The sequence below is a fragment of the Enterovibrio baiacu genome, assembly GCF_004120195.1.
Taxonomy (GTDB): domain Bacteria; phylum Pseudomonadota; class Gammaproteobacteria; order Enterobacterales; family Vibrionaceae; genus Enterovibrio; species Enterovibrio baiacui.
This window is the reverse complement of the sequence record NZ_SCHN01000015.1, coordinates 115,344-166,280: the sequence shown is the minus strand read 5'-3', so window position 1 is coordinate 166,280 and position 50,937 is coordinate 115,344. Positions and strand designations below refer to the sequence as shown.

Genomic DNA, 50,937 nt, shown 5'->3' with positions numbered 1-50,937 from the left:
GGTCCAACCCTTGACTGATGAGGCGTTGGTCTGCCCCGCCCGCCACGACATTGCCCGTAAAGGCATTGACGGACAGCCCACTGGCTGACCCCACGCTGCCTTGTCCGTGAACATCAAATTGACCAAGTCCTGCGCCGCCGATGATGACTGCCATGTTGTGCTTCCTTTTACATTGAATGGGGTGACGGGGGTATATGGAGAGAAACGCGGAAAAAACTGAGCGGGAAAATGAAAAAAGGCCCGTTAGTGTGAATCAAATCACACTAACGGGCCTTTTGAAGAGAGAATGACATAAAGAATAAGGATGAAAGAACTGTAGATTAAGGGTTGTTTCGATTCTAAAACAACGTTTTAACACCACACCCTTTTAACACCAATCCCACTAAAAAGGTTTCGGCATCTTTAAAGTCATCGTCTTCGAGTGCGTATTTTCCGCTGACTTGGCAGATTTGCCAGTTGAAATCAGCATAGGTTTGAGTGGATGACCACAGCATAAACATCAGATGTTTTGCAGGCACAGGATCCATCCAGCCTTGCTCTATCCAATGGTCGAACTTGGACAGCATCATTTTGGATTGATCCATCAAGGCTTCAGCGATATCGCTTGGTAGATGTGGCGCTCCTGCCATGACTTCTGCAGCAAAGGTTTTTGATGCCGCGGCATGGTCGCGCGATATTCGCAACTTGGTGCGAATGTATTGGGTGAGTGCTTCTTGTGGGTCTTCCAGTTGCTCGATGGGCAAAGAAGCTTGAAGCAAAGGCTGTGTCACGCTTTCTAACACGGCGCGATAAAGCTTGTCTTTGCTACTGAAATAGTAATAGAGGTTGGGCTTTGGAATCTCAGCTCGCAGCGCGATCTCTGCAGTCGTGGTGGCGGCATACCCCTTTTCTGCAAATAAGAGGCTCGCGACTTCGATAATTTTTTCCTGATTCTTCGCTCTGATCCGAGACATTATCCCTGCATGGGTGAGTAAGCCATGCTTCAACTGTAATGAATCACGCAAGATTCATCCAGCCTAAGGCGTTAATACCTCAACAGATTCGCGGCATTCATCGTTATTTTCATTAGGTGATAACGAATTGTATGCGTTTGCCTCATCCAAGAAGCATGATTTGGCATGTGTTGCATCTCGGCCAGAAAAAGGCCCGGACCTATCAGTACCGGGCAAAGCTTACATGGGTCTCGGTAAAGATCATGTTTCAGAAGGGTATTTAGCGAATACTGTGGTTAGATAAGGTTTCTATGGCTTTTACCATGGCGGAGTGATCCCAACCCGCGCCATCTTGTTCTGCACATATCTCAAAAAGCTCTTGGGCTTTTTGCGTATTAGGTAATGCCACACCTAGGGAAGCAGCACCGGTCAGCGCAAGGTTCAAATCTTTTTGATGAAGTGCGATTCTGAAACCTGGATCGAATGTGCCTTGGACCATACGTTCACCGTGCACTTCCAACACCTTAGAGTTGGCGAATCCTCCTAATAAGGCTTCGCGAATGCGCGCCGGATCGGCGCCTGCTTTGGAGGCAAAGACCAAGGCTTCCGATACTGCTTCAATGTTCAGCGCCACGATGATTTGATTGGCAACTTTACACACTTGCCCCGCACCACAGTCGCCCACGAGATTAATGTTTTTCCCCATCGCGCCAAACAAGGGCAATGCGTTTTCAAATGTGGCCTTATCACCGCCCACCATGATGGTCAGCGCGGCATTGATTGCGCCGACCTCACCGCCAGAAACAGGCGCATCAAGGTAGTCAGCACCCAGAGCTTTAACACGTTCAGCAAATCGTCGCGTTTCGATGGGCGAAATCGAGCTCATATCAATCACGGTTTTGCCGGCGGTCAACATTGCATCGATGCCATCATCCCCGAACAGCACGTCTTTAACTTGAGGCGTGTCTGGCACCATGATAATGACGAAATCCGCATGCTCAACGGCGAGCCTATTACTTGGAAAACGTTTTGCGCCGCCGTCAATAAGGGATGTTGGCGCAGGAGAGCGTACTTCAGAGAGATGCAGCTGATAGCCCGACTTTTGCAGGTTTTCTGCCATCGGTTTACCCATGATGCCTGTACCAATAAATGCAATTGTGCTCATCTTACTGCTCCTTATTCACGTCGTAGTTGTTAAGCCATGTCAGGCCCACTTGTGTCGACCTTGCCGGTTTATATTCACACCCTACCCAGCCGTCGTAGTCCATTTCATCGATGCATCTAAACAGGTAGTGGTAATTGATCTCCCCCGTTCCTGGTTCGTGACGCCCTGGGTTATCCGCAAGTTGGATATGGCGAATCTCCTTTACGTTTTCCTGCATGGTTCTCGCGATATCGCCTTCCATGATTTGCATGTGGTAGATGTCGTATTGAATGAAGAGGTTTTTACTCCCAACTGCTTTGCGAATATGTTGCGCTTGCGTGGTCGTTGTGAGGAAAAAGCCCGGTATGTCACGCGTGTTAATGGCTTCAATCAACAAAGTGATACCCTCAGCTTCCAATGCATCAGCGGCGAACTGAAGGTTTGCAACAAACGTCGCTTCCGCCTCTTCGTGCGTGACGCCAGAGGGAACGATGCCCGCAAGACAGTTCAATTGATGGCACCCCAGTACTTTGGCGAAGGCAATGGCGACAGGGATACCTTGTCGAAACTCCTCAACACGGTCTGGGTCAACGGCAATACCTCGGTCTCCTTTTCCCCAATCCCCCGCAGGGAGATTAAACAAGACTTGTTGTAGCTGATGTTTCTCGAGCTCTGATGCGATGTCTAAGGCATTTTCTTCATAAGGGAAGAGGTACTCGACACCACGGAAGCCAGCTCGAGCGGCGGCACTAAAACGCGCCATGAAAGGTAACTCTGTGAATAACATCGAAAGATTTGCGGTCAATTTTGGCATAGCGATGTCCTTATTCTTTGGTTGCGATAACACCACAGCGTGGTGTGACACAATCCGGATTAATCCTGAAATGAAAAGATGCGTTCTATTTACTGGCGGCAAGTGCGGTCGGTGCATCCGCCAGCGATTCAGCTAGGGATTCAAATTCATTAATCGCATCGATCTCCGTTCCCATGGAGATGTTGGTGACCTTTTCAAGCATGATCTCAACCACCACGGGCACACGGTTTGTCTTCATCAGCCGTTTTGCTTCTTCTAGTGCAGAAGCAATGTCTTCCGGGTTTGTTACTCGAAGTGCTTTACAGCCTAACCCCTCCACGACAGTGACATGATCGACACCGTAATCTGCATGTTCGTCGACGTTTTGGTTTTCAAATGCCAGTTGTACACAGTAATCAATGTCAAATTGACGCTGAGCTTGTCGGATAAGACCAAGGTAAGAGTTGTTGACCAACACATGGATATACGGGAGTTTAAACTGCGCACCGACAGCCAGTTCTTCAATCATGAATTGGAAATCATAATCACCGGATATGGCGACAATATCGCGTTCAGGATCAGCCGCTCTCACACCAAGGGCTGCAGGAACCGTCCAACCTAATGGCCCGGCTTGACCACAGTTAATCCAATGGCGAGGTTTATAGACATGAAGGAATTGCGCTGCGGCGATTTGTGACAAACCAATGGTGCTGACATAACAGGTATCTCGGTCAAACACGCGATTCATTTCTTCATATACGCGCATGGGTTTGACTGGCTGCTCTGTATAGTGGGTTTTTCGCAACATGGTCGCTTTACGTTGCTGGCACGCCGTTGCCCATGCGCTGCGATCTTTAAGCTTGCCTGCCCCGCGCCATTCTTTGGCCACTTCGACCAAAAGTTCGAGCGCACTACCAGCGTCAGACACAATGCCTAAGTCGGGGCAAAACACGCGGCCAATTTGCATTGGTTCAATGTCGATATGAACAAATTGTCGACCTTGGGTATACACATCAACCGACCCTGTGTGTCGGTTCGCCCAACGATTGCCGATCCCAAACACCAAGTCAGATTCAAGTAGCGTTGCATTCCCATAGCGATGGGCAGTTTGCAGCCCCACCATGCCCACCATCAATTCATGATCATCGGGAATGGTTCCCCACCCCATTAAGGTTGGAATCACTGGCACGCCCGTAATTTCTGCAAACTCTTTCAGCAGATTGGATGCATTAGCGTTAATCACCCCGCCGCCAGAGACCAATAGCGGTTTATCCGATGCATTGAGCATCTCTAGCGCTTTTTCAATTTGTCCACGCGTTGCCGAGGGTTTGTAAGCAGGTAGGGGCTCGTAGCTGTCAATATCAAACTCAATTTCTGCCAATTGCACATCAATGGGCAAATCAATCAAAACTGGTCCTGGTCTGCCTGAACGCATAACGTGAAAGGCGTGTTGAATTGCACGAGGCACCTGTGCGGGTTCAAGGACGGTAGAGCACCACTTCGTCACGGGTTGCGCAATGGATTCAATGTCCACGGCTTGAAAGTCTTCTTTGTGTAAGCGCGCACGTGGCGCTTGCCCTGTAATACACAGAATGGGAATAGAGTCTGCTTGCGCCGAATAGAGCCCAGTGATCATGTCAGTACCGGCAGGCCCAGAGGTGCCGATACACACACCAATATTGCCTGGGTTTGCGCGGGTATATCCCTCAGCCATGTGAGAAGCCCCCTCGACATGACGCGCGAGGATATGCTCAATACCCCCACCCAGCTTTAGCGCCGAGTAAAACGGATTAATTGCCGCACCAGGAACACCAAACGCTTTCGTTACCCCTTCCTTTTTCAATACCGCAATAGCTGCATCAATTGCTCTCATCTTCGCCATCTCACACTCCGATTGTATACAATTTAACTTTATATTGTATTCTTAGATCGATAACCGATGATCATCAAGCATTTTTTAACGGTAACTTAACTTCTCGCTCATCGCTGATTTTGCCTTTTCTTGCTAAGTAGCGGATTCATTGGGATAAGTGAGAGAAATACTGCTATTAACGTGCAACAACAAACCGTAATTTACAGAATTCATGTTAATAAATTGTTTTGATTGTTGTCGTTTTATCCGATATAAACGGATCATTAAACCTTATTTAATGTATACAAATATAAAAACAAGACGAGGCTTACATATGGATCATGAAACAACATCAGAGAGCGATATGCCCTCTACACCACCGCTTACACATTTCAAATCACACAGTGATCAACTCATTGCCGTTAAAGGTTCAGTTTTCAGTGAAGAGGCTGCGTCGATTCTCAGTAGAGAAGCGTTATCGTTTGTGGAATTGCTGGTCGAGACATTTGGGCTTCGCCTTGAGGCCCTCCTCGAAAAACGCAACGAAACGCAAGCGGCCTATGATCATGGTCAGCTCCCTGACTTCCGCCAAGACACAAAGGCAATAAGAGAAGACAGCGGTTGGCAAGTCGCTGAGATTCCGGATGATTTGCTGGATCGCAGGGTTGAAATTACCGGACCAATTGACCGAAAAATGGTCATTAATGCGTTGAATTCCGGTGCCAATGTCTTCATGTGTTGTTTTGAAGATGCCACGTCTCCCACATGGGAAAACATGGTGAATGGCCAAATCAATATGAGAGAGGCGAACAATGGCTCCATCGCACACGTTGACCCAAAAAGCGGAAAATCTTATTCGTTAGGTGATAACCCCGCAACCTTGATCATGCGCCCTCGCGGCTTGCATTTGAAGGAAACCCATATTCAATTCAACGGTAAGCCTATACCCGGATGTTTGATGGATGCGGGTCTTTACTTTTTCCATAACTACGCCGCTCGCGCAAAGAACGGTCAAGGGGTGTATTTCTATATTCCAAAGCTTGAATCCATGGAAGAGGCTGCGTGGTGGAACGATGTGTTTACCTTTATGGAAAAGCACTTCAATGTGCCTACCGGAACCATTCGCGCGACAGTACTTATTGAAACTTTACCTGCGGTCTTCCAGATGGAAGAAATCTTATATGCCATGAAAGACCATATTGTGGGCATGAATTGCGGTCGGTGGGATTACATTTTTAGCTACATCAAAACGCTAAAGCATCACGAAGACAGAGTACTTCCCGACCGTCATTCTGTGGGTATGGATACGCCCTTTCTTGATGCTTACAGTAAGCGATTGATTCAAACCTGTCACCGACGCGGCGCATTGGCCATTGGCGGCATGTCAGCGTTTATCCCCTCCAAAGATCCTGACCAGATGGCCTTCGTCACGCAAAAAGTGATTGAGGATAAGCGACGCGAATCGGCAAACGGACACGATGGAACCTGGGTAGCGCACCCGCATTTGGTGATACTTGCGCGCGAGATTTTCGATCAGGCGTTGAATAACCGCCCCAATCAACGCCATGTCATTCCCGAAGGGGATTTTAACGCAGACAGCTTACTCTCTCCCTGTGAGGGGCCAAAAGATGAAGCGGGCGTTCGAAAGAATATTCGTATCGCTGTGCTGTATATGGAAGCGTGGCTTCGAGGTGTCGGATGTGTACCTATCTTTGGCCTCATGGAGGATGCGGCGACGGCAGAGATTTCCCGCGCAAATATCTGGCAATGGCTAAAGCATCAAGTGCAACTCGATGATGGAAGGCTGTTTACGGATAGCCTTTTCAAGCAATGGCTAGAGGAAGAAACCATCGCGATGAAAGCAGAGGTGATGCATCCAAACGGCGAACAAGATCAAACACGAAAGTTTGATGAAGCATCAGCCGTTTTCTATCAACTGTCGACGGATGCTGACTTTGCAGATTTCCTCACGCTTCCTTGCTACGAGATGCTCGAATAACTGAAATTGATGGCCATTCACTGCTCGCATTGTGGCCATCACTAAGATCCCGCAAGGGAATGAGGAGAAAGCAAATGGAAAACCTAACATTGCCAAAAGCGCTGGAGATTGCCGACGAAGTCTTTCATGCAGCATCTAAATTAAACACCCAACCTCTCACGGTTGCGGTGCTTGATAAAGGTGGCGCCTTAATTGCGCTTCAACGGCAAGATGGCTCAAGCATGATGAGGCCGGATATCGCCATTGCAAAAGCATGGGGGGCACTCGCGCTAGGGTGCTCATCGCGAAAAATTGCTGATGATGCCCAGCAAAGACCTTGCTTTATTTCTTCCGTTTCGACACTTGCGCAAGGGAATTTGGTGCCCGTACCAGGCGGGATCTTAATCAGAGATGAAAGCAAAGAACTTGTTGGCGCGGTTGGCGTGTCTGGCGACACATCGGACATGGATGAAGCCGTTGCCATTTCAGGGATACTTGCAGCACAAATGCAGACTGACAGTTCGGTGTTTGCGTAGGTATGAATTTAAGGTGACTAGAGATCAGTATTGAAAGAGCAAAATAGTTTCAAAGTATAACCTTTGGCCAAAAGAAGATTATTTCCCCTGAATTAATTTAATTAACTCAGGAAACGCCTGCTTGGGCCAAAGGTACTGATACTTTAGGGTTAAAGATTGCCAGCCGAATCGTTCATACTTGCGGGCGCTTGTAGCAAGTTTACTTGGGCAGCGGCGGACACTCATTGCTTTTCGTTTAGCTTGCCAAATGAGCAAATGGTCCTCACCGTATGGTGCATCCTCAACATAGCCACCCAAGTCATGAAAGTTTTCTTTTGAAAGAAAGAAACCTTGGTCGCCAAAGGGAATCCCTAACACATCGGAACGAAATTTAGCCCCTATCTCATTGATATAAAGTAGCTTACTTCTTTTATCATGAAAGTAGAGGTCAAAATAGAACAACGTAGCCAGTGTTCTTTTACTGTTCAAGCAACTGAGCAGTGCATAAACATTGTGACGTGTTATTCGACTGTCAGCATGAAGAAACCAGATATACTCACCCTGCGCCAGTCTCGCCCCTTTATTCATCTGAACGCCGCGTCCTTGTGCGCTGCTTAGAACAACCCATTTGAGATGCGGAAAATCGACTTCAAACTGACGGACTGGCTCAGTGATATCTTCGCCTTCAACGACGGCAAGAATAATTTCAGTGTTTCGAGGTAACACATTAAAGTCTTCACACAAGCGAACCCACTGAGTCTCACCTTTTGCCAATGGGATCACGATACTCAAAAAAGATGAATTCATCTTACCTCTTAAGTACATCTAGCAATGCTTTCTTTGCTTCAGGTATAAACTGAGAGGGCGTAAGAATTGCGGATGATAGGCTTTGTCGTTGCGGACTGCTCTCATCCGCAGGCTGGTGATGATTTTTCAAATACATTTTAATCAATGACTTGGCTTTTTCCAAACTCTCGCCATAACGTGAAATAACCTGCTCTACAGTAACGTGATGAGCCGGATCCTCTTGCCAACAATCGTAATCTGTGGCTATTGCGACAGTGCAGTAACAGATTTGCGCTTCTCTCGCCAAAAACACTTCAGGGACATTTGTCATACCAACCAAATCGGCATTCACAGCATTCTTAAGAAACAGGCTTTCTGCTCTCGTTCCCAAACGCGGCCCATCGACACACGCATAGGTTTTATCTCGATGTAGAACAATATCAAGTTCTTTCGCCGCATTTCCTAGATGCATCGCTAATTGAGGGCATGTTGGCTCAGCTGTAGATACATGCGCCGCAATGCCTTCACCAAAGAAAGTTTTTTCTCTATTGCCCTTTATGAAATCGAAATACTGTGAAGGAAGAGACAAATCGCCTGGCGCTATTTCTTGTTGCAGAGATCCCGTCGCTGACAAACCAATCACCTGCGTGACACCAAGACTCTTTAACGCCCAAATGTTTGCACGGTAATTTACCTCGTGAGGTAAAAATTGGTGCGCACTTCCATGCCTAGGCAAGAAAAAGACCTTAAGGCCGTCAAATTTACCTTCAATGATCTCACCAGATGGCTGTCCATAAGGTGTTTCAATCGTATGTGTTGTTACTACATCAAGGCCTTCAAACTGATAGATCCCTGTTCCGCCAATGATCGCGAGCATATTTATATCCTTCAATTTACAGCCAGTTGTTGTGGCAATTCTTCAATCCAGTCTTTGATTTGATCCCTAACCTGACGATAACAATCTAGTGCGATAGCTTGATCTTCAGTAGCTGCAGCCATCTTTGGTGGATCGTCAAACTGATAACAAATAACTTGTGTATGGCCATCAAACGACGGGCAACTTTTATTTGCGTGATCGCAGACTGCGTAAACAAAGTCGAATTCAATATCAACAAATTCACTCAAGAGCTCAGAGCGATGACCACTGATATCAACACCCGACTCTTGCATCACCATAATGGCGTTTGGGTTAAGGCCATGGGCTTCGATCCCAGCGGAATAAAATTCAACATCCTGTAAACCAAGCGAGTTAGCCCAACCTTCTGCCATCTGGCTTCGACAGGAGTTACCCGTACACAAAAAAAGCACTTTTGTTTTCTTTTCCATTGTTCCTTCCTTTTTAACCGCTACAAGAAGAGCCAAATGCAAAACAGCTATAGCAGCGATGGTGTTTCATGCTGATTCTTTGCGTCTGACTCTCTGAGAGCGAATTCCCTAATTCATACTCAAGGTCATCGTCCACCAAGGTACAGGCATACACTTTCATTTGCCCTTCTCGCTTTACCACCATTTTTGAGTAATGGCACATAAAGTCCTGACGACTTTCCTCACTCTGGTAGTGAGTCATACAATGCTCACTGATGTGCGGAACATTAGGTAAAGATCCCGGAGCGAGAAAGTCAGGGAAGGCAACCATAGGGAGCTCTTCAGGTAAACCATTCAGTACAAATAACTGCTTAAAGCCATGCTCGATGCGCTCCGTGCTTTCTCCTTCCTCCATATGCCGTGCAACAGAAACAGCAAAGCCACGAGAGTGGAGTGCTCGCATACCGGCAACTGCCTTTGCAAAGTTGCCTTTACCACGGTGCGCATCATGACTATCCGCATCAAGGTGATCTAAGCTAATGCGAAGTGAAATAGGGAAAGGATTTGTCGACAGTTCAGTCAGTTTTTCCAAACGTTTCATCAACGGCTCAGTTCCATTTGTCAACACGAGAACTGGTCTATGCAGGGAGGCGTAATCAAGAATCTCAATAATCTCTTTCACTAAAAACGGTTCACCACCAGTAAAGGAAAATTTCTCAACCCCCATCTCCAAAGCTTCGTCAATAATAGGCCGAACCTCTTCAAGCGTCGGATTTCCCAGTCTTTTGTCCGAAGGGCTAGAACCCTCTAGACAGAATTCACATTCCAAATTGCACCGTGTACCAGTGTGAAACCAAAGCTCTTTCAAATCACCAGGCTGAATATATCCACGTGGCTCATCAGTTGGGGTAGTCCACCACGCGTCAGATTTATTGGCTTTCATCATTTTTCCACCTTAGCAACAACCTGCATTACCTTGTTCATCCGTAACGTCATCAAATGGCAAAATGGTTCCGCACCCATCAAATATCCCGTAGTGGACATCAAAATTACCGATAAACTCAAAATGTTCTTTAAATCTCGTGTCGTTAAGCATCCGCCATGTATTACCGCAAACAGGGAAAACCTTCCCAGCTTCAATGTTGTGGTGTTTATCTAGTACGAAGGTATTTGGGTGATATTTAATCGTGCCTTTGTAAATAACCGCTTGGCCATAATCTTCACAGTGGCTCTCTAACTCAGGCAGTTTGAATAAGCGATAAGTTGCAGAAAAGAAATTGATATGACCCACTTTGCTGATGATTTTCTGGTTATCAATTGAGATCGGTCGGTCCTCAACAAGCCTAGGATCAGCAAAGCCTGCCTTTTTTGCGAGGTTAACAAAATCATTCCAGTAGAGCGCACCACTTAAACATTCACCATATAGCAATGGGTCGTCTACTAATGCCTGAGGCACTCGGCGATCTGCATAAACATCAGAAAAATAGATTTCACCGCCAGGCTTGAGTAAATGAAATGCCTGCCTTAAAACGGCATCCTTGTCAGGAGAAAGGTTAATGACACAGTTCGAAACAATGATATCGAAGCTTCCAGGTTTTAAACCAAGTTCATCAAGTTTTTCGATATACCCCTTCTTGAATTGTACGTTTGATGAACTGAACCCGAACTTCTCTTTGTGATAATTAAGGTGGCGATTCGCAACCTCTAATTGTTCATCAGTCATATCGACGCCGACAACTTCACCGTCTTCACCCACTAGTTGTGCGAGCGCGTAAACATCCCTACCTGAGCCACTGCCCAAGTCAAGAATCCTTGCACCTTTTAACTGTTCTGGACACACGAGACCACAGCCGTAGTAACGCATCATCACTTCATCATGAATATTGCTAAGCACCGGCTTTAAAAACTCTGGCATAGCGTCATCGGTACAACATGCGTTGGTTTGCAGATCGCCCGAGCCTTGTAATATCTTTCCGTAATATTCCTGTACTTGATTATGCATAGTATGAAGTCTTCATTAGTTGATGGATTTCTGATACGAGCGCCTTTCTAGCCGGACGTTCATCCTCTTTAAGGTCTCTTACTAATCGATAAAGGTGCTCTTGAATATCGATATCGTAAGCTGGAGAGGTATGATTAACTGAAAGCTGATTCTCTAGGCACAAATCAGTAAGCGATGTTCCTAACTTATCAGTGCTCCAAGGTAGAGCCGTCATATCTGGCCAAGTGCGATTACAAGCCATGATCGTTACACCGCCATCAGAAGATGGACAAAACACAACATCGTTGCTTTCCAACGAAGTCAAAATTTCATGGAAGTGTATATTTGAAAGAATAGGGGCATCGCTGCCAATGTAGATAAGGGCGTTATGACCTTTTGCTCGGAGTTCGCGATCGAGAAGGTTTAACCTTTTACCGAGGTTCCCGTCGGATTGGGGAACAACCTCGAAATCCCTCTCAAGTAGTGTCGATGACCATTGAACATCTGAACTATGCGAGGGTGAAATAACAACTGCTCCTGCCCAGTCAGAAAGATCCTCCAAAGCACATTGAAGTAAATGCTGAGCAATTGAAAACGCTTTCTCTGCACCAATTGTCTCCGCCAAACGCTGCTTTCCTTGGTGTAAGGCTGGGCGCTTGCAGACCAAAACTAAAGTGGCGATATTTTTCGTCAATTCCGTTCCCTTTACTTGTGAGTAGATTTGCTTTCTTCATAATCACAGGACACGGACAAAAAGATTTATCTTTCATTTTTTCTGAATCAGTAAATAAATAAGAACCAAAAGCATTTAACTCTCTGCTTTTAGAAGTAACAGTTCACTTAAGAGGCTTTGTTGTTACGGATACACACCTTTTGGCATAGTCAGCCTAGTCACGCCCTCCACACTTGCAATTCCAACAACTCAAACTGAACCGCCTCTAATTTTCGCGGTCAATACGCTAATTCCTCAACGCTAAAGTACAATTTGCTTATCCATGCTGTACAATCTGATTATCAGATTCCATACAAAATATTCATGCAATTGCATTTAAGACCGAACAACAATGGCTTGGTTCGGGTCATTGCGTGACAAAGAGGAAAAAGAGGCCGTATGACTGGACTCATGAAAACAAACACAAAAAAAGACAAGATGTTAGGGCCTAAACAAACGCAAGACGACATCGTTTATGGGCATATCTTTGATGCCATTTTAGAACAACGCCTTCCCCCTGGTACCAAACTCAGCGAAGAAGCCATGGGTGAGATTTTTGGTGTAAGCCGTACCATTATTCGTCGCGCATTGTTGCGTTTATCAGTAGAACAAGTGGTGAGTACGCGCCCAAACCGCGGCTCCATCGTTGCGTCGCCCACGGTTCAAGAAGCGTTACAGATTCTGAAAGCCCGAGAAGTGATGGAATTAGCGATCATTGAACTCGCTGCCGATCATGCGACAAAAGAACAAATCGCAAAATGCCGCCTTTTGGTATCCGAAGAACAAGAAGCCATCGCTCAAGGTGACACAGGCAGAAGCATTCGCCTTTCCGGTGAATTCCATATCGAACTTGCTGCAATGGCAAATAACATTCCATTGGCAAGTTTCCAGCGCAGTTTGGTATCCCAGTCTTCTTTGATCATCGCGTTGTACGAATCAAGCAAACACACTAATTGCTCGCTCGATGAACACACGGAATTACTGGATGCTATTGAGGCAGGTGACAAGACACGATGTGTGTCTCTGATGAAGTCCCACTTAGCGCACATCAAATCCAAATTAAAGCTGGATGACGACAATCCAGTAAACGATCTTCATGCGGTTTTCTCCAATGTCGTGAAGAAGAAAGCGTAACGCCTGTTTCAGTATTTATAAGCCACTGCCTGCACCTTCAGTGAAAGGAAAAACGCAGTGGCATTTTTGCTCCTCCTTCACTTCCCCATACTTTCTATTCCTTTTCCAAGATTTTCTCTCATCATCACGAAGTAAATGTACACCGCCTTACTATGTGTTCCACAGTCGAGACCTCGAGCTTTCCAACAGATATTGAAAACGATCATGCTCACATATTGTATACAATATCTCGAGCCAAATATTAGAAATCTCACCAAAAAAAACATTAAACCACTGTTTTATATGCTTTTTAACGCCAAAAACCTTGGTTGCCAACTTGTTAACTAAAAGTTGACCATTTAGTCAGGTTTCATTAAGTTTGAATCATGGATAGCCAAAACGCGCTGGAGGCAACGTGATCCGTTTTCTGCTTAATCAAACGTTACGTGAAGAATCGTCTATCTCACCGAACATGACGGTTTTAAATTACCTTCGTGAACACATTGCTAAAACTGGAACAAAAGAAGGTTGCGGTTCAGGCGATTGCGGTGCATGCACCGTGGTGTTAGGCGAAGTGGTAGACGGAAGGCTGTCTTACCGAAGTGTTAACGCATGTTTGACGTTTGTCTCTGCGCTTCATGGCAAGCAACTCATTACCGTAGAAGATCTACGTAATAAGAAGACACTTCATCCCGTTCAACAAGCCATGGTCGAACATCATGGCAGTCAGTGTGGGTTTTGCACGCCCGGCTTTATTATGTCGATGTTTGCGCTCACCAAGAACAAGCCAAACGCTGATAAAGAAGAAACCTATGAGGCGCTCGCCGGGAACCTTTGCCGATGCACAGGCTATCGCCCTATCGTTGATGCAGCGCTGTCGCTAAGCCAGAGTCAGCCTATTCGCGATCAGTTTGCAGAGTACGAACAAGAGACAATAGCTCGCCTTTCCAGCATTGCTCCCCCTGAACTGCAGCATCAGTGTGATGGTAAAACCGCATTTACCCCTCAAAGCAGCGATGAATTAGCGTCAGTACTTCTCGCACACCCTAACGCCAAACTATTAGCAGGCGGCACGGATTTGGCACTTGAGGTAACACAGTTTCATCGTGATATTGATGAACTCGTATACGTCGGTCAGGTTAATGACATCAAAGTGGTCAAGGAGACAGATACACACATTGAAATCGGTGCAAATGTCCCTTTAACCGATGTCTATGAAGCGCTCACGCCGCATTACCCTGATTTTGGCACCTTGATCCAGCGCTTTGCGTCTTTGCAAATTCGTAACCAAGGCACCGTCGGAGGAAACATTGCCAATGCCTCACCCATTGGAGATGCGCCGCCGCTGTTAATTGCACTTGGTGCATCTATCGCGCTTCGACTCGGCGACGCGGTGCGAGAAATTCCCCTCGAAGATTTCTTCAAAGGGTACAAAGTCACGGCACTCCAACCCTCTGAATTTATTCAAACCGTTCGAATCCCCAAACCTCAAAACGGTCAAATGTTCAAAGCCTACAAAATATCGAAACGCTTCGATGATGACATCTCAGCCGTGTGTGGCGCTTTTCATTTGACCTTTGAAAAGGATGCAGAAACAAAGAGTGACGTTGTCACTAGTGTTAAGATTGCCTTCGGTGGCATGGCCGCAACACCCGCCAGAGCCGCAAGTTGCGAGCAGGCTTTACTCGGAAAGCCACTCTCAATGGCAAGCATTCAAGCCGCAATGGTCGCCCTTGAACAAGACTTTGCCCCCATCACCGACTTTCGCGCCAGCAAAGAATATCGATTAGAAACCGCAGCCAACCTTCTGTATCGCATGTATGCAGAACTGAGAGTTGCAGGTCATGCAGAAAGCGCCAAGTCTAGTAACGCAATAGCAACGAGGGTTATTCATCATGTCTCGTAAAACATCACCATCAATGACTATCGAAGAAATGTCTGCGCAGGCTAAGCAAGATCTCTCAACAGGCGTAGGCAAATCGGTGAAGCATGAGAGTGCTGAAAAGCAAGTGTCTGGTGAGGCGCTATACATTGATGATCGCGGCGAATTTCCTAACCAGCTTCATGTTTATGCATTGATGAGCCCGCATGCACACGCCACCATTACACACCTTGATGTATCGCCCTGCTATGCGGTTCAAGGCGTTCATAGTGTACTGACTGCTGAAGACATCCCCGGTGAGCTCGATATCGGCCCTATTCTTCCTGGCGATCCTTTGCTTGCGGATGGAAACGTCGTATATGTGGGCCAGCCCGTTATCGCCGTGGCCGCAGACAGCTTAGAAAACGCCCGCAAAGGCGCACAAGCGGCCATTGTCGAATATAGCGAACTGCCCGCAGCGCTGGATATTGAACAAGCGTTGGCCCAAGAACTGTTCGTGACAGATAGCCACCAGCAAAAGCGTGGTGATTCGGAAAATGCCATCGCGAACGCACAACATCAACTCGAAGGCGCTTTGCATGTCGGTGGCCAGGAACACTTCTACCTTGAAACCCAAGTGTCGAGTGTTGTTCCCACAGAAGACGGCGGCGTGATCGTGTATTGCTCCACGCAGAACCCAACAGAAGTGCAAAAGCTTGTGGGTTCCGTGTTGGGTATTCCCATGCACAAGGTACTGATCGACATGCGTCGAATGGGCGGTGGTTTTGGGGGTAAGGAAACCCAAGCTGCGGGACCTGCTTGTATCGCAGCAGTCATTGCGGTGCAAACAGGTTGCCCTGTGAAGTTCCGTTTACCACGTCGTGAAGACATGATGATGACGGGCAAGCGTCACCCTTTCTACAACCAATACAAGGTCGGCTTTAATGATGACGGTCTTATCCAAGGCATTGAGATTGTCGTGTCGGGCAACGCAGGACATTCACCCGACTTGTCGCGTTCTATCGTCGACCGTGCGATGTTTCACTCGGACAATGCCTACTTTCTCAACAATGCCACCGTCACAGGACATTGCGTGAAAACCAATACGGCGTCGAACACTGCTTACCGTGGTTTTGGCGGCCCGCAAGGCATGATGACCATTGAGCATGTGATGGATACCATTGCTTACCATCTAAAGAAAGATCCACTTGATGTCCGCAAGATCAATTACTACACCGACAACGAACGGGACGAAACACATTACTTCCAAAAGGTGGAAGACAACTTCATTCAAGACATAACGGAAGAACTTGAAGCGTCCTGTGAGTACCAAGCACGTCGCACAGAAATTGCTAAGTTCAACGCTGAAAATCCGCTATTGAAAAAAGGCATTGCCCTCACCCCTGTCAAGTTCGGTATATCTTTTACTGCAACTTTCCTCAATCAGGCAGGCGCACTTGTCACTGTGTATACCGATGGCAGCATTTCGCTCAATCACGGTGGGACAGAAATGGGGCAAGGTTTAAATACCAAGGTCGCACAGATTGTGGCGGAAACCTTTAGTGTGGATATCGACACTATTCAGTGCACCGCAACCAATACTGAAAAAGTACCGAACACATCACCCACGGCGGCATCTTCCGGTACTGACCTCAACGGTAAAGCCGCGCAAAATGCCGCATTGACAATCAAACAACGCATGGTGGATTTCGCCAGTAACCATTTCAAGGTTTCCCCTGATGCAGTTCAATTTAGTAATGGTATCGTTTCTTGTGGCGACCAAGCAGCCATGACGTTCGCTGACTTTGCTGAATTGTGTTGGTTTAATCAAATCTCGTTGGCCTCAACGGGTTTCTACCGAACGCCAAAGATTTACTACGACCACGACGCAGCGCGTGGACGCCCTTTCTACTATTTCGCGTGGGGCGTGTCCTGTTCAGAAGTGCTGATTGACACCCTCACCGGTGAATACAAAGTGCTGCGCGTTGATGTCCTTCATGATGTCGGTGCGTCCCTCAACCCCGCCATTGATATAGGGCAGGTTGAAGGTGGCTTTATTCAAGGTATGGGTTGGCTCACCACCGAAGAATTAGTGTGGAATGATGCCGGCCAACTCATGACAAGTGGCCCCGCCAGTTACAAGATCCCAGCCGTTGCAGACACCCCGGAGATATTTAATGTGACTCTGGTGGAAAATCGCACCAATCCTGAAGACACGGTGTTCCACTCCAAGGCTGTGGGTGAGCCGCCGTTTATGCTCGCTATTTCTGTCTGGAGCGCCCTTCGTGACGCAGTAAATAGCGTTTCTGAAAATGGTGAAATTCCCTATCTCGCTGCGCCCGCGACACCTGAACAGGTCTATAACGCGATTAAGCGTGTTCGCAAAGGAAAGCGCCCGACGGAATTTCCGCTTTTCGAAGACACCTTGGCGACAAAATAAGGAGGCCATATGTTTAAGGACAACTGGATCCAAGCACTCGCGCAATTTGAAACCCAAGGCACACCTTGCGTCATGGTGACCGTCCTCGAAGACAAAGGTTCTGTGCCACGCGGGGCTGGCACCAAGATGCTCGTCACTGAGGAAGATGTGATCGCAACCATTGGTGGCGGACACTTAGAGCACATTGCCATGAAGACAGCGCGCGAGATGCTCATCAATGCCGACACCGACATGAAAGTGGAACAATTTAACCTTGGTGCGCGACTGGGGCAATGTTGTGGCGGCATGGTCACGCTCAGCTTTGAACCCATAGGGCAGCCTCGGCATGTGCTCGCCGTCTTTGGTGCTGGGCATGTTGCCAAGGCACTCATTCCCATTCTGGCCACCCTGCCTTTCAAGGTGTATTGGATAGACGAGCGCGAAGCGCAATTTCCCGACCATATACCCAGTAATGTCGAAAAATGGGCAACGGACGATCCTGTCGCAGAGGTCTCTTCTTTACCTGAAAACGCCATGTATCTTGTACTTACACATAATCATCAGCTTGATTTCGATCTCGCACGCGCCATTCTTAAACGGGGCGATAGCCGTTATTTCGGCATGATAGGTTCACTCTCTAAGCGCAAACGCTTCGATTACAGATTGCGTGAACGTGGCTTTTCTCAACAGGCCGTCAATACAATGATTTGCCCCATTGGTATTGCCTCGGTCAAGGGTAAGCACCCTGCCGAAATTGCTGTGTCCGTGGCGGGAGAACTGATCGCTTGCTACCAAGGTGAAACTATCGACAGTAAACGTCCAACCACCAGCACGAACAATGACAGTCAAGAAAACGACGTAACACGACCAGCAATCGAACCGCTTAAACTCAAGGCGTAACAAGGAAGTCATCCAGAATGAAAGATCCCAAAGCACGCTCTACCTATGCCTTTCGTGCCGCCATTCTCCATAGCTTGGGAAACCCAACGGAGCGAGGCTTGGAAGACTCATATGCATATTTTGACGATGGGATTTTGGTTGTTGCCGATGGGCATGTTATTCGGGTTGGAGATGCCAAAGACATTCTTCCCACGCTGGACGACACTGTCTCGCTGACCACTTTTGAAAACAAGCTGATCACACCCGGCTTTATTGATACCCATATCCACTACCCGCAGACAGGCATGATCGCCGCCTATGGCGAACAACTGTTGGATTGGCTAAACAACTACACCTTTCCCGAAGAAAAACGCTTTCAAGATGTCGAGTATGCCCGTAACGTCGCGGTGCAATTTTTGGATGAGCTGGCGCGGAATGGCACCACATCAGCACTGGTGTTTGGCACCGTGCATAAAGAATCTGTCGATGTGTTTTTCCAAGAGGCTGAAAAACGCAACCTGCGCATGATCGCAGGAAAGGTGCTCATGGACAGAAATGCGCCCGAAGATCTGACCGACACCCCCGAGTCAGGCTATGCGGACAGCAAAGCATTGATTGAAAAATGGCACAACAAAGGACGACTCCACTACGCCGTGACACCCCGTTTTGCGCCGACCAGCACGGCGGAACAATTGACCTTGGCAGGAAAGCTACTGCAAGAGTATCCCGATGTTTACCTGCATACGCATCTGTCAGAAAATCCGTTGGAAGTTGCTTGGGTTCAGGAATTATTTCCAGACAGCAAAAATTATCTCGATGTGTATGACCAGCATGGATTGCTTTCTTCACGCTCTATTTTCGCCCACGGCGTGCACTTGTGTGAAGGTGAATGCCAGCGCCTATCAGACACAGGATCCGCCATAGCATTCTGCCCAACGTCTAACCTCTTTCTCGGCTCCGGTCTGTTTCCACTGAACAAGATGGAAGCCAAGGGCATCAAGGTAGGAATGGGCACCGATGTCGGCGCGGGCACGAGCTTTTCGTTACTTCAAACCATGAGCGAAGCGTATAAGGTGATGCAGCTACAAGGCGAAAAACTTCACCCACTCAAATCCCTCTATCAAGCCACGTTGGGCGGAGCGAAGGCATTGTCAATTGACGAACATGTCGGAAACTTTGAACCAGGAAAAGAAGCCGATTTTGTTGTGCTCGACCTCCACGCAACGCAGTTAATGAAATTCCGTATGGAACACACGCAATCACTCGAAGATAGGCTGTTTGTCTTGATGACGCTCGGGGATGATCGCGCCGTGGCGCACACCTATTCGTACGGGCGTTGTGTGTACAGCAAAACGTCTTAACGTTTTACTCGCAGTTACACGCTGCCTGAAACGGAAAACGGGGTGCCACTCAAGCACCCCGTTTTGGTTTATCGCGCAGCGATGCTTAACGCTCAACCACCGTAAAGTCATTCGCCACGGCATTCACTGTTTGCCCATCACTGAACCGAACAATTTGCGCTGAATCCGAGAAATTGTAGACCACATACGTCATGGTATTACCATTCTTGAAAGCGACCGCTGTCGGGGAATCAGCAGTAAGCTCGCCCGTCCCTGTTTCCAATTGACCTAGCGCTTTCCATGTATGGATCCAGTGGTAGGTATGCGCTTTCGACTCACCTTCCTCTGTCACGTAGTTTGAACCCACGGTTTCGTAATCGGCGATCGACGCGTTTGCATCCGTCATTGCCCAAAGGTTCCACCAGATATCACGCCATTGACCATCAACCAAACCCGACGGTTTACCGTTGCTTGATTCCTCAAGACCAAGCGACACGTAATCTTCCATGTAATCCGCATACTGACCAACATGGAAAACCAATGGATTCAAAGGCAGACCTTGGATACCCAAAATGTGCGCGTAAGCGCCACTGAACCATGTAGAGAAAGACGTTCCATGGCCCCAAATGATCGAGGTAGTGATGCGGTTGTACCCTGATGGGAAGTTATCGTAATCATCACCTCTATCGACGTAATTTGGGGAGTCATTGCGGTAACCATCAATGTTGTTCCAATACTCCCAGTACGCTGCGCTCGATGACGCATGCAAGTACATGCCCTTTTCTGTTAGCTCATCGTTGCCTGTGATTAAGCCATAGAGCACGATCGCGCCGTAAGAGTTAGCGGCTTCAGAGGTGGACTCATTGTTATTACCCAGCGCAAAATTCGCGTGGCCCGATGCCCAAGAGAAACCGTTCGCAGGGTCGAAGTTGCGTAGATAAGGGAACATGTCATCCCCCTTGCTCGCAGCGTAATCACGGATCAATAGTTCAATCATCGGTCCATACTGATCCGCACCACACCAAGATTTATCAGTGCGACAGATTTCAGCCGCTGCACGCACAAAATACCCATAGTGGAAATGGTGATCGTTAAGTTGCTGATGCGCACCAAAGGATTCTTCTACACCCAAAAGGGTTGTCCATGTCTCGTCGTACACGAAATATTTGACTGTATCGAGACCACCAGAGGTATCCGCAGTAAACCAGTCTTCGAGTTCAGATTTTAACCACGCTGTTAATGTGTTCGCTTCAGTGTCCATCCCAATCGAACGTGCGATAGCAATGATTTCAGCCGCTTTGCCGTAGCTCTTGCCTGACCAGTAGGTATCGGTATAGGGGTTCCAACCGCCCGTGCCTTTATTCATGTATTCAGTAACAAGGCCCCTGAGCAATGGAAGATCGTAGTTGTCTTCCAATGTCGGCATGTATGGCAGCACACCCACAAACGGAATGGTGTAACTGAAATCTGAGACTTCAGCAAACTTCACCACACCCCGCGCGCTTCGAACCTTGTGTTCGCTCGTTGGCGTTGTGCTGTTCTTCCAATGCATAGGATGCATACCTGCAATGGTCTCAACAGGTACACCATCACTGTCGACATAGGCATGCGTAACAGTGACGTCGTTAGTGGTGCGATCAACCGAGTAATCAACATTCACATGACGAACCACATTTCGTGCAGGCCCTTCGAAAAAAGCACTCACTGTGTCTGATGGCGTACCGTTCGTCGATGGCAATAGTGACACCGTCACTTCATTTGCACTGTTAATCACGGTGATGGATGAACTGGATGCACCATTAAATTGCGTGTCGCCTTCGCCCACAATTAAGAAATCGTTTCGATTACCGGCAACATTGGTCCAAATACCTAAGCTGTTATTTTTGTTGTAAAACGTCCCTTTCTCAACACCATCAGTGCGAAGCGTCTTGATCACAATGTTGCCCTGATACGCTTTCACATACACATAAGGCGAGCCATGAACAAACGTCGCTTCCATGACTGGCGAATTGTTTGCGCTCCACTCTACGGTGACAGAACCATCACTGTGATCTTTAAGATAGCCTTCTAATTCAGTGAACTGTGAGTTGGCGATAGCGATACCATCGAACACTTCGTCAAATGGGGCTGGCACGCTATATAAGAAAGCGTTTTCTTCTGAAGACAAACCATTGGAGATACCCATCACACGGAAGCCTTTGTTCGATACACGTGCCGTTAGAGGATCTGGCGTAATGTAGGCCGCTGAGTCAGCATCACCAATCGTCATTTCACCCAGGAAGGAAACAGAGCCCCACCATTTATGCGTCGGTACGGGTTGGTCTTTAATGTCTTCCGCCAAGTGCGGGAACAAAGGAACAGGCGTTGCGATGTTGTCACACGAGCCAGCTTCAGGTCTAACAACGCCAGCATTTGAAATCCAAAAGCCATGATCTACGGTACAACCATACCCATCAGGATTGAATGTATCGGAAATGTTCCCTGCGCCGTATTGCGTGATGGTGTAATCACCTTGGTGAGTGTCAGTGTTTTCGCCCGTGTCTACGAGGTAAACGTCTGCAACATCTACTGTACCGTTTAGCGGGAACATCAAACCTATCCAGGTCAATTCTTCAAAGTGTGGAAATGTCACTTCCATCTCTTTCCAACCATTTCCAACATCGGTTGCAGCAGAAAGTGCATAAGTGATTTTTGATTCGTCTTCGGTTTTGCTTTGAATAGACACTTCTACCGTGGTTGCTTGAGCCGATTTGAATTTGAAGCGCAGTACATCGTAAATACCTGCATCCGATGTTTCATCGTTTTCATGGCCCCATGCAACAACCGCCCAATCGCCGCCCCAATTATTTCCACTGGTGACGCTGTATTGGCGTTCATAATCACCCTCGGTGACTTCATTGACAGTCGCACCGGAAGTCCATGGGTTGCCATTGCTATCAAATTTGAAAGAGTCTGCCATTTCAGAATGAAACACGTAACCACGGGTTTCTTCGGACGCATTATCACCGCCGTTGTCAGTGCCACCATCAGTGCCTGAGTCTGTGCTGCCGTTGTCGGTGCCACCATCCGTACCTGAATCTGTGCCGCCGTTGTCGGTGCCACCGTCCGTGCCTGAATCTGTGCCGCCATTGTCGGTGCCACCATCTGTACCTGAATCTGTGTTGCCGTTGTCGGTGCCACCATCCGTGACTGAATCCGTGTCACCGTTATCGGTGCCACCGTCCGTGCCTGAATCTGTTCCACCGTTGTCGGTGCCACCATCTGTACCTGAATCTGTGCCGCCGTTGTCGGTGCCACCGTCCGTGCCTGAATCTGTGCCGCCGTTGTCGGTGCCACCATCTGTACCAGAGTCTGTGCTGCCGTTGTCGGTACCACCGTCCGTGCCTGAATCTGTACCGCCGTTGTCGGTGCCACCATCCGTGCCCGAATCGATATTTTGATTATCTGAATCGTTAGCGGTTTTCAACAACGTGATAGAAAGGCTGCGGTCAGCGTTACCCACAGAGAAATTGAGACGCTTCGAGGCATAATCGTCGTGTGAAACAACAATGGAAAGGTTGCCATTGGGCACGCTATGTGTCGCCGTACCTGCACTGTTTGTCATTTGACTTACGTTATCGACAGAGACATCTGCATTCTCTATTGGCAGACCCGTTAGGCTATTGGTAACCGATACAGTCAGCGCATAATTTGAAGCATTGGAGTCGCCATCACCACCTCCTCCACCACAGCCGTACAGAAAGAACGAGATGCCGAGCAGTGTGAGAAGTTTTAGCGTATTCATCTAATGAAGTGTCCTTACGTCTATGGCTTCAGAGGGATGATGACATTAAGAAAGCGCTTTCTTAACTGGTCGGAGTTTATGAAGATTGGTGGCGGCAATACACCCCTGAATCGATGCGTTTTTAGCCTCCGTCACATTATTGTCAAATTAAATATGACTAATTATTCGAAATCTTTTTTATGAGACACTAAGAAATAGACAACTGACGTTTGCGCGCAGATTGAAGACAAATTAAACAGAAAATAATGCATGAACGGCATCCAGCTAAACGTCAGGCACAAAAAAGCGCACTGTGATGTGCGCTTGGTGTTTTTGCTAAAACAGAAGCCTTATTCGGCGTCTGGCGCTTTTTTCTTCTTAACAGCAAAGACTTGGTCACCAACAGATACACCTTTATAAAAACTCTTATTGCGTTGCTTCGGTGTGTCTTTCTTCGCGTTGGTTTTCTGCACTTTCTTCGCTTTGGTTGGTTTCTTCGCGAAGGTCTTCTTACGTTTCGGAGCAAGACCGGTAAATTTACCTTTCAGGCCTTCAAACGTTGCGAAGTTCATCTTCTTGTCGAGGAAGCCCTCAATGCTCTTGAAGCTCATCCAATCTTTAGGACCAACAAAAGAAATTGCAGTACCTTTGTTACCTGCACGACCTGTACGGCCGATACGGTGAACGTATTCTTCCGCATGCTTAGGCATGTCGAAGTTGATCACGTGAGACACGTTTGAAATGTCCAGACCACGAGAAGCCACGTCTGTCGTTACCAACACTTTGTGCAGGCCACGTTCGAATTCGTTCATGATACGGTTACGTGCGGCTTGGTTCATATCGCCACTTAGCGCAACGGCTTTAATACCACGGTCAGCAAACACAGTGGCAAGACGCTCGGTGTCTGCACGGGTTGCCGTGAATATCATCAACTGTTGGTATTCTTCTTCCTCGAAAACACGGTCGAGCAATGCTTGTTTGTGGTCAAGGTGATCACACAGATAGAAACGTTGTTCGATGTCTTTGTGTTCTTCGTTGACATAACCAATGGCAACACGACGCGGTTCATTCAGCATGTCTGCCGCAATATCGTTCACTTGTTGGTGGTTAAGCGTTGCAGAGAACATCAGCGTTTGACGACGACGGTGCGACGCAGCGTCATTGATCGCTTTAAGCTGTGGCGCAAAGCCCAAATCAAGCATACGGTCTGCTTCATCAAGGATCAGCAGTTCCAGCCCTTCGATGCTCAGGTGGCGGTGCTCTAGGTGGTCAGCAAGGCGACCTGGCGTTGCAACCACAAACATCGGATCTTTACGGAATTCTTTCGCTTGGTCGTTGAAGTTCTCACCACCAAGGATCAACACGCCTTTGTATTGCGTGCCCGCAAGCAGTTTGCGTAATTCACCAAACACTTGTTTCGCCAACTCACGCGTTGGTGCAAGAATCACAACACGTGGATCGCGGCGACTTAGGGATTTCGTACGCATAACGCGCTGAAGTGCTGGCAACAAGAATGCGAGTGTTTTGCCGGAGCCAGTTTTAGACGACGCGAGCAGATCTTTTCCTGCTGTAACAACAGGAATTGCAGCTGCTTGGATTTCAGTGGCTTCACTAAAACCCCAATGCTCAATTGTCTTGATAAGGCGTTTGTCTAAACCTAGGTCTTCAAATTGCAAGGTAGTACTCCAATGATTTCTTTTTATACAGGGAGTTATTGAGTTATCTATACCCGTCAACCCAAGGCGACTCCCATGGAAATTAGGCGCGAATACTACCATATTTCTGCAATATCACGCATTTTTTATTGTTCGTGATCACACTTTTATTGCTGTCTCGCGAAACATTCTTCAAGAAACACATCTTTCAGCGTTAGCGTGAGCGTATTATGCGTTTTTAAGCCAGTAAATTATTGCTCATGCCTAACCCAAAACAGCTTTACGCGTGGAAGCGCTTTACACTCGAAGAATCCACGCACACCTTGCCGAACGGTGTCGTCACCAACCATATTACCCTTGAGCACCCCGGCGCAGTGCTGATTTTGCCCGTTGCAAACGATGGGAAACTGGTATTGCTCAAACAGTATCGCCCTTCTATTCGCCGTTGGATCTATGAATTTCCTGCCGGCACGTTAGAGTCTTCAGAATCCCCTGCAGTCTGTGCCATGAGAGAGCTTGCAGAAGAAGCCAGTTTACAAGCAGAAGAATGGCATGCCATTGGCGAGTCATTGCCCGCCCCCGGGTTTTGCAATGAAACGCAGTACCTCTTCGTCGCAAAGCAACTGTCACCGTGCGAAGCGCAAATGGATGATGATGAAGTGATCGAAGTTGTGTATTTCTCTGTTGAAGAGGTATCGAACATGATCGCCAACAACCAGATCCAAGATAGCAAAACCATTGTGGCATTCTGTCGCGCGCAATTGCTTGGCTTGATCACATAGCCTAGGGTCAAAACAACCATCACATTGACATCCGACCAGTTGAGTTTATAGAGTGAATTGTATTCAACCGCCTCAAGGACGAAGGATGAAACAATCACTTAAACACGCAAACCGCATGCTGGCACTGTTTGGCTTCTTTAAAGTGCCACTGATTTGGTATTGTCGCCCCAAGATTCTGGTGTTGAATGAAGAACAAGTTCAAATAAAAATCCGCACCCGACGCCGAACCAAGAACCACCTCAACAGCATGTACTTTGGCACGCTTGCAATCGGTGCTGATGTTGCAGGCGGTTTTATGGCAATGAGCAAAGCAGAAGCGCGCGGCGAAAAAATCTCGCTGGCATTCAAGGCGGTGACTGCGGAGTTTCTCAAACGCCCAGAAGCAGATGTGTTATTCACCTGCGTTGACGGACGAGAAATCGATGAAATGCTCGATGAAACCATTTCGACCGGTGAACGCGTTAATCGTCCTGTGAAAATCACTGCAACGTGCCCATCAATCAGCGGTGACGAGCCAATGGCAATCTTTCATCTTACCCTCTCCGTGAAAGTGATCCCCGCGAAGAAAGCGGCCTAACGCATCATCAGAACATTGCAGTTGTCTCAAGATGGCTGCAATGCTCTCCCACTTCCATGCCTACGCTTATTCTTAACATCCTGTGATGGAACACATGGAAGCTTTGTCAAAACGTTATTCAATGTCATGCATTTGAATTAATGTTTGGACAAGTTTTTGCCCTTTTTTCCTTTTACTTATTAGACTTAAGTATTATGCGACGAAGGATAGGAGCGCGTTTTGATTAAAAAACTGGGCGACTTTTTCAAGCTCGACACGGCCCCCGGGATCCTCTTAATTGCCACGGCTTTCGCAGCCCTTATCATTGCGAACTCACCATTAGCTCCTTACTACTTAGCACTACTTGATACCCCCATCCATATAAAGATTGGTTCTCTTGATATCGAAAAAAACCTTCTGCTCTGGATTAACGATGGCTTAATGGCCATTTTCTTTCTGTTAATCGGCTTAGAGGTAAAGCGGGAATTGATTCAAGGCGCACTCCGAACCCGCTCTCGAGCGATGTTCCCCGTCATTGCTGCAGTGGGTGGCATGGTGGTACCCGTTCTCATTTTCGTTATGTTTAACTTCAATGATCCGAAGTCATTGGGTGGGTGGGCCATTCCTGCCGCCACTGACATAGCGTTCACGCTCGGTGTACTAGCATTGTTTGGCAAGCAAACCCCTGTGAGTTTAAAAGTCTTCTTGCTTGCCCTTGCAGTGATTGATGACCTTGGTGCCGTTATCATCATTGCACTGTTCTTTAGTAGCGATTTGTCCATCATCTCACTGTCTGTCGCCGTCGTCGCCAGTGCAGCCCTGTTCTATATGAATGCAAAAGGCGTCGCACGACTCACCGGATATTTGCTGGTTGGTGCCGTTCTTTGGGTCGCGGTGTTGAAGTCTGGCGTACATGCCACGGTAGCCGGTGTGATCCTTGGATTTGCGGTGCCACTTCGCATCAAGCATCACCGGGTCAGAAGTCCTCTCCGCTATTTGGAACATGGCATTCACCCGTGGAGCAGCTTTGCGATTCTGCCTTTGTTTGCCTTTGCGAACTCTGGCGTACCGCTCGATGATTTCCGCGCAGATATGCTGCTCGAACCTTTGCCATTAGGCATCACTTTGGGTCTGCTGCTGGGTAAACCGTTAGGAATAAGCGCCGCCTGTTACCTTGCCATTAAAACGGGCATTGCAAGCTTGCCCAAAGGCGTGCATTTCATGCATGTGGTCGCCGCATCTATCCTATGCGGTATAGGGTTTACCATGTCGATATTCATTACGACATTAGCCTTCCCAGGCGCTGACAACCATTCCTTAGTCGACTTATCACGCATCGCGATATTTATCGGTTCTATTCTCGCGGCAGTGATTGGCTACTTGGCATTAAAATACACCTTTAACCAGAGTCCACGTGCTAGCTCAGAGAAAGAAAACACGGTTGATGAATCAACCTAGCGCGCTTTAACCCGATAATTTAGTCCTTCTGAAACAAATAACGCCAAGCACAATGCTTGGCGTTTTCTTTTACACCTTTCCAGCCTTGTAAGCCGCTTAGCGTTTGACCAGTATGCATGTGTGCAACTATTGAGCACTTTCAAGTAAGAAACCGACAGTTTTTATCGATGCTTTTTAGTGCATTTAATTGATCATGCAACTCTAATTATATGGATCAATATCCGCCAAATTGCTTTCATTCTTAGATGGTTAAGACAAAAATCCTGTCAAGTTTGAGTCACATTAAAATTTCATCAAAATGTCATTGCTTGACTTTTTTGTAAGCCGCACTGGATAAGCCTTCACATGATTAATCTACCGAGTTATCAACCATTTCTGTGGATAAAAATTTAGTTATCCACACCGCACGCACAACTCTAAGTTACTGATATTTAGTATTTATTTTTCATTAAACTTTCGTTGTTTTTTTAGCCGTTTTTTTGGATGTGACGATGAGCACCCTTTTAAAATGAAAATAGCCTGCATGATGCAGGCTATTTTCCCGTTAAAACACGGATCATACAGGATGATATTTTATACGGTAAAAGAGACGGTAAAGCACAGGCACAACAATCAATGTCAGCACGGTCGCAAAGCCCAAACCAAACATGATGGTCACCGCCATCGGCTTAAAGAAAACATCGGGTAGCAAGGGAATCATCCCCAGCACGGTCGTGATTGCCGCCATGCACACAGGTCGTACACGACTAACAGCGGCATCCACAATCGCGGTGAGTTCATCTTTCCCGCTTTCCATCTCAATGTTGATTTGGTCAATCAGCACTATCCCGTTTTTGATCAGCATACCTGACAAGCTCAAGAAGCCGAGCAGCGCCATAAAGCCAAATGGCGTATTCAGCAATAGCAAACCTGTTGTCACACCGATTATGGCGAGTGGCACCGTCAACCACACAATCAGCGAGTCTTTCACTGAATTGAACAAGAACACGGTCACCAAGAACATAAAGAGGTAGCCCAACGGCATAGTGGTGAACAAGCTCGCCTGTGCATCGCCAGACGATTCAAATTCTCCGCCCCACTCTATGCTGTAGCCTTTTGGCAACTCGATAGCTTCAACCAAAGGTTGAATGCGTTTTTGCAGGGTCGCTGCAGTCACATCTTTCAGTGGGTCAGGGTCAGCAAACACGGTCAACGTGCGTTTGCGGTTTTCGCGCACGACAAGCGGATCTTCCCAAATCACGTCATAGCCAAGAATCACTTGCTGTAAAGGAATGTAATCTTTCAGCACTGGGCTCCAGATTTTCATGCCTTCAATGGTCTTCACGTCCACTCGTTCTTGTTCAGGCAAACGGGTAACGATAGGCATCAATGTCGTGCCATCTCGATAAATACCGACGTTGAGACCAGAGAACGCCATCATCAGAAGCTCATCCACATCCGCTTTGGTGATCCCGTAGCGGCGCGCCTGACTTTCGTTGAATTGTGGTTCGAGGATCTTAGTACGCTCTCGCCAATCATGACGAACATTCACCGCATCTGGGTCGCTATTAAGAATATCGGTCACTTCTGCTGCAATCGAACGAAGTACCGTCGGGTCAGAACCCAAGATGCGCGTTTCAATTTTCGAACCCGAGGCTGGGCCTAATTCAATGCGCTTCAATTTGTATTGAAGGCCTGGGAAGCCCTGATCAAGGTGGTCACGCACCGCTGCCATTGACGGCAACACAGATTCATAGTCCTTCACACGGATGATGATTTCACCGTACGCGGAGTAACTTTTCTCCGGCGCATACGTCAGCATAAAGCGCTGCACACCTTTACCTGCACTGGTAGAAACATGCTCTACATTTGGCTGCGTCTGTACCCAGGAGCCGATCTCAATCAGGTTTTCTTCCGTTGCACGAATATCAGTGCCTTCTGGCATCCAGATATCCACCATGTACATTGGCGTTGTTGATGATGGGAAGAAAGACTGCTTCAGCAAGGTGAACCCATAAAGGCTTCCCGCGAGCGCTGCAACCAACACAACAATAGTGACACCCGTGCGGTGCATACACATACCTAAGAACTTACGATACAGCACGAACAACATACCATTGTAGGGATCCGCTTCTTCTTCGCCTTCAGCCTGCAATTCTTCTTTAAAGAACATGCTGGCAAAAAATGGCGTCAGCGTGATGGCAGTGAACCAGCTCAGCATCAGTGAAATAAGCAGCACTTGGAACAAGGTGCCACAATATTCGCCGGTGGCATCGGCAGACAAACCGATAGGCGCAAAAGCGGTTACTGAAATGACCGTCGCCCCCAGCAGCGGCCACTTGGTTTGGGTAACAATGTCTGACGCGGCCTCGGTCCGGGTTCTCCCCTTCTTGAGGCCGATCAGTATCCCTTCGACCACCACGATGGCGTTATCCACCAGCATCCCCAATGCGATAACCAACGCCCCCAAAGAGATACGTTGCAGATCGATGGCGAAGTACTGCATGAAGATAAAGGTGCCGAGCACGGTCAGCAGCAATATCAAACCGATCAATAAGCCGGAACGCAGCCCCATGAAACAAAGAAGAACGATGATCACGATGGCAACAGCTTGTCCCAAGCTCACCACAAAACCTTGTACTGAGGTATCCACTTCCGTTGGCTGGGCATACACCACACCAATATCGATACCAATCGGTTGGTTTTCTTTTAGCTCGGCAAGTCGGCGATCGACGCGTTTACCCACTTCGACCACGTTAACGCCTTGAGCAAACGAAACACCGAGGTGCAACGCTTCGCTGCCGTTATAGGTCAGCAAATTGCTCGGCACTTCCTGATAGCCGCGTTTAATGTCTGCGACGTCTTTCAGGTAAATCAGCCCTTCTTGCCCTGCTTCATTGATGATCAAGTTACCCAGCTCTTCGACGCTGGTAAATTCACCGGTTGGGTGAATGCGAATGTATTCGTCACCAATGCGCAGCGCGCCCGCGCTACCGACTAAGTTTTGCGTAGAAAGGAGGTTATCAATCGTATCTGGCGACAGCCCAAGGTTCGATAAACGACGCATGGAGATCTCGATAAAGACCTGTTCTTGCTGCGTACCTGTAACTTGTACTTTGCCGACACCTTCAACTAGCTCAAGATCTCGGCGGAGAAAATCGACATAGTCTTCGAGTTCTTGGTAGGAATAGCCCTTACCCGAAACGGCCAACAGCACCCCGAACACATCACCGAAATCATCGATCACCTGAGGCGTGTTCACTCCGGGCGGTAAATTGCCCCGCAAGTCATTCACCTTCCGACGTAATTCATCCCAAATCTGTGGCAGATCATCAGGCCCATAGTTGTTCTTCATGGTGACCGTGATTTGCGACAAACCGCGACTCGAAATCGAGGTCACTTCGTCTACATACACCAGTTGCTGCACCGCTTTCTCGATGGGATAAGTCACTTCTTCTTCGACTTGTTGCGGTGTCGCACCGGGGTAACTGGTGATAATCAATGCATCTTTGATTGTAAAGGCAGGATCTTCTAATCGCCCCAACCCGAAGAAGGCTTGGGTGCCGCCAATCAAGAAGATCAGCGTCAACATCCAACTGATTACCTTATTGTTTATAAAGTAACTGGCAATCGTCTGCTTCATTGGTCAATGTCCTTTTTCTCGATGACGTTTACTAACTGGTCTGCACGGAGGCGATTCACACCCGTCGAGACAATGCGGTCGCCCGACATCACCCCTTCAGTAATCAAAATGCCAGAAGGCGTTAAATTGCCGACCTTGACGTTTCGCTTCTCTAGCGTGTTGTCATCTTTTACTATCCAAACAAACTTATTGCTCTTATCTAACGCATCACCGTCTTCGTTAAACACAGTTTCAATCGGCACCTCGATGAGTTGTGCCCTGTCGTCATACAAACTGATTTCGTCCACCACCACTTCAACCGTCATGCCATCGAGAATGAACTTGTCTTTTGGCATCGGCATGGTCAGCGTCACCATGAATGACCCTGTTTCAGGATCAGGCTGGGCGGTAAATTCTTTAACTGTTGCGCGGTATTCCATGCCGTCGTCGGTTTGCACCTTAGGTCGAATATGTTGCGTGTTCTCTTCACGGCTTTTGCCGCCGTTTCGCGTAAACATCACATCGGGCACTTGAATGCGCACATCCACCTGACTCGCATCATGGATGTTCAAAATGGTTTGGCCGATAGACACATTCTCAAATGCTTGGGTAGGTACACGGCTGATGACGCCGTCCAAAGGCGCGGTCAGTTTGGTATAGGACAGTTTAAGCTTGGCCAGATCTAAATCTGCTTTGGCGATTTGTCGCTGAGCAGCCAGTTCATCGAACTGAGATTTCGCCAGCAGGCCTTTATCAACCAGTGGTTTAGAACGACGATATTGGCTGTCTGACACATTGAAACGCGCTTGGGTATTGTCTACTTCCAGCTGGTAACTCCTTGGGTCGAGCGATGCAAGCACATCACCTTTCTTCACGATGTCGCCGGGTTTCACGTTGATGGCATTGATCTCTCCAGCCACCAAGAAAGACAGCTCGGCTCTGTCAGCCGCTGCTGCAATGGCAGGGAAATGCAAGCGCGCATCGTTTTGTCCGTCACCCACCATTAAAACATCAACATTTTGTAGCGCTTTTTCCGTCGCCACAGGCGCTTCATTGCACCCAATGAGGGCAAGCGCAATGGCTGGCACCAAGGATTTGATGGCAAATTGATTAATACACTTCATCATTCTTACAACCCTCGCTCCTTGACCCACGGATACACCACCATGCCTTCATCAAGGCTATTGATTCCATTAATAACAATGGTATCGCCACTTTCAAGCCCACCGATCAGCTTGTTGCCCTCTAAAGAGACAGACACTTTCGATACTTGGCCATCCTCAGCGACGCGCCACACCGAGGTGCTTTCGCCGTCAGTTTCAATGGCAGTGTCGGGAATGATGTTTTGGCTGGCCCCAGGTAAGGTTGCCGTCACTTGTGCCGCCATGCCCGGCAAAACGTTCACGTTAGCGGGGCGCGGTAAGGTCACCGTAATGCGGTAAGACGCTGTGGTGGTATCCGCTTCGGTATCCACTTCTTTCAACGTGGCAGGAAAGCTGCTGCCTGGGTATGCATCAAAAGAAATCAACGGCTGGTGGGTTTCCAATTCTGATTCAGAGTTGAAGTATTGGAAAAGGCGTTCAGGAAGTTGAAAGCTCACGTTAATCACATCTTTGGTTTGGATGTTCATCACGGGCTCCATGGCATTAACGAACTCATTGCGCTCTTTCACTCGCAGTGAGATCGTGCCGCTGTATGGCGCTCGCAATGTGGTGTAGTCATAGTTTGATTGCGCAAGGTCTAAACCCGCCTTGGCTTCACTCAAGCTCGATTTCGCGCTATCAAAGTCTTGCTCCGAGATAACATTGGTTTTCTTCAACTTAACCGCACGGTCATATTGCACTTTAGAGAGACGGTAACTTGCCTTCGCTTTTGCCAGCAGCAAACCGTATTCATCTTTATCTAATTCTGCAAGCACATCACCCACGACCACATCTAACCCAGATACAGCGGGCATGTCCGTGATCTCTCCAGAGACACGGAACGCCAGCACAGCTTGGTCATCTGCTTCGACGGTGCCTGAGAAGGTGCGATTTATGTCGCCATCCCCGATCGAGACGGTCATCATTTTGGCAGGTCTTGCTTCGGGTTCTGGTACGGGGGGCTCTTCACTGCATGCGATGAGTGATAACGAAATAAACGCTATCGTCAGCGTTCGTTGCATTGGACTCTCCTTTTCGCGAAATGGTTGTCCTATGCGCAAACAATCATAAGATGATCAAGTTCAAGGCTCTTGGCGGCGCTTAACTCGATGCAAATCATTTACGCATATCATTCACGGTATAAATATGATTATTAAAACTTAGTCACTCCAGCCAACTACACCAACATTCCTTACACAAATGAAGAAGATTCGTTAACTTCGCGTGACGATCTGTCAAATGTTCCGAGAATTGAGAAAAAGTGATTGAGAAAAATAGAGGCGCATCAACAATGCAACAGAGACAGTAACAATCAGTGAAGCATGACATTGTCATCGGATTCGCCAATGAGACGATATGAGGGAATCAACACCCAACGAAATAAAGCGATAGGGATATGCAACTCAATGATTATTAGCAGAGAGGCAAAGACAGCAAGAAGGCTGCGCCGTTAAACAGCGCCGAGGGCTTCTACTTCGCGAACAATGGCGCGTGCATTCTGGTTGAGTAACGGCAGATAAGCACGCAATGCATGAATATCGTCAGAGGGGTACTTTTCTATCTCAAGGCACAGCGTAGACAGTTCAGATGCCCCTATCATGGCGGCTGCGCCTTTCATGCGATGAGCGATTTTTCTGAGACTGGTGAAGTCTTTTTCATTCAATGCAACTTCAAAGGCCTCAATGTCGCTGAGTTGCGTCTTAACGTACTTACCCAAAATACGTTGAATCATTTCTTCGCTATCGCCAATTTGGTCGCGGATTTGATCAAGGTTGATTTTCGATTCACTCGCGAGCACCTCTTCGTCTTGCTCAATTGAAGCAATGTCCGCTTGAGGCACAAACTTGTTTTCAAACTCAGTGAGATTAATGTCGATACCAACAAAATCAGGTTGCTCCTCGCGATGAATTTTATCGTTTGGCACGTACAACAACATCAAATTGACCAGCTGATCTTTGGTAAACGGCTTCGCCAAATGTGCGTTCATGCCCGCTGCCAAACAACGCTCCGCATCACCAGATAACGCATTCGCCGTGACGGCAATGATCGGTGTTTCGCTGTCGAATTTACGAATGCGTTGCGTGGCTTCAAATCCGTCCATTTCCGGCATTTGGCAATCCATAAGAATAAGGTCATACGGATTGGCTTTATGTTTGTCCAAGGCGACACGGCCATTATCTGCCAATGTGGAATTGCACCCTAAGCTCTGCAGCACGAGCACCATCAAATCTTGGTTCACCAAGTGGTCTTCCGCAATGAGCACGTTCAGGCCGTCAAACCGCACTACGCCATCCTTTGCGCTATTGTCTTCAAATGTAGGTAACTCTTTGTCTGCGCACAGCACGTGGTAGAGCACTTCAGGGCTGATGGGGTTAATCAAACACGGCATGCCCTGGCCTTCTACCATGCCATCATGGCTGATCAAAATGGCCGAGGATGACGCGCTAATGGCTGCATGCACTTCACCCGCGACATCTTCATCAACGAACAAAATGGCGCTGCTCGCCACTTCTGTCGGCAATTCTGATTCTGGTGAATATTGGGTAACAGTGAGACCCAGTTCTGTTAGGTAGGATTTGAACACCAACATTAATTGGTCATCGCGCGTTGCAACCAGCGCGTGTTGCTCAAGCGTGTCGCCAAGTGGCGGCAAGCTACTGAATAAGGTTTCAGGATGGTTTTCCAACCCTTTCAAGGGGACATCAACAGTGAAAGTGGTCCCCATTGCATCGCGGCTGGAAACGCGAATGTCCCCTTCCATCAAATCAACCAATTTGCGGCACACTGGCAAGCCGAGACCGGTGCCCTGATAAGAGCGGCTATATGAGCTATCGACCTGCGTGAAGTTTTCGAAGATCGTATCGAGTTTATCCGCAGGAATACCAATGCCCGTGTCGATCACTTCCAATCTGAGCCACGGCGCTTTGTTCACTTCAATTTGGCTGACGTGCACCATGATTGAACCTTGCTTGGTAAACTTCACCGCATTACCCACCAAGTTCAAAATCACCTGCTTATAACGCACCTGATCAAGCATCATCCAGCGCGGCAAATTTGGTTCAATGAAGCAGTGCAGGCGTAAGTTTTTCTCAACGGTTTTGGCGTGAAACACCACTAGCGCTTCGTGAACAAGATCAGGCAGCTCGCTTTCTGTTTCGAGCAACTGCATTTTACCCGCTTCAATTTTGGTTAAATCCAATACGTCATTGATGATGTTGAGAAGCGCATTGGAAGAATGCACCAAGGTATCCACAAAGTAAGATTGCTGTTGGTTCAACGAGGTTTCACGAAGCAAATTAGACATACCCACAATGCCATTCATTGGCGTACGAATCTCGTGACTCATCATGGCGAGGAAATTGGTTTTGGCTTCGTTAGCGCGCTCCGCATCTTCTTTCGCTTTGACCATCTCACTCGAGATCAAATCATTAAGTTTTTTCTGGCGAACAAAGTTAACCATGGCACTCAAGCTCGAAAGAACAGGTTCAATCCATGATTGCAGATCGTCATCGTAATTCGTTGATTCATCGAACAAACACACCACACCCACCAATTGGTTTGACAGGAACAATGGCATGCTGAGCGCATTGATGATCAGCTTATTGTTGTTGGTCGCAAGGCCCGCCACTTGAAGGCTACGGCTGCCCTTTTTGGTTTCTATCACGTCAGTGACGACGTTTTTCACAAACCCTTCTGACACATAGCCATTCGCAATCAAACGTGTCTGAGAAAGGATTCGGTAGTTATCTGGTGCTTCATGGTCGAGTTCGACAATCAAGCCGTGGTTACTTTCACCGATTTTAAGCAGGATCTTGAGCACTTCTTTGAAGCTGTGGTGGAAATCTTCACTGGCGAGGAATTTGTCTTGCAGCGTTTTCACAGCAGAAAACAGCTCAGCCCCTTTCGACACTTTAATTTTGTCGAGGTACTGCTCAGTAATGTCGCGAATGATGGCGACTTGAAGCTGCTCGTCGTTAACGGTGATTTTGGTTGAACGCACCTGAATGATGACTTTGTCATTTGCACGCATCAATTCATAGTTCAGGCTTTTGGTGTTGAAGCCATACAAAGCTTGGGAAAAGTATGCACGCGAGTCCGGCACAACCTTGGAGATAATGTCAGACAGGGAGACATCTTCATCACTGACGTCATCCACCTCAAACAGCCGTCGCGCTGCTTCATTCAATGTGGATACGCGGTGGTCGTCCGCTAACACCACCAAGCCGTCGTTGTAGCTATGAATAATGGTGTTGAGGTAATTCTTACTGGATTCAATTTCTTTAATGGCGCGGGCGTATTTCCAAATCAAAAACATGATCATCAGATCGAGCAAAAACACCTGAGCGATGCCTGATACGATTTCTGATGTCAGCGTGCTTTCAATGGGGCGCGGATCTTCATAGATGATCAACTCGCCCACAGGACGAGGTTTATCTAATTCGCCGTAGATAAGCGGGTAAACGTGGAGTTTAAACTCGTTGTCTACCCTGCCATCCTTTGGTGACGTGATATGACGAAAGTTGTCGTCTTTGGCGACAACTTCAATGCGATACACAAAGCGGGAAGCAGATTCACTTTCAATGTCTTTAATGACGGTTTCAAAGTCAAAATTCCACAATTGATTTGGCAAACGGTAGGACAAACGCATCGCGATGGATGACAATTCATTATCAAGTTCACCGTACAAACGATCATGTGTTTTGTAATAGTTGAACATCCCAAACAGGCTTAAAATCAGCGTTCCGCTGACAATCAGCACGACTGCAAGTTTGGTTCTCATTGTTACCGTCATATTTGTATTAGACCTGCATACTGGCGGTTATGTCTGCTGTGCTGGCTCGGGCTGCTTCAAAGTCCTTCAACACGGCTTTATCACTTAATTTCAGTTGGTTACACCAATGCACCAATCCATTCCAGTTTGCCTGGTCAATGTCATGGCTCATTTGCAAAAGATGCCCGTAAATCCCCTCTTTGTTTACGAGCGCGCGTTTCACGTCATTAGAGAGGTCAAGCTGAGCAACAATATCAGCCATAGGTTTACTCAACATGACATCCAATAAAGAAAACGCCCCCACGATAAATGCCTCATCGGGATTGAAGGCTTTGTCTTCAATGGACAACATGGAATAAAACGTTGCCCGTGACAGTGCCGCGTTTTGAAGCTGCGCGGCATGCTGATGATTCAGGTTAGACATAATTAACAAAGATACCAAGCGTCTAAGTGCCTGAACCCCCAGATAAACAACAGCTTGTCGAGGATTTGAGATTTTACTGGTCTTGGTTTTCGCCAAAATGTTCGCGCTAGCAATCACCTTATAAAGCAAAGAGACATCTTTCGAAATCACCTTGGTTAAGGTGTCGATGTCATCGGGGTTTTTATTGATGATGATGCAAATATCCAGCAGTGACATCACGGATGGCGCGACATCCTCTGAACGTACAATCTGAGGTTTTTCGAAGAAATAGCCTTGGAACAAGGCAAAGCCATAAGATTGGGCCGCTTCTAGCTCTTCTTGCTTTTCCACTTTTCGGGCAAGGAAAACCTGTTGCGGGTATTGGGAAATCGTATATTCCCAATCAGCAGGGTTATCGCGTTCCATGCTGATACTTAAAATGTCGATGAGTTCTAAATAGTTACGCCATTCGTTATTGGTGACTTTGCCATCCATCAGAATGCGATACCCTTCCGCGCGATAAGCACGCAGTTTACTCACGAGTTCCGCTGTCGGTGAGCAATCGTCGGTCACGGCGATGATCAGATGCTGGCTCGGCATAGACAAAGGGATTTCATCAAGTAACGAAGATTCCCCAAAGCTCACGATGTATCGCGTGAGTTTTTGCTTAGAATTGCTCGCGAGGAAATTCGCACTCAGGATCCGCGATGTGGCTGTGTCTTCATCAATGGAAGGAAACTTGTTTTCTAACCCTTCACGGAAAAGCAACTCACTTCCCCAATGTTGCAATTCATTGTCAAAGATTGGTTGACATGAAAAAAAAATCTCAGCCACGCTTTCTCTATCCCGTTAGTAAGACACATTTTAAAGTTAGACCAAAGTTGATTTTTTTCCTTCTTTTTCCGTTAAATAGCGCTATTTCTGGAGGGAGTTAAAATTATAACTGTAAAGAGAATAACCATAAAAAAAGGAAGCCAATGGGCCTCCCTTTTTTAAGATTCAATCAGTTACCGAATTTTATGCGGTTAAACTACGCAAGTTCTTCTATGCGAAATGGAATACGCTGAGGTTTGTTACTAAAGCCACTCACTGTCACATTTTCAATAGCGTCTTCATCACCATCGACTTGCGCCCACAGGAGCGACCGTTTGTTCAAGATCTCGCCCTGCTCGAACAGGTAACGGTATTTACCGCCTTGGTAACAATGCAAGTAGGAAGCAAGCGCCCCTGCCGCACTGCCTGTCGCTGATTCTTCATCAATGCCTACGGCTGGCGCAAAGTTTCGGCAGCGCGCGGAAATGTCAGATTCAGCGGGTGTAATCGCAAACACATGAATGGCCGCCGTATTCGACGCAAGGTTAAATGCTTTAATGGCATCCAAATCTGGCGTGACCTTATTCAGCAGAACTTCATCAATCAAAGGCACAATAATGTCAGACATGCCTGTTGATACCGCTTGCACAGGCAACCCCGTCGCAAGAATGTCTTCACTGTGAAGACCAAGTAATGGGGCGATGTCTTCAGGGGTAAACTCAGCACCGAACGTTGGAAGGGCTTGCCCCATCGTGATACGTCCATCGGTTTCAATCTCGATGCTTAGCACACCCGCTTTGGTTTCTTGGCAGTACTTACCTGCTGCAATCTTTTCGGTTTTAAACAAGGTGGAGAAAGTGGCAATGGTGGCATGCCCACAGAAATCAACCTCTTCGGTTGGGGTAAAGAAGCGAACGCGAAAATCCGCCTTTTTCGATGAAAGAACGAACGCGCTTTCCGAATGACCGAGTTCAGCAGCAATCGTCTGCATTTGCGCAGCGTCTAACGAATGGGCATTTAAAACAACACCTGCGGGGTTTCCGCCTTGGTTATCAGCGACGAATGCGTTGACTACGTAGACTTCAATTACATCTGCCATAAATACCTTCCTTTGTTTTTTCTTATTTTCATCTCGCCAACTGTCATTTGTTACAGTGTTACAAAAATTTGAAAAACACAAGAAATTGAACAAAAACCGTGTCTCAGCGTGTGCTCTAGCCCCTTTTCAACGCTTTGATGTGCCCAAATTTGTTTGCGTTTCGACAACTAAATACGTGTTAACCCCCTCTCTGGGTGTCTCTTTGCTTGATAGCGTTGAGACTTTTTCCTTAAAATGGACGTCACATTGAAATTGGGTCTTATAGATATGATCGATTTAGAAAACTTGATGAAAGATGCGCCTGAGCGCGAACCTGACCTTCCTTTGCCTTCGATGGAAGAACAAAAGCGCATTGCTGCAGAATTGAAAGCGCTTGAAGAGAAAGGCGAACTGACGCCTGAGATTCTTGAAAAGTACTTCGGCGGCAAAACAACGCACTAAGTTTGCATTGCTGACCCGCTTTGATAAAACGCGCCCCATGGCGCGTTTTCTGTTTTCCCCGCGATATCTTTGCAAATGCCTATGAGCGGGAGTCGCCATACACAATCACGCCTTACTTGGTTGGCGTCACCTCTGGCGCTGGCCTTAGAATATTTTCAAACTGCGTCTCTGCTGCAAACATCGACGCCGCCAGTGCATTCAGCCTGTCCACACTGATTTGTTTCACCACACTCTCAGGATCCAGCAGCCCTTTTATGTCATATCCCCAAATGCCATAACGTGCAAGCGCACCAACCACTCTGTGACTGTCTCTGGCCATGCTGTTTATCTCTCGGGTTAACTGAACGCCTGCATTGTTCTTTTCTTGCTGCGTAACGGGACGAATCAGCTCGGCTTGTATCGCCGGCCACCGCCTTTGCAATTCATCTTCACGCATTGGATCAATCAGCGCCGTGAACGTGGCGACAAGTACCTTCTGACCGTCCCATGTCCACGCTGAAAAATACGGATCATAGTCGAATCCATGTCGCTCGCGCATGATGGCGTTGTATCGCGCTTGCATGACGCGATTGAGCATATCTTCTGCGAAGAACTGTTCCACATTGCGTTCTTCAACGTTCAATACATAGATTTTCTCTATGTAAGTCCGGTACTCCGGCGACGTCGCCACCACAACGCGCCCACCTTTTGTGCGTAATGTTGGAGATGATGAATCTGAAGGCGCTCTATGCGTCGTTAATCCGCCTAAATACTTGCCAGTCAGTTGCTGTATCACGCTCGGGGGTAAGTCCGATGCGACGTAGATTTTCATGTCACCGAGATCGGCGAACAGTCGCTGATAAACATCAACCACATCGGTAAAGGTTAACCGCTCGTAATCTTCTAGGTTGAGCCGTGATTCATAGGAATCATCTGGGTACATAAGCTGCAACGACGCGCGTTCAAACTCATCGTAGGGTGACGATTTCACACTGTTTAAACGGGCAAGGAGCCGCGATTTTTCTCGATAAAATGCCTCTTCATCAGGGATAATGTGTTCAATCATCAAACGAAGTGCATTCAATGATTCCGCCAAGGTATCGCTGCTGGTAGACAACGCGATATTGTGCGCAGTGCTATACACAGAAGGCACGATGGAAGCACTGAGGCCATCAAGGTGGTGATAAAAATCGTTGAGATCGATGCCGTCAACGTCGCCCCGTCGATAGGTTTCGTACAACATGTCCACCGCAGCACGTTCTCGGCGTGTTAGTGATGACAGGCCACCCTTCGCCTGCAACACAACGTGGCTATACCCTGTTCCATCATCCATTTGATAGAAAGTGGTCTGAACCCCATTGGGTAGCGACCATTGATACAGATCCCGCGCGACAGCTATAGGGGCTGAACGCTCTCTCACAGTGGTTGTGGGTTGCGGTATTTGAACCTGTTTATACTCGATACGTAAGGCTTCACCGGTTTGCGCGACAGCATCAAAGAACGCGCGTTTGAGCGCATCGGCGCTCGCCAGTGATTCACCTCTGCCATACGCGATGGTCAGTGACATATTTGATGGGGAAAGCAGTTCATCTAGACGGGCATTGATGTCCTCACGGGATAACGTCTCAAGGAAGCGTTGAAAGTTGTCGTTTTCTTCAAAAGCATCTTGCGGCAAGCGATTAATATACAGATTCGATACGGCGTTTTCGGCGTTATCGAGCGAGGAATAACTGTCCATGGAAAAATCGATGTTTTGGTATTGTTCAAACAATAACTGAAACTCACTCTCGCCAATGCCTTTGTCCCTCAGCGAGGCGAAGTCTCGTGCTACCGCATCCAGCACATCGTCTCGCACTTGTTGGTTGTGATCGACAGTGAACTCATACACGTTCCAACCAGGCACAAACGACACATTGCTGTAAACGCCGTTATTGTTAATTGCGCGTCGGTCGAGTTGTTCATTGAGCCGCAGTTGAATCGCATCCGTCACCATCCAATCAAGCCAACGCATGCGTTGTTCTTTTAGTGTGCTTGCGGGCATGTATCGCCCTTCTTTGATGTTCACGACAATGGCGGGTGACTGCCCTTGCTGACCAAACACCGTCAATGGATACTGAAACGCCTCCCCCACATCTGGCAAAGTGTGACGTTCAGGAAAGGCGCTTTCTGTCGGCAATGACGCAAAATCTTGATGAATCACTTGCTGTAATGCCGGCGCATTCATGTCACCGACCACGATTAATTGCATGCGATTCGCGCTATACCATTTCTTATAAAAACGGCTGAGTGACTCGGCGTTTGCCTTTGTTAACGTTTGTTCGGTGCCGATGGGGTCTCGCTCTATATAGGGCGTTCCGTTCAACACATCGTCATACACTTGAAGCTGCCATGACGATTGGGCTTTGTTGTCCAACCTCCATTCGCCGAAGATCACCGCTATCTCGTCTTTCACCGCCTGTTCATCCAGCGTAATACCATCGCCAATGTCTCTAAACCAACGCAGCGCATCGTCAAGCTTTTCATCGTCGGGCAGCGACAGTTGATACACAGTACGGCCGTAATCGGTCACGGCGTTGATGTCCGGCCCAAATTGCACACCAACAGCAGCAAAGGTTTTAAATACGGAATTGTTCGGGAAGTGTGTTGTGCCATTGAACGCCATGTGCTCAATGAAGTGGGCATATCCGCGCTCTTCTTCACGCTCATTAAGGCTGCCGACGTTGACGATAAGGCGTAGCTCAACGTCCTGCCCTTCAATGGGGTACAAATGGTAGCGAAAACCATTAGGGAGGGTTTCAGAAACCCAATGCTGTTCGGTCGTTAATGGCGGAGAAACGGAAAGAGACGAGCAACCAACCAGTAGCAAAACCATCAATAAAGAGGGAATGCGAAAGCGCATGGCGTTTCCTAAATAAATTCTTCTATTCATTAAGACATAGGCAACAGGGGAATAATTGCAATGGCAGACGCCTGATTACGGGTAAAAACCGTGGTTTGAGGTATCAAATACGAAAAACGAACGATTTACCCAAGTAACCTGAAGGTACGTGGGTAGCCATATCGCCCGTTTTTAGTGCTGCATTTTTACAAACTCGCTAACTGCTTTACGCCAATATCAGTGCGTTATTGTGGCAAGGCATCGGTTTTCGCGGCACAAATGAAATCGTTCTTGTGAAGCCCTTTGATTTTGTGGGTCCACCATGTCACGGACACTTTGCCCCACTCCAACAGTATCGCGGGATGATGCCCTTCAGCCTCAGCAAGCGTTGCAACCTCATTAGAAAACGCCCACGCCAGCTTAAAGTTTTTGAACGTGAATTCACGGTGTAGTTGCTCAATACCGTCAACGGTGATCAATTCCCAAGCAGGAATACCCGTCATGAGTGTTGACGCTTCATCTTGTTCGACACGCGGCGCATCAGCGCGGCACGCTTCGCATTGCAATTCATGTAAATCTGTCATGGTTTCCTTCCCTATTGCGCCATTTTGACGGGGTATAACGGTGAATGGAGGCCCAACGCCATGGCTTGATGCACGCAGGCCATTAAATCCATTTGCGTAAAGCTAAACAGTGTTTCGAGATCACTGAGCGTAAAATAGATAGGTTGCAAAATATCGATACGGTAAGGCGTTCTCATCACATCTACGATGTCGAGCGGCTTGTAGATTGCTTGCTCACTGGAAAAGGCATAGTCCGTTTCTGCGGGTGACGACAGAATCCCTCCACCATATATAGAACGCTTCCCGTTGTGCTGAATCAAACCAAACTCTACCGTGAACCAATAAAGTCGGGCTAAATACACCCGCTCTTCTTTCGTGGCTGTCACACCTAAACGGCCATAAGTCTGAGTAAATGCAGCAAACGCAGGATTGGTTAACATGGCGCAGTGCCCAAACACCTCGTGGAAGAAGTCTGGCTCTTGCAGGTAATCCATGTCTTTTTCCGTGCGCAAAAACGTCGCGACGGGGAATTTCTTTTCAGACAGCAAAGTAAAGAAACGGTCGAAATCAATCAACGCGGGGACAGGCTCGAGTTGCCACCCTGTGGTATCCCCCAACACCGTATTGATGTCAGCGATTTGTGGCGCATGATGATGGGGAAGATCCAGCAAATCCAGGCCATCAAAATACGCGCTGCAGGCTTTGCCTTTTATGCAATTTAACTGGCGTGAAAACAAGTGCTCCCAAACGCCGTTTTCGTCAGAAGTCCAATGTATTTTCCCGAATGCATCGAGGGGCTTTGACGCGTATTGACGTGTTTTCATTTCACGCCTCCCAAGAATTTCCGTGCCTAAATCTACGATAGACAGCCACGTTTCATTCGTCAGCAAAACGGCGAGGATACGGTATGAAACAGTGTAATTTTTTATTTACGAATCAGTAAACATCAGGAGTCCAGCGAATTTTTCATGTCAATTTAGTTTTCACGTTTTCCAGATAAGTTGTCCATTCTTGAGACAATCGTGGCAGGAGATCACAATAATTCGATATCTTAATAAATGTTTGTTTTTGGAAAGCGATTCTTTAACGTAAGATTCTTCCCAGTGATTTTAGAGGTAGGAAATCAGTGGTAAAGCACCTAAGGACAAGAAGTGATTTTGAAAAGTGCCTGAGAGCCGGAGACAACGGCGAACTCACTGCTACTTTTAATGGATTTCATCTTCGCAGCGTTTACCAACCCATTTTTCGAAGAGACAATTCTATCCTCGGTTTTGAAGCGCTCGTGCGTGTTCAAGACGAACAAGGCCAAAACATTTGCCCCGCAGAGCTCTTTCGCTACCTCTTACCCACCGATGAAGAATTTGCCGACCAAATTAGCATCGATAAACTCGCCCGCGTTATCCACTTAAGAAACTTCGCCAAACACGCAGGACAGCATTGGATTTTCCTCAATATGCTCCCTTCATCAGCCGTCGCCTCCATCGAAAAATTCGCCAGCCAACAGTTGATGGTCGGACGCCTTGCCGAACTTGGCATTCCTCGTGCTCACGTTGTTCTTGAGGTGGTTGAACACCTCCACGATGACAGCAAACGCCTTTCTTTTGCTACGCATCAATCCGTCGAAAACGGCTTTAAAATTGCCATTGATGATTATGGTGTTGCAGGGTCGCAAGAAGAGCGTGTTCGCCAAATGAACCCAAGCATCATGAAACTCGACCGCTCCCTACTGCAAAGCTACGTTGAAGGCGATCAGGACCCAATGCACAGCGCAATTGCCCTAGCAAAAGAAGTGAACGCACAAGTCTTGGTAGAAGGCGTTGAAAATAAGCAAGAATACGATGCTGTAATGGCACTAGAGATTGATTACTTTCAAGGGTTTTACCTAGGCATGCCAAAATCAATCAGTGAATACTTCCCAGCAAGCACCGTTGGCGTGAGTTGTCCAAGCAGTGCATGATTCTCCTCACTCCCATCACGCCGCACGCTCTGAATAAACATTGATCAATGCGTATTAGCACCTAACGCATTCTGCTCAGTTTGAAAGCCGACGAACGAGAATGTTCCTTTCTCTTTGTCTAGTCGTAGCGGCCAAGCTAGGGCTCCTGCTATTTTCCCCCCTAGATCGCCCACTCTCTGTCCAACAAAGCCCCCCACCAACGCTAACGTTTTCCGTTGCCTACAATTAAATGCTAGAATCGCCGCCATCATTTTCGCGTTCGACACGGTGGCTCCCCCCCTCTCGACGGCGATAGACAAGTATTCAAAAGGCAATCATTCACATGATTAACAACACGATTCAGTGGTTCCCGGGCCACATGCATAAAGCACGTAAAGAAATTGAAGAAGTTGTACCAAAAATCGACGTCATCATCGAAGTGCTTGATGCGCGCATTCCTTTCAGCAGTGAAAACCCGCTTATCCGTCATATTCGTAAAGACAAGCCCGTCATTAAAGTGTTGAACAAGCGCGACCTCGCTGATCCGGAAATGACCGCACTTTGGCTTGAGCACCTTGAAAAAGAGCAAGGTGTAAAAGCCATGGCAATCACCACGGAACAAGTGAGTGAAGTGAATAAAATCATGGATCTTTGCCGTAAGCTTGCGCCGCACCGCGAAGAAATGGGCAAACATATTCGCACCATGATCATGGGTATCCCGAATGTGGGTAAATCCACCATCATCAATACCTTGGCGGGTCGTGTTGTTGCAAAAACCGGTAACCAACCCGCGGTTACGCGCCAGCAGCAACGCATCAACCTACAAAACGGTGTTGTGTTGTCTGATACCCCAGGGATTTTGTGGCCGAAAGTAGAAAACCCACACAGTGGTTTCCGCTTGGCAGCAACAGGGGCGATTAAAGACACAGCAATGGAATACGATGAAGTTGCTTTCTATACCGTTGAGTACTTGGCAAAGGCCTACCCTGACTTGCTGAAAAGTCGCTACAACATTGAAGAATTACCAGAGAGCGATGTCGAATTGATGGAAGCGATCGGCGAGAAACGCGGTTGTTTGCGTGCTGGCGGCCGTATTGATTTGCACAAAGCGTCTGAGATCTTAATCAACGACCTTCGCAACGGCGCATTGGGCTTAATCACCCTTGAGCACCCAGACATGATTGATAGTGAGCTTGTGGCCGTTGAAGAAGCTGCGGTTCGCAAAGCCGAAGAAAAAGCGAAAACGAAAGAAGAGCGTCGTAAGCGTTACCTTCGTAATAAGCGCTAATTCGCGAATTCTCTATACGAATAAGCCCAGCACTTGCTGGGCTTTTTGCTCTGTAAGCTGCTGTGTGATGGCTTTCAGTGAGATGAGTGACTGCGACACCTCAACGTGTATTACACGTCTGCCAGTGTCCAAGCACACACGTCGGTGTCAGTAAGGCGCTCCAACTTCACGAGTGAGCGACGACGCATTTTAACGTGGGAGAGCAACTCAGGGAGCTGAGCGACAAACGTTTCGTTGCATGTCATGTAGAGGCGTTTCTTGGTTTCCATCGCCATATCGACCAGCTTGAGGAGATCAGGCGGCGTTAGCAGATGAGCATCGTCTACGCCGATAAATGGACAGTCCCTTTCAGACATCTCCGTCCACTCTTCATCGGTGATCCTTGTATCTCCACCACAGTAGGCAATTTTTGCTTTGGATACATCCAATACAAAAGGTTGCCCTTGGTATTGCTCGTACAAAAATTTCGTTTTCTCGGTTCGATTAGGGCCGACGATAAGGCTGATATCGTGGAGCGTGAGTTGATATGCAACTTTGTACCAGAGCATGATTTCCCTATATGCAACTGAATGTTAGCGAATAAGGATTATCCTAATTGCGGTTTGCAACCATGTCCAACGTTATCCTGCCAAAATCACTGATAAGCAAGAGGTTAGCTTTGTGCCTCAATCACTATATTGGTGCTCACGGAGTTTGCGATAAAGCAGTGTTTATGGGCAAGTTTATGCATTTTGTCGATCATTGCCGACGATGGCGTGTTATCACCGGAAAAACGTATTGTTGGCCTTAAAACAACGTCCGTAATCGCAGTGCGTCCTTCTGCATTTTCCCCGAGGGTACCAGTGGCATTATCTCGGTAGCTTTCAACGACAAATCGCTGTTTCTCAGCCACAGTGAGAAACGTCATCATATGACAACTTGCAATCGCGGCAATAAAGGCTTCTTCAGGATCAATCGCGTCTTCTTTTGCCACCAAAGGCATCACTAATGGAGAAGGCGAAGCATCTACCGTGATCCCCCCGTCGAACGTCCATTGGTGTACAAACGATACCTTTTTGCTTGCGGCATCAACTTGGCCGCTATGCTCCCATTGAACCAAAACACTGTGCGTCGTCATCCGTGACCCATTGATGTGTTGTGTAACGTTAAAACAGGATAAAAAAACGCCTTGCTGATACAAGGCGTTTTTCACAAGAACTTATTGGTAGTCATCACCCGCAGCGGCAACAAAGGCCATTTCTACCAAGTATTTTGGATTGGCAAGTTCGACTTTCACACACGCGCGGCTTGGTGCTGTACCTTCGTCAAACCATGCATCCCATACGCCATTCAGCGCGTCTAAGTTGGCAAAGTCTGTGACGTAAATGGTGACCGAAAGAATGCGTGATTTGTCGCTACCTACACTTGCCAACATTTCTTCTGCTTGTTCGAAGATTTGCGCAGTTTGGCCTTTAATGTCTGCATCAAGGTCACTTTCAGGCACTTCGACAAAATGTGCAATGCCGTTAAACACGGTAACGTCAGACCAACGTGCCGTTGGATTAATTCGATGGATTTTCATGCAGTTAACACCTCAGTAAATGTGAGGGGATCATAGCAGAGCTTTATAGGCAATGAGAACTACCCAAAAGGGTGTTTTGAAGCCTTCTGTGCGTTGCTTTCAACGGGTGGTACTCATTTTCAATGCAAAAACGCCATGCGCTCAAAACAGCCTAAAATGAAACATACGAAAATTCGGCACTGAATACATATATTGAGGTCTATGGTTACATAAGTAAATACACCACCATAAGCAACTTATTTCACCTGTGCCATTTTTAAAACAAATTTTAAACAAACGATTCAATCGAAAATTCCAAATTGAATCATCGATTAATATCACTATACAGCGAGTGGAATATAAAGAATCATATTTAAACAATGTCGATTATAGGTATATAAAATGAAAGCATTCTCTTCCCTTATCTCTGTAGCGCTTCTTACTTTATCTTTTCAAGCCAGCGCTGCAGATCAATACAAAGTAGACAGTGAAAATTCCACCATCAACTTTGCAACGATCAAAAAGCAATATGTCGTTGAACCTGCGGAACTTACCAATGTAAGTGGCATGTTGAATGAAGATGGCAGTTTTTCCGTGAAGGCAGCACTATCAAGCATTAATACGGGAATCTCTATTCGCAACACGCGTCTCAACGAGATTTTCTTCCAATCTGCTAACAACCCCGATGTCACTATTTCTGGCAAGGTGTCACTCGAAGACGTTGAAGGGGCGAATAAATCTATCCCTGTGAACGTTTCTTTGTATGGCAACAGCAAAGAACTGACGGTACCCGTAACCGTATTGAAGAATGATGATCAAATCATTGCCTACACTGTAAAACCTTTGATTGTTAAAGCATCAGAATTCGGCATTCCAGTTGAAAACTTAAATAAACTGGCGGAAACCGTAGGCGGTATTACATTATCAGACACTGTACCAGTGAGCTTTGTATTAGTTTTTGATAAATAATCACAGATAATTATTGTAATAATCTCGACGTGATATTTATTCCAAAATCAGAAACTAAAAAGCCAGCATAAACATGCTGGCTTTTTTATATTAGAAAAATGACATATAGATGTTTGGTAGTTATACCCAAACAACCTGAAGATGCTCGATGTCAGAGGCCATCAGTGCGTTCAGTTCAAGGCAAATTCTTGTAGGAATAGTCATTCTATTTCACAGGAATTTAACGATGAAGTGGACGCACTGAGGGCCTCCCTTCGGGCGAGTTTACTGACGCCATGCTCGGTGTTATCCCTTTTTGATGGAGATCACTACATCGGCAAAGGGACGCCTAGATCATAACGTCAGGAAACCTCGCTGAATCCTGCATCTTCAGGTTGTTTGGGTATAAGTCCCCCCCGACTACCACCACCATTTCCATTTCTTCACGCTAATTTTCTTGGTTTCAGAGTCCGTTCCTCCTAAATCATCCGTCACCGTGTGTGTCACGTCGTACTTGCCCCGCTTTCTGTAGGTGTGCCATACCATGCCCACTGAGGATGTTGCCTTCCTCCCATCACCGAAATTCCAGTGGTATTTGTTGATATCGCCATCGCTATCTGTCGAAGCTGAGATAAATAGCGCCCATTTCCCCACTTGAATCACATCAAAATCAGCTTCTGGGGCAACGTTTAGCGTCACACGTTGCGTGTCTGTGTCTGTCTGCCCAAACGCATCTGTCACCGTCAATGACACGGAATAGATGCCGCCTTGCGAATACACATGAACGGGATGCTGCTCACTCGAGCGGTAACCATCGCCAAAATCCCAAGCCCACTGTGCAATGGCCCCTTCTTTGTCGTTCGATTGATCGATGAAAATCACTTCATTGCCCTCGATGGCAGCGCTGAATGACGCCGTGGGCGCATCATCATCTAGCGTAATTTCGACAACGCCAAAGTGATTGTCTTCCGCTTGCTCTACCACAGTAATACTGAGGCCGTATTGGGGCACAATTCGGCCAGCGTCAGGCTGTTTGGGATTGGAGTAATCGCCGCGATCATCAAACGTTGGGTTTGCATTCAATGCGTCGTCAATCAAGGTGCCAGTGTCGTCAAAACTGACGTCAATAGGTGCTTGGTCTTGCAAGCTAAAGACGGCATCACGGATCTGATATTTGGTCGATGCCGATTCGCCGTGATCTGTCCATGTAAGAGCAAACTGGTCAGCATCAACCACGCCGAGCCACCCTTTTCCAGGGTGTTGCCCTACCCAGTTATCAGAGTATGAATCGTCGGCATACCACACCACCAAACCCGGCTCATACTGCCAGCGGTCGCCACTGCGTTGGAGGTTCTTTAACCCTTCATCAACCCCCGTATGGCTTCGCCATTGAAGCATGTAGTAATGCGCGTAATACCCAACGCCGTCATTCTTGCTGTAGCCGTTAAAGGCAAAGGTGCTGTCAGATTCAGCATCGTCTGACAGCACGGTGTCTCCGTCAGCAACCACCAAAATGTTGTCTGCGTAAAACCCCTGTTCAACCCAGCCCCCATCGGTGATGTACTCAAACGTGAGTGTTACGGTTTGCCCCGAATACGCTGACAAATCAAACACCGCAGGCACCCAGCCATTGACGTTATCTGGGTGATCTTTGGAATAGCTGTGAACGGCAGGTACTAGGCCGGAACCTAGCGGATCATCGTACGTGGTG

The 50,937-nt window shown here is 47.5% G+C and carries 39 protein-coding genes (1 of these 39 cut by a window edge); 14 read left to right on the top strand and 25 right to left on the bottom strand.

Features of this window, described 5'->3' with window-relative positions:
• Window positions 1-338: 338 nt before the first annotated feature.
• The 4 genes from EQP46_RS17300 to gcl all read right to left on the bottom strand — a co-directional run bounded on the left by EQP46_RS17300 (window position 339) and on the right by gcl (window position 4,751).
• On the bottom strand, window positions 339-953 hold the full coding sequence (locus EQP46_RS17300) for a TetR/AcrR family transcriptional regulator (RefSeq protein WP_129494827.1): 615 nt from the start codon (window positions 951-953) through the stop codon (window positions 339-341).
• A gap of 259 nt (window positions 954-1,212) precedes the next feature.
• Window positions 1,213-2,097, bottom strand: coding sequence for a 2-hydroxy-3-oxopropionate reductase (locus EQP46_RS17295; RefSeq protein ID WP_129494826.1), 885 nt, complete (start codon window positions 2,095-2,097; stop codon window positions 1,213-1,215).
• 1 nt (window position 2,098) lies between these two features.
• Window positions 2,099-2,890, bottom strand: a complete 792-nt coding sequence (hyi, locus tag EQP46_RS17290) for a hydroxypyruvate isomerase (RefSeq protein WP_129494825.1) — start codon at window positions 2,888-2,890, stop codon at window positions 2,099-2,101.
• 85 nt (window positions 2,891-2,975) lie between these two features.
• Entirely contained in the window at window positions 2,976-4,751 is a 1,776-nt protein-coding gene (gene gcl, locus EQP46_RS17285; protein ID WP_129494824.1) for a glyoxylate carboligase, read from the bottom strand.
• A 334-nt stretch (window positions 4,752-5,085) separates the two neighbouring features.
• On the opposite strand from gcl, the gene aceB reads away from it, so the two are divergent.
• A complete protein-coding gene (gene aceB / locus EQP46_RS17280) occupies window positions 5,086-6,720 on the top strand; it encodes a malate synthase A (RefSeq protein ID WP_420841383.1) in 1,635 nt (544 codons plus the stop codon).
• A 74-nt stretch (window positions 6,721-6,794) separates the two neighbouring features.
• Window positions 6,795-7,235, top strand: a complete 441-nt coding sequence (locus EQP46_RS17275; protein WP_129494822.1) for a GlcG/HbpS family heme-binding protein — start codon at window positions 6,795-6,797, stop codon at window positions 7,233-7,235.
• Window positions 7,236-7,313: 78 nt separating this feature from the next.
• Here the strand turns inward: EQP46_RS17275 and EQP46_RS17270 are convergent, their stop codons facing one another.
• Genes EQP46_RS17270 through EQP46_RS17245 form a run of 6 tightly spaced genes read right to left on the bottom strand, consistent with a single transcriptional unit; the run spans window position 7,314 to window position 11,980 of the window.
• A complete protein-coding gene (locus tag EQP46_RS17270; RefSeq protein WP_161972873.1) occupies window positions 7,314-8,021 on the bottom strand; it encodes a glycosyltransferase in 708 nt (235 codons plus the stop codon).
• Window position 8,022: 1 nt separating this feature from the next.
• A complete protein-coding gene (gene mtnP / locus EQP46_RS17265; protein WP_129494820.1) occupies window positions 8,023-8,877 on the bottom strand; it encodes an S-methyl-5'-thioadenosine phosphorylase in 855 nt (284 codons plus the stop codon).
• Between the two features lie 11 nt (window positions 8,878-8,888).
• A complete protein-coding gene (locus EQP46_RS17260; protein ID WP_129494819.1) occupies window positions 8,889-9,326 on the bottom strand; it encodes an arsenate reductase ArsC in 438 nt (145 codons plus the stop codon).
• 13 nt (window positions 9,327-9,339) lie between these two features.
• The gene (locus EQP46_RS17255) at window positions 9,340-10,251 is read right to left on the bottom strand and encodes a radical SAM protein (protein WP_205685935.1); all 912 of its coding nucleotides are present in this window, start codon (window positions 10,249-10,251) and stop codon (window positions 9,340-9,342) included.
• A gap of 9 nt (window positions 10,252-10,260) precedes the next feature.
• A complete protein-coding gene (locus EQP46_RS17250; protein ID WP_129494818.1) occupies window positions 10,261-11,307 on the bottom strand; it encodes a methyltransferase domain-containing protein in 1,047 nt (348 codons plus the stop codon).
• Window positions 11,300-11,980: a TIGR04282 family arsenosugar biosynthesis glycosyltransferase gene (locus EQP46_RS17245; protein ID WP_161972872.1), complete on the bottom strand. Its 681-nt coding sequence runs from the start codon at window positions 11,978-11,980 to the stop codon at window positions 11,300-11,302. The genes EQP46_RS17250 and EQP46_RS17245 overlap by 8 nt, the downstream gene beginning before the upstream one ends.
• A 417-nt stretch (window positions 11,981-12,397) precedes the next feature.
• On the opposite strand from EQP46_RS17245, the gene EQP46_RS17240 reads away from it, so the two are divergent.
• The 5 genes from EQP46_RS17240 (at window position 12,398) to guaD (ending at window position 19,631) form a co-directional block, all read left to right on the top strand.
• Window positions 12,398-13,132, top strand: a complete 735-nt coding sequence (locus EQP46_RS17240; protein WP_129494816.1) for a GntR family transcriptional regulator — start codon at window positions 12,398-12,400, stop codon at window positions 13,130-13,132.
• 394 nt (window positions 13,133-13,526) lie between these two features.
• On the top strand, window positions 13,527-15,017 hold the full coding sequence (xdhA, locus tag EQP46_RS17235; RefSeq protein WP_129494815.1) for a xanthine dehydrogenase small subunit: 1,491 nt from the start codon (window positions 13,527-13,529) through the stop codon (window positions 15,015-15,017).
• Entirely contained in the window at window positions 15,007-17,412 is a 2,406-nt protein-coding gene (gene xdhB / locus EQP46_RS17230; RefSeq protein ID WP_129494814.1) for a xanthine dehydrogenase molybdopterin binding subunit, read from the top strand. The genes xdhA and xdhB overlap by 11 nt, the downstream gene beginning before the upstream one ends.
• Before the next feature lie 9 nt (window positions 17,413-17,421).
• Window positions 17,422-18,291: a xanthine dehydrogenase accessory protein XdhC gene (xdhC, locus tag EQP46_RS17225; RefSeq protein ID WP_129494813.1), complete on the top strand. Its 870-nt coding sequence runs from the start codon at window positions 17,422-17,424 to the stop codon at window positions 18,289-18,291.
• Window positions 18,292-18,308: 17 nt separating this feature from the next.
• On the top strand, window positions 18,309-19,631 hold the full coding sequence (gene guaD / locus EQP46_RS17220; protein ID WP_129494812.1) for a guanine deaminase: 1,323 nt from the start codon (window positions 18,309-18,311) through the stop codon (window positions 19,629-19,631).
• A gap of 85 nt (window positions 19,632-19,716) precedes the next feature.
• Here the strand turns inward: guaD and EQP46_RS17215 are convergent, their stop codons facing one another.
• Both EQP46_RS17215 and EQP46_RS17210 read right to left on the bottom strand, forming a co-directional pair.
• On the bottom strand, window positions 19,717-23,394 hold the full coding sequence (locus tag EQP46_RS17215) for a glycosyl hydrolase (RefSeq protein WP_129494811.1): 3,678 nt from the start codon (window positions 23,392-23,394) through the stop codon (window positions 19,717-19,719).
• Window positions 23,395-23,723: 329 nt separating this feature from the next.
• On the bottom strand, window positions 23,724-25,049 hold the full coding sequence (locus EQP46_RS17210; protein ID WP_129494810.1) for a DEAD/DEAH box helicase: 1,326 nt from the start codon (window positions 25,047-25,049) through the stop codon (window positions 23,724-23,726).
• Window positions 25,050-25,288: 239 nt separating this feature from the next.
• Between EQP46_RS17210 and EQP46_RS17205 the strand changes: the two genes are divergently transcribed.
• The 3 genes from EQP46_RS17205 to nhaA all read left to right on the top strand — a co-directional run bounded on the left by EQP46_RS17205 (window position 25,289) and on the right by nhaA (window position 27,824).
• Window positions 25,289-25,810 carry an NUDIX hydrolase gene (locus EQP46_RS17205; RefSeq protein ID WP_129494809.1) on the top strand — a complete coding sequence of 174 codons (522 nt, stop codon included), beginning with the start codon at window positions 25,289-25,291 and terminating at the stop codon, window positions 25,808-25,810.
• A gap of 85 nt (window positions 25,811-25,895) precedes the next feature.
• On the top strand, window positions 25,896-26,387 hold the full coding sequence (locus EQP46_RS17200) for a DUF4442 domain-containing protein (protein WP_129494808.1): 492 nt from the start codon (window positions 25,896-25,898) through the stop codon (window positions 26,385-26,387).
• Between the two features lie 219 nt (window positions 26,388-26,606).
• Complete coding sequence (gene nhaA / locus EQP46_RS17195; RefSeq protein WP_129494807.1) at window positions 26,607-27,824, top strand: Na+/H+ antiporter NhaA; 1,218 nt, start codon at window positions 26,607-26,609, stop codon at window positions 27,822-27,824.
• 556 nt (window positions 27,825-28,380) lie between these two features.
• Here the strand turns inward: nhaA and EQP46_RS17190 are convergent.
• The 6 genes from EQP46_RS17190 to EQP46_RS17165 all read right to left on the bottom strand — a co-directional run bounded on the left by EQP46_RS17190 (window position 28,381) and on the right by EQP46_RS17165 (window position 39,653).
• Window positions 28,381-31,446: an efflux RND transporter permease subunit gene (locus EQP46_RS17190; RefSeq protein WP_129494806.1), complete on the bottom strand. Its 3,066-nt coding sequence runs from the start codon at window positions 31,444-31,446 to the stop codon at window positions 28,381-28,383.
• Window positions 31,443-32,552 (bottom strand): efflux RND transporter periplasmic adaptor subunit, encoded by a 1,110-nt coding sequence (locus tag EQP46_RS17185; protein ID WP_129494805.1) that lies wholly within the window; start codon window positions 32,550-32,552, stop codon window positions 31,443-31,445. The genes EQP46_RS17190 and EQP46_RS17185 overlap by 4 nt, the downstream gene beginning before the upstream one ends.
• A gap of 2 nt (window positions 32,553-32,554) precedes the next feature.
• Window positions 32,555-33,589, bottom strand: a complete 1,035-nt coding sequence (locus EQP46_RS17180; protein WP_129494804.1) for an efflux RND transporter periplasmic adaptor subunit — start codon at window positions 33,587-33,589, stop codon at window positions 32,555-32,557.
• Between the two features lie 428 nt (window positions 33,590-34,017).
• Window positions 34,018-37,347: an ATP-binding protein gene (locus EQP46_RS17175; protein ID WP_129494803.1), complete on the bottom strand. Its 3,330-nt coding sequence runs from the start codon at window positions 37,345-37,347 to the stop codon at window positions 34,018-34,020.
• A gap of 19 nt (window positions 37,348-37,366) precedes the next feature.
• Window positions 37,367-38,575, bottom strand: a complete 1,209-nt coding sequence (locus tag EQP46_RS17170; protein ID WP_129494802.1) for an EAL and HDOD domain-containing protein — start codon at window positions 38,573-38,575, stop codon at window positions 37,367-37,369.
• A gap of 196 nt (window positions 38,576-38,771) precedes the next feature.
• Window positions 38,772-39,653 carry a PhzF family phenazine biosynthesis protein gene (locus tag EQP46_RS17165; protein WP_129494801.1) on the bottom strand — a complete coding sequence of 294 codons (882 nt, stop codon included), beginning with the start codon at window positions 39,651-39,653 and terminating at the stop codon, window positions 38,772-38,774.
• A gap of 267 nt (window positions 39,654-39,920) precedes the next feature.
• Here EQP46_RS17165 and EQP46_RS17160 point away from each other — a divergent pair, with 267 nt between their 5' ends.
• On the top strand, window positions 39,921-40,094 hold the full coding sequence (locus EQP46_RS17160) for a restriction endonuclease subunit S domain-containing protein (protein ID WP_129494800.1): 174 nt from the start codon (window positions 39,921-39,923) through the stop codon (window positions 40,092-40,094).
• A gap of 112 nt (window positions 40,095-40,206) precedes the next feature.
• Here EQP46_RS17160 and EQP46_RS17155 read toward each other — a convergent pair whose 3' ends face one another.
• From EQP46_RS17155 to phhA, 3 genes are all read right to left on the bottom strand, one after another.
• Entirely contained in the window at window positions 40,207-42,972 is a 2,766-nt protein-coding gene (locus tag EQP46_RS17155; RefSeq protein WP_129494799.1) for a M16 family metallopeptidase, read from the bottom strand.
• A gap of 224 nt (window positions 42,973-43,196) precedes the next feature.
• Window positions 43,197-43,535, bottom strand: a complete 339-nt coding sequence (locus tag EQP46_RS17150) for a 4a-hydroxytetrahydrobiopterin dehydratase (RefSeq protein WP_129494798.1) — start codon at window positions 43,533-43,535, stop codon at window positions 43,197-43,199.
• A gap of 11 nt (window positions 43,536-43,546) precedes the next feature.
• Complete coding sequence (gene phhA, locus EQP46_RS17145) at window positions 43,547-44,338, bottom strand: phenylalanine 4-monooxygenase (RefSeq protein ID WP_129494797.1); 792 nt, start codon at window positions 44,336-44,338, stop codon at window positions 43,547-43,549.
• A gap of 302 nt (window positions 44,339-44,640) precedes the next feature.
• Here phhA and EQP46_RS17140 point away from each other — a divergent pair, with 302 nt between their 5' ends.
• Window positions 44,641-45,471, top strand: a complete 831-nt coding sequence (locus EQP46_RS17140) for an EAL domain-containing protein (RefSeq protein WP_129494796.1) — start codon at window positions 44,641-44,643, stop codon at window positions 45,469-45,471.
• 322 nt (window positions 45,472-45,793) lie between these two features.
• Window positions 45,794-46,738, top strand: coding sequence for a ribosome biogenesis GTPase YlqF (ylqF, locus tag EQP46_RS17135; protein WP_129494795.1), 945 nt, complete (start codon window positions 45,794-45,796; stop codon window positions 46,736-46,738).
• 110 nt (window positions 46,739-46,848) lie between these two features.
• Here ylqF and EQP46_RS17130 read toward each other — a convergent pair whose 3' ends face one another.
• The 3 genes from EQP46_RS17130 to EQP46_RS17120 all read right to left on the bottom strand — a co-directional run bounded on the left by EQP46_RS17130 (window position 46,849) and on the right by EQP46_RS17120 (window position 48,299).
• Window positions 46,849-47,286: a hypothetical protein gene (locus EQP46_RS17130; protein WP_129494794.1), complete on the bottom strand. Its 438-nt coding sequence runs from the start codon at window positions 47,284-47,286 to the stop codon at window positions 46,849-46,851.
• Window positions 47,287-47,390: 104 nt separating this feature from the next.
• On the bottom strand, window positions 47,391-47,855 hold the full coding sequence (locus EQP46_RS17125) for an OsmC family protein (protein ID WP_129494793.1): 465 nt from the start codon (window positions 47,853-47,855) through the stop codon (window positions 47,391-47,393).
• Window positions 47,856-47,936: 81 nt separating this feature from the next.
• Window positions 47,937-48,299: a RidA family protein gene (locus EQP46_RS17120; RefSeq protein WP_129494792.1), complete on the bottom strand. Its 363-nt coding sequence runs from the start codon at window positions 48,297-48,299 to the stop codon at window positions 47,937-47,939.
• Between the two features lie 381 nt (window positions 48,300-48,680).
• Between EQP46_RS17120 and EQP46_RS17115 the strand changes: the two genes are divergently transcribed.
• A complete protein-coding gene (locus tag EQP46_RS17115) occupies window positions 48,681-49,247 on the top strand; it encodes a YceI family protein (protein WP_129494791.1) in 567 nt (188 codons plus the stop codon).
• Window positions 49,248-49,646: 399 nt separating this feature from the next.
• Here the strand turns inward: EQP46_RS17115 and EQP46_RS17110 are convergent, their stop codons facing one another.
• A protein-coding gene (locus EQP46_RS17110; protein ID WP_129494790.1) for an immune inhibitor A domain-containing protein crosses the window boundary here: on the bottom strand, window positions 49,647-50,937 show its 3' portion. The gene runs 1,490 nt beyond the window's last position; 1,291 of the gene's 2,781 nt are visible here — the last part of the coding sequence; its start codon lies off the right edge, out of view; the stop codon is at window positions 49,647-49,649.

Excerpts from the sequence above, each read along its gene's own strand:
- xdhB (WP_129494814.1), top strand. The coding sequence starts at position 15,007 with ATGTCTCGTAAAACATCACCATCAATGACTATCGAAGAAATGTCTGCG.
- EQP46_RS17175 (WP_129494803.1), bottom strand. The coding sequence starts at position 37,347 with ATGAGAACCAAACTTGCAGTCGTGCTGATTGTCAGCGGAACGCTGATT.
- mtnP (WP_129494820.1), bottom strand. The coding sequence starts at position 8,877 with ATGCTCGCGATCATTGGCGGAACAGGGATCTATCAGTTTGAAGGCCTT.
- ylqF (WP_129494795.1), top strand. The coding sequence starts at position 45,794 with ATGATTAACAACACGATTCAGTGGTTCCCGGGCCACATGCATAAAGCA.
- aceB (WP_420841383.1), top strand. The coding sequence starts at position 5,086 with ATGCCCTCTACACCACCGCTTACACATTTCAAATCACACAGTGATCAA.
- EQP46_RS17300 (WP_129494827.1), bottom strand. The coding sequence starts at position 953 with ATGTCTCGGATCAGAGCGAAGAATCAGGAAAAAATTATCGAAGTCGCG.
- EQP46_RS17160 (WP_129494800.1), top strand. The coding sequence starts at position 39,921 with ATGATCGATTTAGAAAACTTGATGAAAGATGCGCCTGAGCGCGAACCT.
- EQP46_RS17200 (WP_129494808.1), top strand. The coding sequence starts at position 25,896 with ATGAAACAATCACTTAAACACGCAAACCGCATGCTGGCACTGTTTGGC.
- EQP46_RS17190 (WP_129494806.1), bottom strand. The coding sequence starts at position 31,446 with ATGAAGCAGACGATTGCCAGTTACTTTATAAACAATAAGGTAATCAGT.
- xdhC (WP_129494813.1), top strand. The coding sequence starts at position 17,422 with ATGTTTAAGGACAACTGGATCCAAGCACTCGCGCAATTTGAAACCCAA.
- EQP46_RS17270 (WP_161972873.1), bottom strand. The coding sequence starts at position 8,021 with ATGAATTCATCTTTTTTGAGTATCGTGATCCCATTGGCAAAAGGTGAG.
- EQP46_RS17130 (WP_129494794.1), bottom strand. The coding sequence starts at position 47,286 with ATGCTCTGGTACAAAGTTGCATATCAACTCACGCTCCACGATATCAGC.
- EQP46_RS17150 (WP_129494798.1), bottom strand. The coding sequence starts at position 43,535 with ATGACAGATTTACATGAATTGCAATGCGAAGCGTGCCGCGCTGATGCG.
- EQP46_RS17295 (WP_129494826.1), bottom strand. The coding sequence starts at position 2,097 with ATGAGCACAATTGCATTTATTGGTACAGGCATCATGGGTAAACCGATG.
- guaD (WP_129494812.1), top strand. The coding sequence starts at position 18,309 with ATGAAAGATCCCAAAGCACGCTCTACCTATGCCTTTCGTGCCGCCATT.
- EQP46_RS17260 (WP_129494819.1), bottom strand. The coding sequence starts at position 9,326 with ATGGAAAAGAAAACAAAAGTGCTTTTTTTGTGTACGGGTAACTCCTGT.
- phhA (WP_129494797.1), bottom strand. The coding sequence starts at position 44,338 with ATGAAAACACGTCAATACGCGTCAAAGCCCCTCGATGCATTCGGGAAA.
- EQP46_RS17255 (WP_205685935.1), bottom strand. The coding sequence starts at position 10,251 with ATGATGAAAGCCAATAAATCTGACGCGTGGTGGACTACCCCAACTGAT.
- EQP46_RS17275 (WP_129494822.1), top strand. The coding sequence starts at position 6,795 with ATGGAAAACCTAACATTGCCAAAAGCGCTGGAGATTGCCGACGAAGTC.
- EQP46_RS17215 (WP_129494811.1), bottom strand. The coding sequence starts at position 23,394 with ATGAATACGCTAAAACTTCTCACACTGCTCGGCATCTCGTTCTTTCTG.
- EQP46_RS17115 (WP_129494791.1), top strand. The coding sequence starts at position 48,681 with ATGAAAGCATTCTCTTCCCTTATCTCTGTAGCGCTTCTTACTTTATCT.
- EQP46_RS17185 (WP_129494805.1), bottom strand. The coding sequence starts at position 32,552 with ATGATGAAGTGTATTAATCAATTTGCCATCAAATCCTTGGTGCCAGCC.
- EQP46_RS17155 (WP_129494799.1), bottom strand. The coding sequence starts at position 42,972 with ATGCGCTTTCGCATTCCCTCTTTATTGATGGTTTTGCTACTGGTTGGT.
- EQP46_RS17205 (WP_129494809.1), top strand. The coding sequence starts at position 25,289 with ATGCCTAACCCAAAACAGCTTTACGCGTGGAAGCGCTTTACACTCGAA.
- EQP46_RS17165 (WP_129494801.1), bottom strand. The coding sequence starts at position 39,653 with ATGGCAGATGTAATTGAAGTCTACGTAGTCAACGCATTCGTCGCTGAT.
- EQP46_RS17120 (WP_129494792.1), bottom strand. The coding sequence starts at position 48,299 with ATGAAAATCCATCGAATTAATCCAACGGCACGTTGGTCTGACGTTACC.
- EQP46_RS17250 (WP_129494818.1), bottom strand. The coding sequence starts at position 11,307 with ATGCATAATCAAGTACAGGAATATTACGGAAAGATATTACAAGGCTCG.
- EQP46_RS17240 (WP_129494816.1), top strand. The coding sequence starts at position 12,398 with ATGACTGGACTCATGAAAACAAACACAAAAAAAGACAAGATGTTAGGG.
- hyi (WP_129494825.1), bottom strand. The coding sequence starts at position 2,890 with ATGCCAAAATTGACCGCAAATCTTTCGATGTTATTCACAGAGTTACCT.
- EQP46_RS17180 (WP_129494804.1), bottom strand. The coding sequence starts at position 33,589 with ATGCAACGAACGCTGACGATAGCGTTTATTTCGTTATCACTCATCGCA.
- EQP46_RS17125 (WP_129494793.1), bottom strand. The coding sequence starts at position 47,855 with ATGACGACGCACAGTGTTTTGGTTCAATGGGAGCATAGCGGCCAAGTT.
- gcl (WP_129494824.1), bottom strand. The coding sequence starts at position 4,751 with ATGGCGAAGATGAGAGCAATTGATGCAGCTATTGCGGTATTGAAAAAG.